The following is a 57,671-nucleotide window of genomic DNA, read 5'->3' as shown; positions in this document are numbered from 1 at the left end:
AAGTATCGCTTGTTCCTCAACCTGCCGGACCCGCTCCTGTCCACCCGCCCCGAGTACTCGATCCGTCTCGCGAACGACGGAACCTGGCAACCGAGCACCGGCTACAACGACCTCGGTCAGACGGTGACTGTCGGATAAGGATCCAGGCCCCGAACGGTGTGCCCGGAGCCTGGTTCCGGGCACACCACCTGGCTCCGGCCCACCAGCGTCAGGCGGCCGGGTAGCGGTGGGCTTCCAGCGCGGGCAGGTCGACGACCCGCGGCAGGCTCCTCGGGCGCAGCGAGAGGACACCGAGCTGTGCGCCGGGCAGCTCCTGCCATACCGAGGCGACGCCGATCGTCCGCAGGCGTTCCTCGACCCGCGGCACGGCGACGGGCTCCTCGGCGATGACGACCAGGAAGCTTGCGCCGGCCGGCAGCGTATCGGCCGGTTGCTGCGGGCAACCGTTCGCGAGGGCGGTCATCGCAGGCTCGCCAGTGCAGCGCGGGCTGCGTTGTAGCCGCACATCCCGTGCGCCCCCGCGCCGGGCGGTGTCGCCGCAGAGCACCCAAACACACCGGGTACGCCGAGGCCGTAAGGATGCAGGGTGACACGCGGCCGGAAGATCAGTTGGCGCGCGGTGTTGGCACCGGTGATCACATCACCGCCGAGGTAGTTCGCGTTGCGTTCCTCCAACTGGGCTGTCGTCTGGACGGTCCGAGCCAGGATCAGGTCGCGGAAGCCGGGAGCGAACCGTTCGATCTGCGACTCGATCAGCAGCGTCGCGTCACCGCCGTAGCCGCTGGGCACGTGCGCATAGGTGTACAGCGGCCGCACGGTGCCCTCGGCACGAGACGGGTCGGCCAGATACTGCTGCCCGACGAGAACGTACGGCCGGTCCGGCATCCGGCCCGACACCACGTCCTGTTCGGCCCGCGCCAGCTCCGCGTAGTCCCCGACCACATGCACAGTCCCGGCCCGCCGGGACGCCTCGTGCGTCCACGGCACCTCACCCGAGAGTGCGAAGTCGACCTTGAAGACCCCCGGCCCATGCCGGTACCGGAGCAAGGCCCGCCGGATCTTGGCCGGCATCGCGTCCCCCACGATCCGCACGGCCGCACTCGGTGCGAGATCCAGCAGAACGAGGTCCGCATCGCCGACCTGCTCGAGTGATTCGACCCGCACGTTGGTCTCGACCTTGCCGCCGTGCTCCTCGAGGGCGGCGATCATCGCCCGGTTGATCGCCGCCGATCCCCCTTCTGCCACGGGCCATCCGTAGGCGTGCGCCGCCGTACCGAGGGCCACGCCGATCGCCGCCGAGAAGGGCGCCGACAGCGGTCGCACCGCGTGCGCCGCCACTCCTCCGAAGAGCGACCGCGCCTCCTCCGTCGACCAGCCCTTGGCGAGCACCGAGGCCGGTAGGGCGGACAGGGCACCGAACCGCGTCATCGCGACCGGATGCGACGGCACGCGTACGACGGGGCGCAGGAAATCCGACGTGATCCGGTCGAACCGCTCCGTCAGCGGGCCGAACACCTGCCGCCACCGGCGACCGTCGGGCCCCAGCGACGCAGCGGTCTCCTCAACCGATCGCAGTACGGCGGCACCGCGCCCGCCGTCCAGCGGATGCGCGTACTGGACCTCCGGCCACCGCCAGGTCAGGCCGAACCGAGCCAGGTCCACAGACCGGGAGAACGCGGTGTCGACGGCCAGCGGATGGAACCCTGAGCACTCGTCGTGGATCAGCCCGGGCAGCGCGAGCTCGCTGCTGCGGGTGCCGCCGCCGGGGCGGTCGGCGGCTTCGAGCACTTCGACGTCCACCCCGGCCTTGGCGAGAGTGACTGCAGCGGCCAGTCCGTTCGGCCCACTCCCGACGACGACTGCCTTGGTCATGATCCACCACCTCCCGAGCCATCCGGCGCCGACTCGACGGTCGCAGGCGGAGGCGTCGGTACCGTCTTGTCTACCGCACCCGGCCGCGGGTAGCGAACCCGCTGGTAGCCGGGCAGGCGCCACTCGACCGTCAGCGGGATCGGTCCGTTCGGCAGCCAGGGCTGCTCGGCGACGGCGTCGGCCACCTGGTACGTCCCGCGCTCGACGATCCCGAGCGCCGCGTCGATCACGACGTACCGCTGGAAGTTCTTGTGCACCGGCTGCGACTCGATCCACGCCACGATGAACTCACCGGGGGCGAATCCGCAGCGCCGCTGGATCGAGGCGATGAACTTGTGGTCGTGCAGGTGGCCGTCGCCGAAGTTGAAGCCGACGATGCAGTTCGTCATGAACTCAGCTTCGCGGATCGCGTAGTGATCGAGGTCGTCGCCGAGCTGATCGACCAGGATCGAGTTCAGCGCCCGGCCCTGACTGTGCAGCGCCCGCCAGCCCATCACCTGGTAGAGCGCGACCTCAGCGGCGTCGCGGCTGCCGAGCAGTTCGGTGGCCTGGTCGATCACCATCGGCGCCGGCTTCACCAGCCGCTCGTTCAGCCGCTGCTCCGCGCCAGGCGCGAAGGCCCAGGTCGCGGACGCCCAGTTGCCGGCGTACTGGCGCCGCGGAGCGGATCCATCTGCACAAGAACACCGTGAAGTATCGGGTCGACAAGGCACTGGAGGAACGCGGCCGCCCGCTGGACGACGAGCGCCTGGAACTCGAACTGGCGCTCGTCGCCTGCCGCTGGCTGGCCGGCTCGGTGCTGATGCCTCCTGCACCCTGATTCAGCCGTGCTGCTTGGCGAGCAACCGCAGCCCGACCATCGGGACGCCGAGGGCGATGACGGACAGGACGGGGATGAGAAAGGCGATCATCGGAGTTTCCTTTCGGTGTCGCCGGGGTGGGGTCCCGGCTGGTAACACCGAGAATCGCAACTCAGGGCCCCTCCCTTCCTGGCCCGGCGAGCCGAACTTCCGGCCGGCGACTGTGCCGGCCGCACAAACCGTCAGGTGCGGGCGTCGTGGGGGATGCCGGCGGCGGCGTACGCGTCGGCCTCGTCGAGGGTTTCGTGCTTGAGGAGTTGCTCGGCGATCGAGTCGAGGCGGGTGCGGTTCTCGCGGAGGAGGCGTCTGGCCTCCTGGTAGCACTGGTCGATCAGGCGGCGTACCTCCTCGTCGACGGTGTTGAGCAGCTCGTCGGAGGCACCGGCCATCCGGGGGTCACCCTCGGACGGCAGAACGGAGACCGGGCCGACGGCCTCCGACATCCCCCAGCGGCCGACCATCGAGCGGGCGATCCGGGTCGCGCTCTCCAGGTCGCTCTCGGCGCCGGTGGTGACCACGCCGAGGACCTCCTGCTCGGCGGCCATACCCCCGAGCGCTCCGATGATGCGACCGCGCAGGTATTCCGTGTCGTATCCGTAGCGGTCCATCTCCGGCGTGGACAGTGTGACACCCAGCGCCCGGCCACGCGGGATGATCGACACCTTCCGGACCGGATCCGCGCCGACCTGGATCATCCCGAGCAGTGCGTGACCTCCTTCGTGGTACGCCGTACGACGTCGCTCCTCCTCGGGCATGACCACGTTGCGCGCCGTACCGAGCTGGATCTTCTCCAGGGCGTCGGTCAGATCGCGCTGGTCGATCTCGGACTGGCCTTGGCGGGCGGCGGCCAGCGCGGCCTCGTTCAGCAGGTTGGCCAGATCGGCGCCGGTCATCCCGGGCGTGGACCGGGCCATGGCACGGAGATCGACGTCCGGGCCGAGCGGCTTCCCGCGCGCGTGCACCTCGAGGATCGCCTCGCGCCCCTTCTGGTCCGGCGCGTGCACGGTGATCGTGCGATCGAACCGGCCCGGCCGGAGCAGCGCCGTGTCGAGGACATCGGCACGGTTCGTCGCCGCGAGGGTGACGACCCCCTCGGTGCCGGTGAAGCCGTCCATCTCCGTCAGGATCTGGTTCAGGGTCTGCTCGCCCTCGTCGTGACCACTGATCGACCGGGCACCGCCGCGGGCGCGTCCGATCGTGTCGATCTCGTCGATGAAGATGATCGCGGGAGCGACCTTGCGCGCCTCGCCGAACAGCTCCCGGACCCGGCTCGCGCCCACGCCGACAATCATCTCGATGAACTCCGAGGCACTGGCCGAGAAGAACGGCACCCCGGCCTCCCCCGCGGTCGCGCGAGCCAGCAGAGTCTTGCCGGTCCCGGGTGCACCCTCGAGCAGCACGCCCTTGGGAGCGCGGGCCCCGAGCCGGCGGTACTTGTCCGGGTCCTTCAGATAGTCGACGACCTCGGTGATCTCGGCCTCGACCTCGTCGATGCCCGCGACGTCGGCGAAGGTGACTCGCACGCTGGTGGGATCGATCGGCTTCTTCTGCTGGCCGCCTCCGAGCAGGCCGCCCAGCCCACCGCCGGCGGCGCGGCTGCGCCGGAACAACCAGAAGTAGAACGCGGCGATCAGGATGAACGGGCCCAACGAGATCAGCAGGTTCCACAGCACGCCGCGCTGCTGGACCACCGGCGTCGCCCGGACCGTCGCGCCGCTCTTCTGCAGCGCCCCGAACAGGTCGTCGTTCGCGAACGTCGGCCGCTCGGTGGTGAACTTCGTGTACGTCGAGTCGGTCTTGCCCGGGATCGGGGCGGCCGCCTTCAGCCGGCCCTCGATGGTGTCACCGCGCGAGAACACCTCGGCGACGTTCTGCTTCTGCACCTGCGCCGTGAAGTCGGTGTACGCGACGGTCTGCTCGCCGCCAGACATCTGGTCCTGCATCGTGGTGATCAGGAACAGCACCAGATACCCACCGACGATCCAGGCCGCCCACCGCCACCACCGCGGTCGCCGCGGCTTGTCCCCGTTGCCCTGAGCGGTGGGCAGCCCTTCGGTCCGCCACGGCTTGTGGGGATGCCGCTGCGATCCGTTGTCCCGGTCCCCCTGATCAGGCGTGGACTTCTCCTGCGGCGGCTGATCCTTCTCACTCATGCTGGCTCCGCTGGTGACCTGCCCGCGCCCTGGACACGCGGCCTCAGCCCAACATAGGTCGCCACCGACGGGTTTGCCGAGCACCGACGCCCCTCCGGCGACCGGTCGGCGCCGGTACGATCTGGCATGGCGATCCCTTTGGTGCTCGACTGCGATCCGGGACACGACGACGCAATGGCGCTGCTGCTGGCGATAGCCGATCCCGCGGTCGAGTTGCTCGCGGTGACGACGGTCGCGGGCAATCAGACAGTCGACAAGTGCACGGTGAACGCCCGCCGAGTGCTGTCCCTGGCCGGAGTGACGGATGTCCCGGTCGCCCGTGGTGCCGACCGGCCGCTGGTACGACGGTTGCGCATCGCCGACGATGTCCACGGGCAGACCGGTCTGGACGGCCCGCTCTTCGACACCGAGCCGACCGTGCCCGAGTCGCCGTCAGCTGCCCAGGATGTGTTGATCGACGTACTGCAGAAGCACTCCACGCCGGTCACCATCGTGGCGACGGGAGCGCTCACGAACATCGCGCGGCTGCTCGCATCGGAGCCTGCGCTGACCCCGAAGATCGCCGAGATCGTCTGGATGGGCGGCTCGACGGACCGCGGCAACATCGCGCCGCTCGCGGAGGCCAACGCGTACGTCGATCCCGAGGCGGCGGACCAGGTGGTCCGGTCGGGTGTCCCGTTCACCATGTGCGGTCTCAACGTCACGCATCAGGCTTTGGTGACGGACGACGTACTGGCGCGCTTCGAACGGATCGGGACGCCGCTGGCCCGGATCTGCGTCGAGTGGATGACGTTCTTCGCCTCGACGTACCGGCAGCTCTGGGGGTTCGAGGCGCCGCCGTTGCACGATCCGGTCGCGGTCGCCCGGGTGATCGATCCGGCGATCGTGCGCTGCGTCGAGGCGAACGTCGTCGTCGAGGCGAAGGGCGAGTGGACGTCTGGCGCGACCGCGGTCGACCTCTTCAACTACACCGGCCGGGCGCCCAATGCGCAGGTCGCTGTCGAACTGGATCGCGAAGCCTTCTGGACCAGAATCGTCGACGCCGTCACGGCTCTCGGCTAGATGGTGACGACGAGGCGGCCGTCGGTGCTGCCGGTGGATTGGCGATGCCAGGCGGTGGCGATATCGGCGAGCGAGACGGTCTCGTGCGTGACAGCGACGGCTCCGTTGGCGGCGTGTTGCAGTACGGCGGTCAGCGCATCGCGGCGTTGCTCCGGGGTGATGGCGTTGTTCGTGTAGCCGAGGATGCTCGCCGTACGGCTGCGGAGGACCGACGAGGAGAAGACCGCCTCGTCACCGGATGAACCGCCGAGGTTGACCAGGCGGCCGTACGGGGCGAGCACCCGCGAGGCCGCGGTGGCGGGGAGGCCGAAGACAGGGTCGATGACGACGTCGACAGCACCATCGGTCGCGTCCCTCAGCCGGGCGGTGAGCGCATCCACGTCGGGGCCTGAGGCAACTACTTCGTCGGCGCCGGCGGCCAGGGCCCGGTCGCGTGCCGCGTCCGACCGGCACACGGCGACCACGCCGTCAGCACCGAGGAGCCGGGCCGCGCCGATCGCGACCTGGCCGACCGCCCCGCCGCCACCGAGCACGAGCACCTGCTCCCCCGGCTTGAACTGAGCCCGCCACGTGAGCGCCATCCAGGCCGCCACCCCGGACAGCCCGAGTGCAGCGACCTCCGTGTCCGGGACCGGCGTGTCCAGCACCACGAGATCGACATCCGGTACGGCGCAGCGCTCGGCGAAACTGCCGTCACCCGCGGCCATCCCGGCCGAGGTCGCGAAGAACACCCTCGTCCCGGGCGGCACCACCTCGGACTGCTCGACCACCCCGACCCCTTGCACCCCGGGCACATAGGGCACCGCCGGCTGGCCGAAGTACGACGTACCGGACGCACACAGCAGGTCGAGCGGTACGACGGGTGCCGCGGTGACGCGGACGACGGAGTACCCGTCGGACGACACCGGGTCCGGGTGGTCGGCGTGGGACGGCGGTTGGCCGTGGGTGTGCAGGACTGCGGCTCGCACGGGACCTCCTAGGTGGCGACGTCTGGATAGGGCAGCGTGAGGTGCTGCAGCGCCCGGCCGTAGGCCTTCTGATACTCGAGCGGCCCGTGGTCCCGCTCGAACATCGCGATGAACAACGTGAGCGTGAGGAACGGGTGTGCGCCGAGCCCGAACAGCGCGACATGATCGTGCTCGCGCAGCGCCTCGCGCTCCTCGTCGGTGAACGCGAGCCAGGTGGACCGCTCGGCAGTGTGGCAGTTGAGGATCTGATTGGCCATCTCCTGCTCCCACCAGGCCACGGTCCCGGCGGCGTCCTCGCGATAGCGCTCGATCAGGTCGGGATCGCGGTCGACGGTGTAGAGGAACTTGTCCAGCAGGTACTTGCTCATCCCCGTCCTCGCTTCGCTCCGGGCGCGGATGAGGCACGGACCGCGCTGTGCTTGATGGTGAACTCGCTACGCTCGTTCACGACGGCACTCCGTTCGGGTACCAGGTGAAGTAGGCCTCCATGGTGTGGAAGAGGTCGAGCGAGTCGACGTGATCCGCCTTCGCACCCGCGCCGGCCACGCCCATCATCAGCATGAAGTCCATGAAACCGTGGGTCGCGTTGCCCGGCAGATGCAGGCTGTCCAGCGTCACCTCGGCCAGGCAGCCGTCGACGTCGCCGCTCGCGATCCAATCGACGGCTTTGCGGTCGAACTCCGGATCCGGACCGTGCTCGCCGAACTGCCGCGGCCCACCGAGCTCCAGCGACAGGTGCCCGGTGCCGATGATCGCGACCCGGGCGTCGATCGGCCACGACTCCACCAGTTGCCGGATCGTCCGGCCGAGCTCGACGAACCGCCCGGGCCGGGGCAACGGTGGCGCGAAGATGTTGGTGTAGATCGGCACGATCGGCAGGTCCGCCTCCGGGCGGAGCGTGATGATCGGGCAGGTGATGCTGTGGTCGATCCGCAGTTCGTTGCTGAAGGCAAGGTCGAAGCCGGCGTCCAGCCCGTTCCGCAGGATGTGCGCGGCCAGCCGCTCCTCCCCCGGCAGCGTCATCCGCGGCAGCCCGAACTCGCGCTCCTCGTTGTACCAGTTCGCATCGAAGTACGGCGCTTTGCCGACAAGGAACTGCGGCATGTTGTCCAGCCAGAGCTGGTGGAAGTGGTCGCTGCCGACCATCACCAGGATGTCCGGCCGGGCCTTGGTCAGCGTCTCCCGGAACGCCTCGATCTTCGCCACCCACTCGTCGGCGAACGGCGGCCGGTCGGCTCCGGTGGCGGTGCTCGCGCGGTAGTAGAACGGGTGATGCGTGGAGGCGATGACCGCGGCGACTGTGGCCATGTGGTGCTCCTTCAGCTAGCGGGATCGACGTAGATGGCGTTGCGGTCGACGGTGAGGTAGGCGTCCATACCGATCGGCCGGCGGCGTTCCTCGGCGAGCTGACCCAGCAACCCGGCAGCCCTGGCCAGCAAGGCGAATCCGCGCAGCAGCTCGACCGGCAGCCCGAGATCGGCCAGCGCGGCGCCGCACACGCCGGCTCCGTTCAGCGGGAGCCTACGGCCGAGCACCTGCTCGTGTACCCGCCCGATGGCCTCGAAGAGTCGGAGGTGTGGACCGCGCAGGCCTTCCTCCTCGGCGATCCCGATCAGGACCGGGGTCCGCGGATCCTGCACCTTGTGCACCGGATGCCCGAGACCGGGGACATACTTGCCGGCCTCCCGCGTCGCGGTGACAACCTCCAGTGCGAGCTCGTCCCACCCCGCATCGTCAGTCGGCACGTCGCGCCCCTGGAGGGCCTCATCGAGATACATCCCAGAGTCCTCGGTCACCCCGAGGAAGCGGGAGCCACCGCCGAGCAGACCGGCGGCAAGGGCGCCTTGCAGCGAATCCGGGGCGGAGAGATAGGTGAGCCGGGCCGCGATGGCCGTCGGCGTGAATCCGTGATCGGCAAGGGCGACCAGCACCGCCTCGAATACGCGGGTCTCGGACGGTGTCGGCCGGCGTAGCGCGACCAGCCAGAACGCCAGCTCACCGAAGCCGACCTTGCCCATCAGGTCAGCCGTCAGGTCCTGCCCGAGCAGGCGGATCTCGTCGGCAGTCGACGTACCCAAAGAGGTCGGGAAGCTCATCCACGTCCTCGCTTCGCTCCGGGCGCGGATGAGGCACGGACCGCGCTGTGCTTGATGATGAACTCGCTTCGCTCGTTCATGTGAGCGGCTCCTTCAGCCAGCGGCGGAGTTCGGCGCCGTGTTCGTCCAGCTCCGGCGGTGGCAGCCGGTACGACGCCGCGTCGTCCGAGAACGTGATCGGGTTGCGCACGGTCGGGATCGATCCCACTGTGACCACCGGGTCGAGACCGATGTCCTCGGCGAAGGCCACGCCGCCGTCGACGGTGTTGATCGGGCCGCACGGCACACCGGCGGCGATGATGTCGCGGAACCACTCCATCCGGGTCCGGGTCTCCAGCCGCTCGACCAGCAGCGGCCGCAGCTCCTCGCGATTCGCGGTCCGCTTCTCGTTCCGGTCGAAGCGCGGGTCGTCCGCCAGCTCCGGCACGCCGAGGACCTCGACCAGCTTGCGGAACTGGCCGTTGTTCCCGGCCGTGATGATCAGCTCGCCATCGGAACAGGGCAACGGCTCGTACGGGAACAGGCTGGGATGGCTGTTCCCCATCCGCAGCGGTACGACGCCACCCGCGACGTACGCGCTCGACTGGTTGACCAGACCGGACAGCGCCGACGACAGCAGGTTGACCTCGACGTGCTGACCGCGTCCGGTCTCGTGCCGGGCGTTGAGCGCGGACAGCACACCGATCGTGGCGTGCAGGCCGGCCATCACGTCGAAGACCGAGATCCCGGCCCGGTACGGCTCGCCGTCCGGGGAGCCGGTCAGGCTCATCAGCCCGGAGATCGCCTGCACGATCAGGTCGTATCCGGGCAGCTCCGCACCCTTCGGGCCGGAACCGAAGCCGCTGATCGAGGCATAGATCAGCCCGGGGTTGCCGGCAGCAACGGTCTCGTAGTCCAGCCCGAACCGGGCCAGCCCGTTGGGCCGGAAGTTCTCGACCAGGACGTCCGCGCGCCGGGCCAGCTCCCGGGCCGTAGCCTGGTCGCCCGGGTCCTTCAGGTCGAGCGCGATCGACCGCTTGTTCCGGTTCACCGCGAGGTAGTACGTCGAGATGCCGTCGCGGACCGGTGGCTGCCAGGAACGGGTGTCGTCGCCGCCGGGCGCCTCGACCTTGACCACGTCGGCGCCCAGGTCGGCCAGCAGCATGGTCGCGTACGGACCGGCCAGGATCCGGGAGAAGTCGGCGACCAGCAGGCCGGCGAGCGGACCGTTCACGCACCAACCTCCCGCGGCTATTACGGACACTTGTCCGCACACTCTGATCGCCTCAGTCTCGATCGGCCTCCGAGCCTCTGTCAACCACCCGGAGCGAACCCTTGACAGTGCGCGCGGACGCTTCGATAGTGACCGTATCGCCCCGTTGACCGTCATACGGACGCGTGTCCGGGCACTCTTCTGGAGGGGAACATGACCACAGCCGAGACACCGGTGGCGGGCCGGCCGGTGCTGCTGCGCGGGGGGACCGTGCTGACCATGGACGACGACCACACGGTCGTCACCGATGGAGACGTGCTGATTGTCGACAATCAGATCGCCGCCGTCGGCCGGGCGCTCGACGGGCCCGAGGGCACTCAGGAGATCGACGCGACCAGCGGCATCGTGATGCCCGGCATGATCGACACCCATCGGCACATGTGGCAGACCGCGATGCGCGCGTACGGCGCCGACTGGACGCTGACGCAGTACTTCGTCTGGTACTACCTCGAGCACGGCAAGACGTTCCGGCCGGAGGACATCTACGCCGGCAACCTGACGTCGGCCTGGGAGTCGCTCGAGGCCGGGGTCACCACCACGGTCGACTGGTCCCACGGGCTGCAGAGCGTCGACCATGCCGAGGCGGCCGTCGACGCGTTGCGCGCCGTACCCGGGCGGTTCGTCCTTGCCTACGGCAACATTCAGGCCGGGCCGTGGGAGTGGACCGCCGATCCGGCCGTCAAGGCGTTCCTGACCCGGATGCGGGACGACTCCACCATCGGGCTCCAGCTCGCCTTCGACGTCACCGGTGATCCGGCGTTCCCGGAGCGGGCCGCCTTCGAGGTGGCGCGTGAGCTCGGGCTCGGCGTGACCACCCATGCCGGCGTGTGGGGTGCGACCAACGACGACGGCATCCGGTTGATGCACGAGAACGGCTTCATGACGCCGCAGAACATCTACGTGCACGCGGCGACGCTGGCCACCGACTCCTACCAGCGGATCGCGGCCACCGGCGGATCGGTCTCGGTCTCCACGGAGTCCGAGCAGAGCGCCGGCCAGGGCTACCCGCCCACCTGGCAGGTCCGCCGCTACGGCATCCCGGTGTCGCTGTCGATGGACACCAGCGTGTGGTGGAGCGGTGATCTGTTCAGCGCCATGCGGACGACACTCGGCGCCGATCGGGCCCGCGAGCACCTCGAGGCCCACATGAAGGGCGCCACGGTGACCCACAGCCACCTGCGGGCCGAGCACGTCGTCGACTGGGCCACCCGCGGCGGCGCGAAGGCGCTCGGCCGGGACGACCTCGGCAGTCTCGAACCCGGGAAGAAGGCGGACGTCGTACTGATCAAGAACGACTCGTCACCAGTTTCGTTCCCGCTGATCAATCCCTATGGTCACGTGGCTTTCCAGGCCCAGCGGGGTGACGTGCACACCGTGATCGTCGACGGCCGGGTGGTGAAGTTCGCCAACCAACTGGTTGGTTGCGACCTGGCCGCCGTACGCCGCGGTGTCGAGGCGACGGTCGACTACCTGCGCTCGTCGCTCGGCGAGGAAGCCTGGACGAGCGGGATGAACCCGGAGCTGCCGAAGGGCGAGGTGTTCGACAACCCGTACCAGTACACCGAGTACAAGTCCGACTCGACCCGCGAGGCCCGCGGCACCATCTTCGGCGAGCCGGGGTCGTAGGCTCGGTCGGACCAGTTCGCCCGACGACGTGGAGGCAAGGAACCGATGGCAGGACGTGGGGCGGGCCCAGACTTCGTCGAGTCTTTGGCTCGCGGGCTGGACGTGCTCGCCTGCTTCGACGCGGACCACCGCACCATGTCGTTGTCCGAGGTGGCGGCCGCGGCCGGCCTGGCCCGGCCGACCGCGCGCCGGCTGCTGCTGACGCTGGAGGAGCTCGGCTTCGTCCGCACGGTCGACGGCTCCTTCCAGCTCACGCCGAAGGTGCTGACCCTCGGCATGGCGTACGTCGGATCCCTCGGCCTGTGGGACATCGCGAAGCCGCATCTCGAAGCCCTCGTCGGCCGGACCGGCGAGTCGTCCTCGATGGCCCAGCTCGACGGCTCCGACATCGTCTACATCGCACGGGTGTCGGTGCCGAAGATCATCGCGCTCCGGGTCGACATCGGCACCCGCTTCCCGGCCGCCCAGACCTCACAGGGCAAGGTCCTGCTCGCGGCCCTCTCCCCCGACGACCTGGCCGGCGTCCTCGCGCAGCCGAGCCGGGCCGGACTCCCGCCGTACATCGGACGGACCGCGGCGCAGCTGTGCGACGAGCTCACCGAGATCCGCGCGCGCGGCTGGGCCCTGGCCGACGAGGAGCTGGCGCCCGGAGTCCGTTCGGTGGCGGCCCCGGTCCGGGACGGCACCGGCACAGTGCGCGCCGCGATGAATGTCACCGTCCACGCCGCGGAGACGTCCACCGAGAAGCTCCTCCACGACCACCTGCCGGTGCTTCTCCGTACGGCGGGAGACGTCAGCGCCGAGTGGGCGCTCTGGCGGTCCCGCCCGCACGTCGAGCTCGACCAGCCCGGTCGCGAAACCTCGGCCTGACCCGCTACGGCGTGATCCAGCCGGTCAGGATCGTCGTACCGGACTCGGTCGTGCAGACCAGCCGGTAGGGCGCGGTCGGCACCGGGCGCAGGGTGAAGAAACCCAGCTCGTCGATGTCGGCGGTCGCGAACTTGCCGCCGTCACCACGCGCGCTGACCGAACCGGCCTCCGGCGGGTCGAGTTGGCCGAGAACCCCGTCCGGGGTCAGCTCGATCTCGATCGTCCAGCCGTCCGAGGCGAACGTCAGCGACCGCAGCGTCGCACTCTCCGACCGGACCGCGGCCGGCGCCAGGGACTCCCAGGCCGAGTCGTAGGTGAGCGCGGCCAGTTCGGCGTCGATGGTGCGCCAGACGAAAGCGGCCTTACCGGCCTCGACGAACGTCCGCGGCACTTCGTCGGCAGTGGTCAATGCGTCCCGCAGGGCATCGAGCAACTCGTCGTCGTTCCAGTCGAGATTCATCACGCGCTCACCTCCTCGAGTTCTCGTCAGGTCCCCCGGCGACCAGCAGAGCCAGCGCGGGGGTACGGCGTAACCGGTCCAGGCACCGGGCCCGGTTCGGGCCGATGCTGCCGATCGGGACGTGCAGTTGCCGGCTGATCTCGTCGTACGCCGCCGGTGGGTCCTGCGTGAGCAGGGCCAGCAACGCCTGGCAGCGTTGCGACAGCTCGCGGAACGCAGCCCGGATCACCGCCCGGCGTTCGTGCCGAAGCACTTCCTCCTCCGCGATCGCCTCTTCGACGACGTCGGTCGACTCGGCCGGGTCAACGGGCTCGACCCGGCTCGTCGCGCGCAGCAGCCGGTAGCACTCGCGCTGGGTCGTAGTGGCGATCCAGCCCGGCAGGGCCGCGGGTTCCCGCAGTCCTGGCAGGTGCTCGATCAGCCGCAGCCAGACGCTCTGCCCCACGTCGTCGGAGTCCGCGGCTGCCAACCGGTAGCGGCGGCAGACGGACCAGACGAGTGGCGCGTAGCGCTCCACGAGTTCGTCCCAGGCATCCTTGTCGCCGTCCCTGGCCCGGGTGACCAGAGCGACGACAGTCGGGTCGTCCCGCATGTCATCCCCCTTTCCACGCCGGATCGCTTACCTTACGGAGCAGATCCGGCGCGTGTTGATACATGATGCTCAGGCCCCGAGCGCGACGAACGACCGCCCGGCGGCCACCGCCACCGGGTCGTCGGCAGCCGTGGTCCGGGCCGCGGCGAACGCAGCGGCGAGCGACTGACCGGCCTGCAGATTGTCGTGCAGCGCGGTCATCAACGGCACGGTCGCCGGATCGTTCACCGGTACGACGCTGGCCAGAATGCCGGCCGCTCCCAGGGGAATCAGACTGCTGCTCAGCCCGAGCAGCTCATCGGCACCGACAGGCTTCGCCAGCCCGGAGTCGCAACTGGACAACACCAGCCGGTACGGCGCTCGCCGCAACCGCTCGAAGTCGTACACGGTCAACGGCCCGTCATCCAGCCGCAGTGACGAGAACAGCGGGCTGTCCGACCGGAACGTGCCGTGTGCGGCGATGTGCGCGATCCATGCTCCGTCGAGCGCACGCAACACCTTCTCAGCGGTCGCATCGCCGTTCGCCAGCACTGTCGCGTCCGGATAGCACTCGGCCAGCCGCATCACCTCGGCCTTGCCCGCCGAGAGCCCAGGGCCGTGCACGAGCACCACGCGCCGATCGGACGGCGGCCGCAGCCGGCGCGCCCGCAACCAGGTCGCGGCCGAAGGGACCACGTTGACCGGACGATCGGCCAGCGACGGCAACAGTCCCCACGGCAGCGCCTGGAGCCGGCCCGGCGGCACCATCACCGCCGGCCGGTCACCGAGCAGCTCCTGCGCGGACCCGAGGATCGCATCGGCGAGCCGGGACCCGAGTAGGTCGAGCGAGGGACCACGCTGCGACCGGCCGTGCGCCAGCCAACGCAACCGGAACCGCGAACGCTCGACCTCGATCGCCGCTGTGGACACCGGCCCGACGGTGTGCCGGCTGACCTTGCCGTCCCGGACCACGACGGCATGCAGTACGCCGTCGACCTCGATCAACTCGACCAGCACCGTCTCGCCCAGTGCCCCGATCAGCTCGTCGAGATCGAAGCGCGCCGTGGACCCCCGCAACGGCTGGCCGTGCGCCCGGTGAGTCCGCTCGCGAACAGCCTTCTCGAGTCGTCGCCGCTCGCGGTCCAACGCGACTGTGCGTCCCTCGAGATCCAGCCGCCGTACGACGTCGCGCAAGGCGGCGAGGTCGCCGATCAAGTGCTCGTCATCCGGCGGTCGGACCGGCGGAACGGTGAGCGCCGTGGCTCGCCACCGTTCGCCCCAGACCAGCAGGCTTCTCGCATCGTCACGCCGCAATGCGTCGCGCAACGCCAACTCCGCCAACTCCGCACCATGACCGGTCGCCAGCGCGCGCAGCTCGGTGGCACCCATCGTCAGCCGATGCTCGTCCAGGGCGTCGAGGCCGCGCGCACAAGCGGTCAGCATGCCGCGGACATCAGCGCGAGCCTCGGAGCGCAACGCCTTGCCGAGCCAGGCAGCGCTGCGAGCGAGTGGCGGCGCGTCCTTGCTGCGGCGCGCGGCCAACTCCAGCTGATGATCCGCGATCCGCGCACGTCCCTCGGCCAGCGCGAGCCGACCGGCCAGCAGATGCGCGGCCGACGCCTCCGAGGCACCGAACGCATCGAGGCGGCGGGCCACTTCATTCACCCGACGCTGCAATCGCGGACCGGTCTCACCTGACTGGTAGCGAGCCTCGAGCTGAACCATCGAGGAGCGCACCGACCACCACTCGCGACCTTGCGCGGAGAACAGCCGCCGAGCCCGATCGGCTCGCTCCCGCGCGGCATCCAGGTCACCGGTCGCGAGCGCAGCGGTCGCCGCCGCGAACCACAGCTCGCCGCGCTTCGTCGCCGTACCGCCTTCGGCTTCCATCTGCACGATCGCCTGATCCATCTCGGCCAGCGCTTCGGTGCTGAGACCGGCCGCGAGCAGTACGCCGCACCGGTCGATGGCGAGATCGGGCCACGCCACGCCGACCGCCGCGAACCGCCGTCCGGCTTCGTCCAGATACCTCAGCGCCGCCGGCAGGTCGCCCCGCGCGAACGCGACCAGTCCCCGGTTCTGGCGGGCTTCGGCGTACTCGAACTCCTGGCCGGTGGCGGCGTACAGGTGCTCGGCGACCGCGAAGTCCGCGTCCGCCCGCTTGGTCCCGCCGAGGGCCAGCTGGATGAAGCCGCGGTAGTTCCGCGACCGTGCCTCCCAGACCTGATCGCCGGAGCGACGCAAACGCGTGATCGCCGACCGCAGATCGTCCAAGGCCTCGCGATGCCGGCCCAGCACGAGCAGTACGTCGGCCCGCCGCAACAACACGCGCCCGCTCAGCGCACCCCGGCTGAGGTCGACGGCCCGGTCGAGGTTGGTCAACGCCTCCCGGCTCCGGCCGGCCCGGCCCAGGGTCGCGCCGAGCGTGGCCAGCACGTCCGCCTCGCGATCGGGCCGACCGGATCGCTCGGCGAGCCGCAGCGCGATCCGGAGCTCGCGGATCGCCGTGGTGATGTCGCCGAGCTGCCGCGAACCGATGCCGGCGGCCTGGTGGGCCAGGGATGCGACTGCTGCCGACGGATCATCGGACAGCAGGGATCGCGCCGCCGCGATGGCATCGTGGGGGCGTGACAGTGCCAGCGGCAGCAGAGATTCCGGTGCAACCGCCGTCTCGACACTCCCCGCGGCCGTCGGCACTCTGAAATGATAACGGCCGGTTGCACCATTTCATCGATTCAGGGGGAAGGCAGGAAATGGCCCAGGATGGGAACGGCACCGGGGGAAGTCAAACGAACGAGCGAAAGTACGTCGCCCAGATCAGGTTGATTCTCGAAGCATTCGGCCGGGAGGTCGAGGTCCATCCGGCGGACTGGGAGAAACAACCGGACGGCGTCGACTATCTGTGCCGCGCCGGGACCGTCCTGGTGCGCGACGAAGACCTCACCCGGGTCGTCGAACTCTTCGGCGGCGGCACTCCGGCCGAGGGCGGCATCGGTGGCGTCACCCGGCTGCAACTGCCGGACAAGCCGCCACCGGACGCACCGGAGGACCCATCGATCACCTTGCGGTTCATCAAGTACGCCGATCTGCGCCTCGGCCGCGGCGTGGTCACGCCGGAGCACTTGTTCTACGTGTGTCCGAGCGTCAGTCCGTGTCCGGCCACCGAGCCCGAGGAGGTGCCGCCCGGCATTCCGCCGGACCCGGTGCTGCCGACGCCGTTCCTGTCCGCCGGCGCGGCGGACGGGCGTGGCGTGAAGGTCGTCGTCCTTGATGTCGGTTGGTCCGACGCGCCGGGGGCGTACTGGCTGAACGGGGTGACCGGCGACCCGGAGAACGCGTTCGACGGAGCCGGGCGGATCCGCCCGTACGCGGGTCACGGCACCTTCATCGCGGGTGTGATGCGGGCGATCGCGCGCAATGTCGAGATCGTGGTGAAGAGCTATTTCACCGCCGCGGGCGCGATGTGGGAGTTCGATCTGGCCCAGGCCCTCGACGAGGTGCTCGATCTGGCGCCGGACATCATCAGTTTGTCGGCCGGCACGCGGACGCGCTTCGATCTGCCGGCCCTTGGTCTGGACGTGTTCATCCAGACCCGGCTGAATCGCGTCAACGGCCTGGCCCTGGTCGCCGCGGCCGGCAACGAAGGCACCCGGGACTACTTCTGGCCGGCCGCGTTCCCCGAGGCCGTGGGCGTCGGAGCGCTGGCGGTCAACGGGCGGGATCGCGCGTCGTTCAGCAACTTCGGCGGCTGGGTCGACGTCTACGCCCCGGGCGTGGACCTGGTCAACGCGTACCTGACCGGCACGTACGAGTGCACCGAGCCGCCGAACGCGGGCCAGTTGCGCGACTTCACCGGGATGGCCCGCTGGAGCGGTACGTCGTTCGCGACACCGCTGGTCGCCGCACTGATCGCGGGACGGATGTCGGTGACGGGTGAGAACGCCAAGCAGGCCGCTGACGCGTTGCTGGCCTTCGCCATGACTCAGCCGGAGCCCGGCGTAGGCGGCGTACTGCGCGCCGGCGACGCACTGGCCTCACTCGGCTGACAGCTGGAAACTGCGCTGACGCGGTGCGGACAGCCGGCCTGACCACCGGATTTCCTCCCGCACCGCGTCAGCCCTCCCCCTGCAGCGCCCCCGGTTGTTCTCCCCCCTGGAACAACTCGAAGGCTTCCCCCCACATTTGTGCGGAGTCAGGGACGTGCGCTGCTGATACATCCCTTTCCGGAAATTTCCAGCCGTATCTCGAGCCGGTGCTCGCGACTCCGCTAGGTAAGAGCAACTTCTCGGGGGAGATCACAGTGGCCACCATGGATCTGACGTCCGCGCAGACCGCGGACACCGTTCGGCCTACGAAGCCGGCCAAGGCGCGACGGCGCGACAAACCCGCCACGTCCCCGATGACACCGACGCTGCGGCGAATGACCGGCATGGTGAACGCGCTCGAAGGACTGATCGCCTTCGTCTGGCTGGTCGCGTCGTACGGACTGGCCGAACGGCTGGTCGCCGCGCAGGAGGCGGCGCCGGTCGGCACGGTCGCGACGCGGTCGCTGCGCTGGTGGGGGCTGGACATCCCGCTCACGCTGAACATGAGCCTGCTCATCGTCGGCGCGGCGGCCGGTGCGGTCGGCAGCGTCGTCCAGCAGGGGCTGGCGTTCGCGCAGTACGCCCGCTACGACCGGCTCCGGAATGGGCAGGTCTGGTGGTACGTGCTGTTCCCGGTGTGGGCCGCGCTGCTGGGCGCGGTGGTGGTGGTCGCCGTCAACACCGGGCTGATCAGCATCGGCGACGAGACCCCGTCGACCGCGGGCGTTACGGTCCTGGTCACCATGGGGGCGTTGGCCGGTCTGTTCACCAACCAGGCCCTGCGACGGCTCCGGCCGATCCTCGGCGGGCCGACGAGTACCGAGCCGATCGACCCTCAGCCGCCGACGGGGGGCTGAGGGTTCTCGCAGAGGAACGGGGCCCGGTTGCCGCCGGAGTGGTAGTGGTATTGCTTGCCGGCCACCTCGAGGATGGTGCGAGTACCGGGGATCAGGGCCTGGGTGTAGAACATGCCGGGCTCCGGGCAGCCGAGGCTGCCGTCGCGCCAGGTCACCTCGTCCGAACTGACCACCGTCACCTGGCTCTGATCGACGCCGAGGTGGCCTGCCAGCGCGGCCTTCGCCTGCTCGACCGGATCCGCCGGCAGTGTCGGCGGATCCGTCGGTCGCGGCGTCGGCCCGGGCGTCTGCGCACTGCTGGGCGTCATCGACGGTCCCCCTCCTGCTTCCTGCGATTCGTTGCCGCACGCAACCAACAGGACAGTTGCGGCGGCAGCTGCCATCATCGCGCTCACTCTGTGCATCATGATCACCTCCCACAGTAGACGCCGTACCGAAGCTGTTCGTTGCATGCCTTGTTGTTCAGGTGGTGTTTGCCGGGTGTCAGTCCGCCGACGGCAGGATCACGCTCACATCACGCATCTAGGAGCAAGCCATGTCAGTTGCACGACGTTCCGTCCTACGGGGTGCCGCCGCTGGTGCCGCAGGGGTCGGTTTCGCCACTGTCGGCACCGTACCGTCCCTCGCCGACGCCGCCCCCTCGCCACACCACGGGCCGTTCCCGGAGCACCGCCCGTTCCCGCCGCTGCTGGACGACCCGAAGGGTGTCCTCGCGCTGCCCCCCGGGTTCAAGTACCGGATCGTCACCCAGGCCGGCCAGACCAAGCTGACGAGCGGCCAGCCGACGCCGGCCCTGCACGACGGCACCGCGGTCTTCGACGGCAGCCGGCACAACACCTACACGCTGATCCAGAACCACGAGATCGGCGCCAACGACCCGCTCGGCGTACCGCAGGTCGAGGGCACCGTCTACGACTCCGGCGTCGGCTCGGCCGGTGGCTGCACGGTCATCTCGGTGGACCGCGACGGCAACAACCTCGGCGAGTGGGTCGGTATCTCCGGCACCATCACCAACTGCGCCGGCGGACCGACGCCGTGGGGCACCTGGATGACGTGTGAGGAGACCGAGAACAAGGCCAACGGGACCACCCGGCTGAAGGACCACGGCTACGTCTTCGAGGTCTGGGCCGACGGCGAGACCGCGCACCCGGTGCCGCTGAAGGCCCTCGGCCGCTACGCCCACGAGGCGCTCGCGATCGACGCGGACCGCACCCACATCTACCTGTCCGAGGACGCCTCCGGCCCGAACGGCACCTTCTACCGCTGGTCCGCGCCGCGCGGCTACAAGCTCAGCTCGCGCAGCTGGAAGGACCTGCAGGACAAGGACTTCGGCACCCTCGAGGCGCTGGCCATCCTCGGCGACGACGGCAAGCCGATCCCGGACGTCGCGTACCTGACCTCGGCGCAGTTGCTCCGGCCGTTCCGGGTCGCGTGGGTGCCGGTGTCCGACCGCGACGGCGCCACGGTGTCGGTCCGCAAGCAGTTCACCGACGGCCAGGTCACCCGGGGCAAGAAGTTCGAGGGCGTCTACGGCACCAGCGAGGGCGTGTACGTCGTGAACTCGTACGCCGAGTCCGGCACCGCCGACCTGCCGGCCGACGCCGTACCGCACGACGGGATGGTCTGGTTCTACAACTACGACGCCAAGACCATCCAGCTGGTCACCTACTTCCCGGAGAACGCCGCCGCGAACTCGCTCGCGTCGAAGTACCAGGACCTCAACTTCGACGGCCCGGACAACGTCACCGTCACCCCGTGGGGTTCGCTGATCCTGGCCGAGGACGGCCAGGCCAGCAGCCACGTGCTCAGCGCGACGCCGGGTGGCCCGACGTACGCGATCGCCCGGAACATGCTGAACGACTCCGAGTTCACCGGCCCGACGTTCTCCGCCGACGGCAAGGTGCTCTTCGTCAACATCCAGACGCCCGGCATCACGCTCGCGATCACCGGGCCGTGGCGCGACTACCTCGGCTGAGTGCCGACAGCAAGGTGAGCGAACGGTCGTCGGGACCGACGCGCACCTCGTTCATCAGATAGGAGTAGGCGGTCTCCCGGCTCGGCCACGCGGCGTGCCGGGAGCCGCCCGCTCCGGCGTGGCCGAAAGTGTCGGCGGGGGCGCCGAGCCGGGCGTCCGGCGTCTGGAGCTCGAAGCCCGCGCCATAGGCGATCTCGCTCCCCCACGTCGGCTCGATCCCGCGCCGGATCTCCTGGCGCCCGAGCTCGATCGTCTCCGGTGTCAGGACGCGGACGCCGTCCACCTCGCCGAGGAGTGACGCGTAGAACCGCGCCATCCCACGAGCCGTCGCGAAACCACCGACCGCGGCCAGGCCGGCACTGCCGTACTCGAAGCTGTTCCAGATCTTCTCCGCACCCGGAACCCACAGCGGATTGGGCCGATTCAGCTCCGTCCACGGTCCGTCGACGAGGACACCGTCCGGCGCGACCATCGTGGCCGCCCGCCACTGGAGCTCCTCCGGCAGCCCGATCCACACCTCCAACCCGAGCGGTACGGCGAACTCCTCGGCGAAGAACCGGCTCACGGTCCGGCCGTCCACGCGTCGTACCAGCTCGTCGACCAGCCAGCCCCAGGTGATCGCGTGGTACATGAACGCGGCCCGCGGATCCGCCGCCGGCGCCTGCGCGGCCAGGTGCGCGCTCATCACGTCGTGGTCGAGGAGATCGGCGTACCCGGCCTCGACCCAGGGCAGGCGGGCCTGATGGGACAGCACCTCGGCGATCGTGATGGCATCCTTGCCCTCGGCAGCGAACGCCGGCCAGTAGCGGCTGAGCGGATCGTCGAGCGACACCTGACCGCGTTGCATCAGCAGTAGGACGCCTGCGGACGCGAGGCCCTTCGTCCCGGAGAACATCAGCTGGATCGTGTCGCGATCCCAGGCCCGGCCGGTCTCGCGGTCCGCCGTCCCACCCCACAGGTCGACCACCAATTGCCCGTGCTGGTACGCCGCGAAGGCCGCGCCCAGCTCGCCGCGGTCGGCGAAGTTCAGCTCGAACACCCCGGCCACATCCTCGAATCCTGCCGCTGTCCAGCCATTGATCATGCGGCTGATAGTACCGATCGTTCTTATCTAGCGCCAGCCGGAGATAACACCGATCGGTATTCTGGTCGGCAGGAGGTGGTGCGGCATGCCGGTCAAGGCCGGACAGCGACTGGATCCCGAGGCGACGAAGGCGCGGATCCTCAAGGCGGCGGCGGAGGTGTTCACCCGCCGCGGCATCCACGCGGCCGGGATCAACGAGATCGTCGAGGCGGCCGGTGCGTCGAAACTCACCGTCTACAAGAACTTCGGCTCCAAGGACGGTCTGGTCGAGGCAGTGCTGACCGACCGCACCCACAGGGTCCGCGCATGGCAGAACCACGCGGTCGAACAGGCCGGCACCGGCCGGGAGAAGATCCTGGCCGTCTTCGACCTGATGGCGAACTGGTACGCCGAAGCCGGGTTCCGCGGCTGCGCGATGATGAACGCGGCCACCGAGGACCGCGACCAGGACGGCCCGCCGCGGCGACTCGCCCAGGACCACCTCACCTTCTACCGCGACCTGTTCCGCCGACTGCTCACCGAGGCCGGTGCGCGCGATCCCGAGACCACGGCCCGGCAGCTGCTCATCGTGCTGGAAGGCGCAACCCTGATCAGTGCGGTCGATCGGGACCCAGGTCTCGGCGCGGAGGCCCGCGTCATCGTCGAGACACTGCTCGACGCGGCCTGAGGAACACCCCACACACGACCACACACGCCATCGCGAAGCCGGCCGCCACGAAGAACGCGGCCGCGAACCCGGCCTGCTCCGCCACGAACCCGCCGAGCGGACCCGCGGCCATCACGCCGAGATCCCAGAACGACGTCATCACGCCCATCGACACCCCGGGGCGCAGTCCCCGCACACGATCCAGAGTCATCGACACACACGCCGGATAGACCAGCGCCATGCCGCACCCGGCCAACACAATGAACACCACCGCACTCACCGGACCGCGAGCGACCGCAAGACCGACCAGGGCGATGATCTCCAGCGAGACGGTTGACAGGGCCACCGTGCGACCGCCGTACCGATCGACCAACGGACTGCCCGCGAGCCGCACCACCAGGAAGGCCGCCGCGAACACCGTGAGCGCGACATGGTCGACCGCGACGCCGTCGGCCCGCAGGCGCAGGACCAGCAACGCCGCGACCGTGCCGTAGCAGTACGCCGCCAGCCCGATGGTTGCTCCTGGCAACGATACACCGGCCGGCACCAGATCGCGGACCCGCCGGATCCGGACCAGTGGCTCGGCCCGACGAGGATCGGAGCGCGTCGTCGACACCAGGATCGCCGACAACACCGCGAGGCCGACGACGACCCACCAGACCCGGCGGTCCCCCACCAGCGACGCGAGCACCGGGCCAACTGCCAGCCCACCCCACATCGACAGTCCGAACCATCCCGCCAACCGCCCGCGCTCTGACATCGGGGTCCCGGCCAGCACCCACGGCAAAGCGCCCGAGAACAGCGCCGCCTCCCCCGCTCCCATCACCAGCCGAGCCGCCAGCAACGCCGCCAGATTCGGCGCCACCAGTTGCCCGAAGCCACCAACAGCCGCCAGCACTCCGCCACTCAGTACGACGGGACGCGACCGCCCCGCATCCGCCAGCCACCCCGCGAACGGCCGCGCACAAGCCGTCGCCAGGAACGCGATCCCCACCGCGGTCCCGCTCGCCAGCGCGCCCCCGCCGAACTTCTCCGGTACGTACGACGGCAACGCCTGCAACGTCGCCCCGAAGGCGAGGTACCCCGCCAGCACCGCCACCCACAACCGCCGTACCGGAACACCCATGGACGTGATGGTACCGCTTGGTACTATCTCTGTCGCGGAGTGTCCACGAGGACGACCTCGCAGTCGTAGTGCTGGGACGCGGTCATGTCGCCGCGGAACCAGAGCAGCGGGATCCGGTTGGGATCACCGGGCGCGACGATCGGGCGGAGGTTGTCGGCCGCGGAGTCCGCCGTCACCGGTGTCCACGCCCAGGTCGCGCCGGCGTCCGGCGTACGCGCGTGGAAGATCTCGTGATGCGCAAGCGGGGTCCCGTCGCGGGGGTCGATCGGCGTGGAGACGTAGAGCGAGTCCAGGTCGTAGGGATCGATGGCGACCAGGCCGGTGTAGTCGTTCTCGTGAGGCAGCAGGCCTGGTCCGGCCTTGGCCAGTTGATGGACCTGCCACGTGCCGCCGGGGGCGAGACGACCGTAGAAGAAGCGGTGATCCGGCACCGGATGCTGCCGCGCGAACGCGTCCGCAGGGTCCTCCGCAGTGTCGTGGCGAGCCAGCAGAACGGCCGCCAGCGACCCGTCGGATCCGCGCCGGATGTCGATCGTCCAGCAATGCGTCATCGGCTCGCCGTCCGACTTCGACCCAGCCGCGAGCACCGTGGTCAGCTCCACCTGCGACGGCGCCTCACCGTCGAGCGCGACCGCATCGACCACAGTTCCGTCGGTTCGGTGCAGCGCGCCGGCTTCGAGGTAGCCGTGGTAGATCGAGTTGTCGTAGTCGCGCGGATGGTGGTCCGTCGTCACCAGGTCGACGCGGGACGGCGAGGAGACGTAGCGCGTGTAGCCGTTGACGTAGCCGACCTTCGGCCGGGTGAACAGCTTGCCCGCGTAGGCCCAGGTATCGCCGTCGTCGTCGGAGACCAGGGCGCACGGGTCGTCGTTGACCGCTCGCGCGAAGCAGTACAGCCGTCCGTCCAGCTCGTGCAGGTTCGAGTAGGTGACCCCGCGACCGCCGGTGAACTCGCTCCAGTCGAACGTCCGCTCCGGTCCCCACGTCCGTGGGTCACCGGGTTCGCTCACCCGCCACCGGGTCAGGTCGTCGGTCTTGTGCTTCGTGTACACCGCCAGCCATCGGCCGTCCGGACGACGCCACAACGCCGGCACATCGTGGTCGTCCGCCTCGAACCGTTCATGCAGTACGACGACCTGACTCGACCCGGACCGCAGGTCGACGACGGTCAACTCGACATTGCCGGCCCGCTCGGCTCCGCCGGGACCTTCCGGTGCCGCGATCGACCCGACGACCAGCACCTGGCCGACCGGATCCACCACCGCCCGCTCGTCCTGGAACCAGCACCACGCGCCGTTGTCATTGATCACCCGAGGCAGGCTCATGGGCCGACAGTTTGGCAGACATCCATACCTGTCTGGCAAGCGCTTGCCAGCATGTGGTCAGCCCTCTGGCGCGACGCACCGTCGACACCGCCACTGGCGGCATCTTCATCGGGCTCGGCGTCCGCCTGGCCCTACTGCGCTGACCGCGGTCAAAAGACGACCGTCCAGCCGGAGGCCTCGGCCTGGCTCGCGGTGTAGGCGACGCCGTGGATCTTGAGACCGGCGTTGTCGAGCAGGGTGATCTCGCCGCCCTTGTTGCCCAGCTGGACGGTCGGCGGCAGGTGCACGAGGAGCGTGGCGCCGGGATCGAGGACGCCGGCCGGGACCGGGCCGACGTGCAGCGCGCGATCGACCAGATGCCAGCCGCTGAGGTCGACCGGATCGGGTGAGGCGTTCAGCAGGGTGACCGTCTCGGCTTCGGGCGCGGGACCGACCGGATTGATCAGCGCGGCGACGATCCGGACCGCCTCGGCCCCGAACTCCTCGACCGGCCCATCGACCAGGGTGTGACCGGTCTTGTCGTCGGTGTGCCACGACTGGCTCTGGAACGCCAGGAAGATGCCCACCCAGCGCTGCTGATCCGGCAGCGCGATGATCACCGCACCGTCCTGCCAGACCCCGTCGTCCTTGCGGAACGTGCCGACATTCCCCTGGTTCATGTGGATGTCGTGCACCCCGTTGCCAGGATTGAAGCCGAAGATCTTGTCCGGTACGCCGTCCTCCGGCCCCCATCGCTCGCCGAACGCGTACACGATCGCGGCCGGCTCCCGGATCGCCCGCTGCACCTGGTCGTCGAGCAGATCGGCCAGGTCGTTGCCCGGTCCCGCCACATCAGCGGGCAGCGGCCGCAGCAGCGTTCGATCGAACAGCGTCTGCCGCAAGTAGTCCAGGTTCACCCCGGCCGGCCCCGCGTCGAGCCGGTGCCACCCCGGCGCGAGACCGGACAGCTGCGCGGTGACCGGATGCCGGAAGTCCTCGTCGACCCGGAAGAGCAACTCCGACGGGTACTCCTGCGACTTCACGTTCACCGCGATCCGGTAGTTCACCCCGTCCGGATCCTCCAGCCGGACCTGGTAGTGCGGCGTGTCCAGCCCAGTTTCCCGGCGTGCGTCGACCGCTCGGCCGACCAGTACGCCGTACGACGTCAACGGCATGGTGTCTCCTCCATCACGGGTACCGATAGTTCGCCAGCTCGCTTTCGAGCCGGCGGTAACGCTCTTCCATGTCCTCGCGCTTGGACTGCACCGGCTTCGGCGCCGTGACCACCGGCCGCATCGCCCCTTCGACGAGCCGGGCGAACTCGGGCAGGTCGGCGTACCGCGGGATCTGCTGGTTCGCGGCGAACATGGCCAGGTCGGCGCGGGTGCCGAGATCGATGCCGCGCTGCTTCAGGACGGTCTGCGTCGACTGCGACAACCGGTCGGCAGCGGTCGGCTTGAGCACGAACCCAGGCTCGGCGAGTGCGACCGGTGTGAACCCCGCGCGAGCGGACAGCACCACATCCGGTGCTGCCACGAGAGTCTGCGCGAGTTCGGCGTACGGCGTGCTGATCTGCAGCGCCCCAGCTCTCTCATCAGGCTCGCCCCCCTCTTCTCCCTCACGGGCCAGTTGGCCCTTCAAGTGCTGTGCCCGGAGCACCCGGGTGTACGTCGCCGCGCCGCGCAACGCCTCGTGTTCGGCCGGCACCTGGTCGACGCGCTTGCGGCGGTCGTCGAGAAGCTTCTGCCGCTGTCCGAGCGGTGTGTCACCGAGGCCTTGGACGAAGTCGGCCGAGGCGGCGAACTCAGCCGACCCGGCTTCCACACCCTTCCGCCCACCCCGGCCGCGACCGCAGCTCGCAGGGCGTCCTGGTACGCGGACTCCTGATCGAGTTCGATCGACGGCTGCTCCGGGTCCTGGCTCACCGCCGGACGCAGGAGCATCAGGCGAAAGAGATTCTCCATGACTTTAGGAGACCCGCCCGTCCGCAGTGATACAGCCGGCACCGTGTTGGATGGCTTCATGAGCGAACTGGGTGATGCCGAGGTAGCGATCAATGCGGCTGCGGCGGGGGCGGATGTCGTGCGGGAGAAGTTCGGGGGTGCGCTGGAGCGGTATGCCAAGTCCTCGACGGACTTCGCCACCGAGGCTGATCTCGAGGCGGAGCGGGCCATTCTCGGAGTCATCCGCGCCGAACGTCGCGACGACGCAGTGATCGGTGAGGAGTACGGCGCCAGTGGTCAGGCGGAGCGCACCTGGCTGGTGGACCCACTCTGCGGCACCCTCAACTTCGCCGCCCAGAACCCGATGTTCTCCGTGAACGTCGCGCTGCGGAGCCCGGCCGGGGACGTCGCCGCGGTCGCTCAACCGCTCAGCGGTGAGATCTTCTGGACCGACGGGACCGCGGTCTTCATCCGCCGTGACGGTGTCGACACCCCCGCCGTACCCTCCGCGACCTCGCGCATGGTCGACATCGACATCGACGCACCGGACGGCGCGCGCTTCCTCGGCGCGCAACTGCTGACCGACGAGAAGCTCCGCGAGGCCTTCGCACTCCGCGTCTTCTCGACGACTCTTGCCCTCGCGTGGGTCGCCGTCGGCCGACAGGCCGGCTACATCACCGACGGCTCGCTTCGCGACAGCGTCCACTACACCGCCGGCATCATCCTCTGCCGAGCGGCCGGCGGCACCGTCACCGACTTCCGCGGCGATCCCCTCCACACCACCTCCGGCCTCATCGCCGCCACCCCCGAAGCCCACCAGCGGCTGTTGGAGCTCGTCACGCCACACGTGACTGCCGGCTGAGGGTCAGGGGGATTCGAGGAGCGACTTGAGGCGGGCGAGGTCCTTGACGTTGGCGCGGCGCATCGCGGCCGCCATGATCGGCGCGGCGACGCCGGCGAAGCCCGAGGGCTCGCCATGGTTGCGCAGAGTCATCCGCGTAGCAGCACCGACCACGGGAGACCACTCGTAGCTGGTCTCCATCGGGAACGGCCCCTCCGCGGTCCGCATCACCAGCCGCTGGTACGGAATCAGCTCGGTGATCTCGTAGGTGTAGGCGAGCCTGCGCCCCATGAAGTGCGCGACGAAGTCCAGCCGCGACCCGACCACGACCGGCGGCCGGGTCCGCCACCGGACCGACTCGATGTTCGCGTACCACTTCGGCGCATGGGTCGGATCCGCGACGTACTCCGCGACGACACGCACCGGCCGATCGATCACGATCTCGGTCAGCACGTCGACAGTCATCGCACCTCCTCTCAGCCGACCGTACGCCGTTCTGTCGGTCGGGGCCGGTAGGAAGGAGGGATGAGATACGGAGTGATTCTTCCGGGTGGGACGGCGGTGGAGCAGCTCGAGCAGGCAGTGCTCGCCGAGGAGGCCGGGTGGGACGGCGTGTTCGTTTGGGAGGCGGCGTACGGCGTTGACGCGTGGGGGCTGCTGACGGCGATCGCCGCCCGGACGGAGCGGATCCGGCTCGGGACAATGCTGACACCGCTGCCGTGGCGGCGACCGTGGAAGGTCGCCAGCCAGGTCGTGACGCTGGATCAGCTCTCGTCCGGCCGGGCGACCTTGGCGGTCGGGGTCGGTGCGATCGAGACGGATCTGCCGCGGACCGGTGAGGAGCTGGAGCTGCGGACCCGGGCGGCGATGATGGACGAGGGCATCGACCTGATCCGTGAGCTGTGGGCCGGACGGTCCAGCTATCACGGCGAGCACTACGACTACGAGTGCGCCCGCGACGATCTCGCGCAGGTGGGTCGGCCGGTGCAGGAGCGGATCCCGATCTGGGTGGTCGGCGCCTGGCCGCGGCCGAAGTCGATGCGGCGCGTCTTGCGCTGCGACGGCGTACTGCCGCAGTACCCACCGGGCCAGGACACACCGGACGAGCTCCGCAGGCTTCGCGCGTGGCTGACCGCCCAGGGCAGCTCACCCGACCTGGACGTGATCGCCGAGGGCGAGACCCCCGCCGACGACCCGGCCGCCGCCTCCGCTCTCGTCAAACCCTGGTCAGACGCAGGCGCCACCTGGTGGCTCGAAACCCGCTGGCAAATGCCCCACCACTCCCCCGCCCGCATGCAAGACGTCCGCACCCGCCTAACCGCCGGCCCACCCGCGTAAGCGAACGGCGGGACCTGAGCCAGGAGGAGCGCGGGAGCTTAGACAGGAACTGGGGACCTGGGACAGTCCGTGCCATGTCCCAGCCCCCGACGGGGTGTCCTAACCCCAGCCGTCAGACAGCGCGGCGCACAACCGCCTGGTGGAAGACCTGCCGGAAAGCTGAGTGTTTGGGGGTTAACGGAAGTCGCGGGATTGGGTGCGGGCGGTTAGGGGGAGGCGTTGGAGGTGGTCGGCGGAGAGGTTGGTGACTTCGCCGGCGCGTTCGACGCGGCCGCGGATGATGAGGGCGCCGGCGTTGCGGGCGACGGCGGCGTGGCGGTGCCAGCAGCCGACGGTGATGACGATGTTGGCCATGCCGGTCTCGTCCTCGAGGTTCATGAAGGTGACGCCGGAGGCGGTGGCGGGGCGCTGCCGGTGGGTGACCACCCCGGCGACGCGGACACGGGCGCCGTTCGGGACCTCGCGAAGCTGGGCCGCGGACAGGATGCCCTCGGCGCGGAGTTGCTCGCGGACACGCTGCATCGGATGACTGGTGGTGGTGATCGAGGTGGACCACAGGTCGGCCATGTCGGCCTCGATGTCGCTCATCCCGGGCAGCGTCGGCGGCGGGCCGGCCGCGGTGATCCCGGCCAGCTGCCCGGGCCGCTCCTCAGCGGCCCGGCCGGCCTCCCACAACGCCTGCCGCCGATCGAGGCCGAAGCAGTCGAAGGCCCCCGCGGTCGCGAGCGCCTCGACCTGCGCGGCGGTGATCCCGGTCCGGCGGACGAGGTCGGCCATCTCGGTGAACGGCCCACCGCGCTCCCGCTCCTCGACGATCAGCTTCGCGCCCTTGTCCCCGATCGTGCGCACCTCGGACAGCCCGAGCCGGACCGCGAACGCACCATCACGGCGATGCAGGGTGGTGTCGTACGGCGCCTTGGGGTCGAACGGACCGACCAGCGGCTGCGGATCCTTCAGGCACTCCGGCGACCCGGTCGGCCCGGACAGCTCCTGGCCGTCCACCAACACCTCGAGCCCGGCGTCGACTCCGGACAGATGCAGGTGTGGTCGCCGTACCTCGACGCCGTGGCGGCGGGCGTCGGCGACCAGGGACTGCGGTGAATAGAACCCCATCGGCTGGGCCCGCAACAGCGCCGCCAGGAACGCGGCCGGGTAGTGCAGCCGCAGCCACGTGCTGGAGTAGACGAGCAGGGCGAAGCTGATCGAGTGCGACTCGGCGAAGCCGAAGTTCGCGAAGGCTTCGATCTTGGCGTAGATCTCGTCGGCCAGGTCGCCGGTGATCCCGTTGCGCGCCATCCCGGCGTACAGCTTCTCCTTCAGCGACGAGATCTTCTCGATGCCGCGCTTGGACCCCATCGCCCGGCGCAGCAGGTCGGCCTCGTCGCCGTCGATCTCGCCGACCGCCATCGCCATCTGCATCAGCTGCTCCTGGAACAGCGGCACCCCCATGGTCCGCTCCAGCACCGGCCGCAGCTTCGGGTGCAGGTAGGTGATCGGCTCCTCCCCGGTCCGGCGGCGGATGTACGGATGGACCGCGCCACCCTGGATCGGGCCGGGCCGGATCAGCGCGATCTCGGTGACCAGGTCGTAGAACCGCCGCGGTTTCAGCCGTGGCAGGGTCGCCATCTGGGCCCGCGACTCGACCTGGAACACCCCGACCGAATCCGCCCGGCACAGCTGGTCGTAGACCCCGGCCTCCTCCTTCGGGATCGTGTGCAGCAGCCACGACTCCCCTATCTGCTCGCGGACCATCTCCATGCAGTACTGCAATGCGGCCAGCATGCCGAGCCCGAGCAGGTCGAACTTCACCAGCCCCATCCAGGCACAGTCGTCCTTGTCCCACTGGAGCACCGTGCGGTCCTCCATCCGGGCGTGCTCGATCGGCACCACCTCCCCCACCGGGCGCTCGGTCAGCACCATCCCGCCGGAGTGGATCCCCAGGTGCCGGGGGAACTTCAGCAGCTCGCTCGCCATCGACACCACCTGCGGCGGGATGTCGTGCTCGGTCGAGGTGATCTCCGGACTCCACCCGTCGACCTGCTTCGACCACGCGTCCTGCTGGCCGACCGAATACCCGAGCGCCTTGGCCATGTCCCGGACCGCGGACTTCGGGCGGTAGGAGATCACGTTCGCCACCTGGGCGGCGTTGTGGCGGCCGTACTTGCCGTAGACGTACTGGATCACCTCCTCGCGGCGGTCTGAGTCGAAGTCGACGTCGATGTCCGGCTCCTCGGTCCGGGTCGTGGCGAGGAACCGCTCGAACGGCAGCTTGTAGAGGATGCTGTCCACCGCGGTGATCCCGAGCGCGTAACAGACCGCCGAGTTCGCCGCCGATCCCCGGCCCTGGCAGAGGATGCCGTTGGTGTGCGCGAACCGGACGATGTCCTCGACGATCAGGAAGTATCCCGGGAAGCCCTTCTCGTCGATGACGGCCAGCTCACGCTCCAGCCGCTCGTACGCGTCGGGCCGCTCGGTGGGCGTGCCGTACCGCAGCCCGGCGCCCTTCAACGTCAGATGCCGCAGCCACGACATCGGGGTCTCCCCGTCCGGCACGTCGCGCAACGGCAGCTTCGGCTTCGCCCGGGCCAGGTCGAAGGCCAGCTGGTCGGCCAGTGTCACCGAGCGCGCCACGGCCCCGTCGTACCGGCGGAACCGGGCCGTCATCTCCGCGCCCGACCGCAGGAACGCCATCCCGCTCGGCGGCAGCCAGCCGTCCATCGTGTCCAGGTCGCGCCGGGCCCGGACGGCGGCCAGCGCGGCGGCCAGTCTGTGCTGTGCCGGAGCGGCGTAGTGAACGTTGTTCGTGGCAACTATCGGGAGGCCGCGGTCGGCGGCCAGGCCGGCCAGGATCCGGTTCCGGCTGGTGTCGGCGGGCAGGTGGTGGTCGATCAGCTCGACCACCACCCGGTCCTTGCCGAACAACCCGGTCAGCCGGTCCAGCTCACGGCCCGCGGCGGCCGGACCGTCGGCATGCCCGCCGAGCTCCAGCGCCTGCCGGACCAGGCCCTTGCGGCAGCCGGTCAGGATCACCCAATGGTCGCGGCCCTTGTCGGCCAACCGCTCCAGGTCGTAGACCGGGCGCCCTTTCTCACCGCCGGCCAACTGTCCCTCGGTGATCTCGCCGGCCAGCTTGTGATAGCCCTCCTGCCCCTCCGCCAGAATCAGCAGGTGACTGCCCTCGGGATCGGCCACGCCGTTCTGCGGGCCGGTCAGCCCGAGCGACAGCTCCGCGCCGAACACCGTCGGCAACTTGTACGCCGCCGCAGCCTCGGCGAACCGGGCCGCGCCGTAGAACCCGTCGTGATCGGTCAGCGCCAGCGCGTGCAGCCCCTGCCGGACCGCGCCCTCGACCAGGTCCTCCGGCTGGGAGGCGCCGTCGAGAAAGGAGAAGTTCGAATGCACATGCAACTCGGCGTACGGCACCGCGTTCTCCGGCCGGACCGTGAGAGCCTTGGGCGGCACGTACGGCCCGCGGTGCTGCGACCACGCCGGGCTGTCGCCGCCGTCGGCGGTCACCGGCCGGTCGCCGTGGCTGCCCGGCCGGGATCGGTCCGACAGCTTCCGCTCCAGCTCCGACCACTTGATCGGCGGATTGTTGTAGCCCATCGCAGCACCTCCTCTCCACCAGAATAGAACATATGTTCCCATAAGCCCGAAAGTAGAGGTCGACTGGGGGAAACTCAGTCGTCGGCGGCCTCTACCGCGGCGGCGATCGGCTCGAGCCCCGCAACCAGCTCGTCGAGCTCGTCCGCGCCGAGCACGTCGTAGGCCGGCGCCGCCAGCTCGTCGGTGAGAGCCTCGATCCGCTCCTTGGTCTTCCGGCCGGCGTCGGTGAACCCACCGGCGGCGTCCACAAGGCCGCGGCCGCGCAGCCCGTCGACGACAGCGGCCAGCTGTGCCTTGGGTAGGTGGTGGATCCGGCCGAACTCCTCTGGCCTCATTCCGACGGAGAGAGCCAGGAGGACGTGGGCTTCCGTGCCGCCGATGCCGTGGGCGACGAGGGCGGCGTTGTGGCCGTCCCCGCGGTGCTCCCGCAGCAGAGTCGCCGCGTGCCAGAGCCTGGCCACCGGCTCCTCGGGTACGTCGAGCGCCCGGAGCCCGGCGTACAGCACTCGACCCTCGGTCGGCGCGCTGACCGCCGCGCGGGTCGCGAGGTCTGCGACCCGCACCAGACCGGAGGAGTCGGGTAGCTCCCCGACCATCTGCCGCAGCGCGGCGGCGCTGCCCCGCTCGCGCACGGCGATCGCCTCCTCGGGGGTGGTCTTCCCCCAGACCCACGGGATGTGGCGCGCCACCTCGCCGTCGGCGAAGTTGTAGAAGACCGCGTGCACCACCTCGGCCGGTGCCAGCCCCAGTGGCGCGGCCCGGCCCGCGAAGTACCCGTCCCAGTAGTTGCGCATGCCGATGGCCAGGAACGCCTCGGTCGGCACCTCGGAGAAGGTGACGGTGGCGATCGGCTCGACGAGCTCGAACATACGGTGGACCTTGGCCTGTGGGTGCGGCATCGTCGGCATCTCCTGTGGTCGCGACCGCGCCCTCGTGGGCGGCCTCTCACCCTGGCTACGAACAACACGGCCCGGATACGACAGTTTCGAGCGGGAGTCCTGATATGACCAGTAAGTTCACCGAGCTTGCGATCGACTGTGCCGATCCCGGCGGTCTCGCCCGGTTCTGGTGCTTGGTCCTCGGCTACGAGGTGCAGAACGAAGAGGGCGGAGTGATCACCATCGGCTCGCCGCTGGTGCCGGACGGCAAGGACCGCCTGGGCCCGGTGCCACCGACGTTGACCTTCGCGCGCGTGCCCGAGGGCAAGACGATCAAGAACAGGCTCCACCTCGACGTCAACCCGACCGACCGGGAGCAGGACGAAGAGATCCGCCGCCTGCTCGACCTGGGCGCCCGGCACGCCGACGTCGGCCAGACCGGCGAGGAGAGCTGGGTCACCCTGGCCGACCCGGAGGGGAACGAGTTCTGCGTGCTGGCCGGCCGGCGCCCCTGATCGCCATCGCACACATGTCCTGTCGACATCAAGACTAGAACATGTGTTCGAAGAGGCGGTAATCTGAAAACATGCTTGGTCGGTTCACGGTGCGCCCGTCCGACGACGGATCGAACAGATTCGGCGTCTGGGACGGTGCGGTCAACGGGTGGCGTGCGATCGATATCGACGACGAGACGGAGGCGCATCGGATAGCCAGTGATCTCGATGTCCAGTACGACGCTCACGGTCCGCGACCGGCCGACGCCGTCCGGAAGGTGGACCCGGCCCAGCCGGTCCAGCGGGCCGAGTGGACCAACGGCGAGCTCGACGTCTGGATCCGCGACAACGGTGAGTGGCTCGGCCGCTTCTGCGACAAGGACGGCCGCGTCGCCTGGATCCCCGGCTCGGACCTCAGGCCTCTGTAGCCGCGGCTATTTCACGTAGCCGATCGGCACCAGGGCCGGCGGCTCGGGCAGGGTCTCGGAGACGTACTGGGAGCGGATGCCGGCGATGTAGCGGCGGCTCCGCCTGGTCAGCCCTTCCGCGTTCTGCATCCGGCCCTTGGTGACGAGGATGCCGAGGTCGGCGCCCTTGAAGCGGTAGTCGCCGGGGCCGTAGACGCGGAGGAAGAAGGCCTCGTCCTCGTGCGTGACGTCGTGCCAGTCGTTGCTCACGCCAACGAACTCGAACCGGCCGTCCTCGTCGAGGTGCCAGGTCCCGGTCCGGGGCGCCTGCAGGATGCGCTCGACCCGGTCGGCCGGCTCCTTCATGATCAGCTGCGCCCACACGTCCACCGCGGCCAGGTCACGCCACCGATCGTTGATCTCGGTCACGTCGACGACATAGTCCGCGTCCATGAACTCGAGCAGATGGAACAGGAACAGCGGTACGTCGGCATACGCGCCCGCGGTCACGTTCGTCATCGAGGAGGCGCCGGAGATCCGCGGGTTCAGCTCCCCCAGGTACACCTCGTCGGTGGCCAGGTCGACCAGGACGTCGATCTCGAGGAACCCGCGGTAGCCCTCCCGCGCGAGCCGGTCGCCGAGCCGCTGGACGTGGTCGATCGCGAGCGCCCGCTGCACCGGCGTCAGCGCCTCGGGGAAGAGGTCGTTCCCGCACCAGCCGCCCTTGTACGGCGTGAGTTCGGGATAGCCGGTCAGGTCGGTCATGAACGGCCCGACGATGGTGCCGTGCCGGGTGATGCAGGCCTCGACCGCGGCCGCCTTGTTGTCGATCCGCTTCATCACCTTGAGCTGCTCACCGACGATGTCCCCGGCGTACTTCTCCCAGTCCTTCTTGCCGGCGATGAAGAACGTGGTCTTGCCGGAGTCGCCGTACGGCGTCTGGACGACCAGGTCGCGGCCGAGCTCGTTCAGCGCGGCGAGCTCCTCGAGTTCCTTCCAGGACGAGGCCGTGCCGATCACGTTGGGGACCGAGGGTGCGCCGGCCTCGTTGCCGAGCTGGGTGGTGACGATCTTGGAGTCGAGCCGGCGGCGCAGCTCGTCCGAGGGCATGATCAACTCGTACCCGAGCTCGCGGCAGATCTCCTCGGTCTCCTCGTCGAAGAACACCATCACGATCATCGGCGTACCGCCGCGCCGTTGCAGATGGGTCCGCACCTCGGGATCGCGGAGCAGGTAGTTGTTGATCTGCTCGCTCGACTCGAACTCGACGTACGGCTGGTTCTTCGGCGCGAACACCCGCGGATGGGCGCCGTCCCAGGAGTCGTAGTAGACGACGTACTGGAAGTTGCGCACCCAGCGGTCGATGCCGAGCAGGTTGAACGCGGTCGGGCCGAAGAAATAGATCGGCTGGGTGTTGGTCCGGAAGAACGTACGGATCTCGGCGATGCCGTTCAGCTTCGGGTTCATCGCCCCACCCCTCCCCTGATCCTTTCACAGTAGGTCCGTGGGAACGCCCTGTCATCGCGTCGGCTGCCGGTGAGAGGTACGGTTCGACCGTGCGCGACGATGTGCTCGACGACTTCCTCCGCGCCGATCGCGAGCGGGGCTTGGGCGTGTACGGGATCCACCTGTACCGCGAAGGCGGACCGCCGGTCGAGCGCCGGGTCCGTTCCGACGACCGGGTCAACCTCTACTCCATCGCGAAGACGTTCACCTCGGTCGCGGTGGGACTCGCCGAGGCCGAGGGACGCCTCACTCTCGACGACCGGCTCCTCGATCACCTCCCCGAACTCCGGCCGATCGCCGCCGACGGGGTCGAGGAAGTCACCCTGCGCCAACTGATGACCATGACCAGCGGCACGAGCCACGAGTGGTACGCCGACGAGCGGATCGAGGCCCCGGATCTGCTCCAGGAGATCGTCGCCGCGCCGCTCGACGCGGTCCCCGGGAGCCGGTTCGCCTACACCGGCTCGGGCGTCTACGCAGTCAGCCGAGTCGTCGAGCGGGTCACCGGCGCCGACGTGCGCTCCTACCTCCTGCCCCGCCTGTTCGCACCGCTCGACCTGCACAACCCGCCGTGGCACACCTGTCCAGGTGGCTATCCGTTCGCCGAAAGCGACCTCTTCCTTCGCACCGAGGAGCTCGCCCGCTTTGCCAGGTTGCTGCTGCAAGAAGGTGAGTGGAACGGCGCACAGGTTCTGCCGGCGGCCTATGTCCGACGCATGCCGGTCGAACGCGTCGACACCAGCGCTCTCGACTGGGGCGAGCGGTTCACCCTCGGCTACGGGCTTGGCGTCTGGATCGACCGAGCCGGCGTCTACCGGATGGACGGCCGCTACGGCCAATATGCTCTCGTCTGCCCCGAGACACGAACCACCGTCACGGTCACCGCGCACTCGGAGGCAGAGGTAGCCCTGCTCGATGCGATCCACGAGCTGATCCTCGACCGGCTCAGATAAGCGAGCTGTGGTAAACACCATGGGTCGGCAGTGTGCCCGGCGAGAGCATGGTGCGATGGTAGTCGCATGGAAGCCACCGACGACCGGATGACAGGCTTTCCGCCGCCGGACGACACTCTCGTCGACCTGGCCGGCTGGCAGGACCCGCCGAACGTGCGCTGGGCCTTCCGCCACATGCGCGAACTGATGCCGACGCACGCGATCCCGGCCGATCCGGCCACTGTCAGCCCACTCACCACCGCACTCGACCCGACCGTGGAGGCGACCCCGGTCACCCGCCTCGACGGATCGACTACGCGCGCCGGCGGAGTGTTCGCCGACACCTGGACCGACGCGCTGATCGTCCTGCACGACGGCGTCATCGTGGAGGAGCAGTACCTGGCCGGGATGACCGCACACACTCCACATCTCCTCATGTCGGTGTCGAAGTCGATCGTCGGCTGTGTCGCGGGGATCCTCGCCGATCGCGGCGTACTCGATCCCATGGCTCCGGTGACGACGTACGTGCCCGAGGTCGCCAGGTCCGGGTACGACGGCGCGACCGTCCGGGATCTCCTGGACATGCGCACCGGGGTGGCGTTCAGCGAGACCTACCAGGCCGTCGACGCCGAGGTCCGCGTGATGGAGCGGTCGATGGGCTGGCGACCCAGCCTCGACGGCGATCCGGTCGGCACGTACCGCTACCTCACCACGCTGGGTACGGCGGCCGACCACGGCGGACCGTTCACGTACCGCTCGGCCGACACCGACATGCTCGGCTGGGTGTGTGAGCGCGCGGCCGGGACCCGGATGGCGGACCTCGTGTCGAGCCTGGTGTGGATCCCGATGGGCGCCGAGCAGGACGCCGACATCACCTGTGATCCGGTCGGTTCCGCGGTGCATGACGGTGGCATCTCGGCGATCGCCCGTGATCTCGTCCGCTTCGGTCAACTGCTGCTCGACGATGGTGCTCAGGTGGTGCCGGCCCAGTGGCTCACCGATGCCTGGCAGCCGCCCCTCGCTGTGCGGGACGCGTTCGCGGGCACGGACAACGAGGCCGTGCTGCCCGGTGGGTGGTATCGCAACCAGTTCTGGTTCGTGCCGACCCAACGCGGGACAGCCCTTGTCTGCTTGGGGATTCACGGCCAGATGGTCTACGTCCAACGCGCAACCAGGACTGTCGGCGTGAAGCTTTCGTCGTGGCCGGACCCGCAGAACACGGCGTACCTGATCGACACGTTGCGGGCGTTCGGAGCGATCGGCGCGCGCCTGGACGCTTGATGGCCGGGGTGCGAGACTCCGAAGATGAGCCGCTACGGCCAGCAGTTCGGCCCGGACTTCACCTTTCTCGGAGTCCCGGTCTGCGATCTGGACGACCCGGCGTCGTACGCGGATGCGCAGGTGGTCATCCTCGGGGCGCCGTTCGACGGCGGGACGTCGCACCGGCCGGGCGCCCGGTTCGGGCCGATGGCGATCCGGATGCGGGACTACCTCGGCCATGACGGATCGCGGCCGAGCCTGGCGCTGCGCACCGACGGCCTGGTCGACCTGCACGTCGTCGACGCCGGCGACGTCGAGATGTACTCGGGCGACATCGAGGTCGCGCTGCCCGCGCTCGAGGCCGCGGTCGAGCGGGTGACCCGCTCGGGTGCCATCCCGATCGTGCTCGGCGGCGACCACTCGATCGCGTTCCCGGACGCGAAGGGCGTCGCGAACGTGCTCGGCCACGGCCGGGTGTCGATGCTGCACTTCGACGCGCACGCGGACACCGGCGACATCGAGTTCGGCTCGCTGTGGGGACACGGGCAGCCGATGCGCCGGCTGATCGAGTCCGGCGCGCTGCGCGGCGACCGGTTCCTGCAGATCGGGCTGCGCGGGTACTGGCCGCCGCCGGACACGCTGGACTGGATGGCCCAGCAAAGGATGCGGTCCTACGAGATGACCGAGATCGTGCACCGCGGCCTGGACGAGTGCCTGACCGAGGCGTTCACGATCGCCACCGACGACTGCGACGGCGTCTTCCTGTCCGTCGACATCGACGTCTGCGATCCTGGCCACGCCCCCGGCACCGGGACGCCCGAGCCCGGTGGCCTGACCGCGCGCCAGTTGCTGGACGCCGTACGGCGGATCTGCCTCGAACTGCCCGTGGTCGGGATGGACGTGGTGGAGGTGAGTCCGCCGTACGACCACGCCGACATCACGGCCGCGCTGGCGAATCGCGTCGTACTGGAAGCGGTGTCGGCGATCGCCCGCAAGCGCCAGGACGAACGCGACGGCACCCGGTGGGATCCCGCTCACCCCTTGTTGAGCGATCGTCCCGAGCCGGGCTGACCTGTTCCCTGCGCGGAACGCGGGTGCCACACTCCGAAGAACGGTGGCGGGACGGGTGGGCACCTCCGTCGAGGGGAGGCACCATGGCGATGACTCTGCAGCAACTGTTCCGCCGCAAGCCGGTCCCGGAGATGGCGCAGGAGAGCGGCTCGGACACCGGCCAGAGCGAACTGGTCCGCTCGATCGGGTTGTTCCAGCTGTCCATGTTCGGCATCGGCGCCACCATCGGCACCGGAATCTTCTTCGTTCTCGCGCAGGCCGTGCCGGTCGCGGGACCAGCGGTGATCTGGTCGTTCGTGATCGCCGGTACGGTGGCCGGGCTGACCGCGATCTGCTACGCCGAACTGGCGAGTGCGGTCCCCGTCTCGGGTTCGTCGTACTCGTATGCCTACGCGACGCTCGGCGAACTGCCGGCGATCGGAGTGGCTGCGTGCCTGCTGCTGGAGTACGGCGTGTCCGCTGCCGCCGTCGCGGTCGGCTGGTCGCAGTACCTGAACGAACTGCTCGACAACATCTTCGGCTTCACCATTCCCGACAACCTCTCGCAGGCGCCCGAGCAGGGTGGCGTGTTCAACCTGCCCGCGGTCATCCTGGTCACGCTCTGCACGCTGCTGCTGATCCGCGGCGCGAGCGAGTCGGCCAAGACCAACGCGGTGATGGTGTGCATCAAGATCGGCGTCCTGCTGCTGTTCGTCGTCCTCGGGCTGAAGGGCTGGAACTCCGACAACCTGGCGAACTTCGCCCCGTTCGGCCTCAGCGGAATCACCTCCGCGGCCGGCATCATCTTCTTCTCCTACATCGGCCTGGACGCGGTCTCCACGGCCGGTGAGGAAGTGAAGAACCCGCGGCGGACAATGCCGATGGCGATCCTGATCGCGCTCGTCACGGTCACCGGGCTCTACATCGTGGTCACGCTGGTCGCGGTCGCCGCCCAGCCGTCCGGCCAGTTCGAGAACCAGGAGGCCGGTCTGTCGGCGATCCTGGAGAACGTCACCGGGTCGACCTGGCCGGCCACGGTGCTGGCCGCGGGCGCGGTGATCTCGATCTTCAGCGTCACGCTGATCGTCATCTACGGGCAGACCCGCATCCTGTTCGCGATGGCCCGCGACGGGATGATTCCGGAGCTGTTCCACAGGGTGAACCCGCGCACCCACACGCCGGTGCCGAACACCGTGATCGTCGCGGTGCTGATCTGCCTGCTGGCCGGGTTGATCCCGATCAACTTCCTGGCCGAGATGACGAGTATCGGCACGCTGGTCGCGTTCCTGGTGGTGTCGATCGGCGTGATCGTGTTGCGCCGTACCCATCCGGAGTTGCCGCGCGGCTTCAAGGTGCCGGGGTATCCGGTGACGCCGATCCTGTCGATCGCCGGCTGCCTGTGGATCATCAAGGACCTGCGCGCGGTGACGATCTGGGTGTTCCTGATCTGGCTCGCGGTCGCCCTGACCTTCTACTTCTTCTACGGCTTCAAGCACTCGCACCTCGGCCGGCACGAGCACGTCGGGCTGATCCACGACGAGGACGGGCCGCAGCCATGACGATGATCGTCGGCTACGGCTCCGACGAGCGCGGCAAGGCGTCCCTGCATCTGGCGGCCATGCTGGCCCGATCGGCGCACGACAATCTGATTGTCTGCAGCGTCGTACCGGCGCCGTGGGTGCCGGGGCTGGCGCGCGTGGACGCCGAGTACCAGGACCACCTTGCGCAGGGCGCGGACCAGGCCCTCGAGCGGGCCCGGAGCTTCCTGCCGGGTGACGCGCCGACGGCGTACATCCGGCACAGCGCGCGGTCCGCGCCGGCCGGTCTGCTCGAGATCGCCGAAGAGCACGACGCCCGGCTGATCGTGCTCGGTTCGTCGTCGGCCGGCGTGTTCGGTCACATCGCGCTCGGCAGTGTGACGGACCGGCTCCTGCACAGCTCGCATGTCTCGCTCGCCCTGGCAACGCGGGGATTCCGGTGTCCGGGCGACCAGACCGTGGCGCGGGTGACCGCGGCCTTCGGCGGCACCGAAAGCGCCGAAGACCTGGTACTCGCGGCCGCCACGATCAGCACTGACCTGGGCGCATCGCTGCGGATCGCGACGTTCGCCGTGTGGTCCCGGCCGGCGTACACGACCAGGCTGGGCACCGACTCCGAAGATCTGGTGATGGACGAGTGGCGGGCCGAGCTGGACAAGTCCGTGACCGCCACGCTCGCGCAGGTGAAGCACCTGCCCGAGCAGCCGCGCGCCGTCGAGACGGTGGTCGGGTCCGGCCCGACCTGGGCCGAGGCGATCGAGGACGTCGGCTGGGATCCCGGTGACGTACTGGTGGTCGGATCCAGCGACCTCGGGCCGGTCGCGCGGGTGTTCCTCGGCTCCCGGGCGACCAAGATCCTCCGGCACTCCCCCGTCCCGGTCCTGGTCGTCCCGCGTAGCCGGGCCGAGGAGCTGGCCGGCCAAGCCACCGAGGACTGACCATGCACGAAGTCGACCAGACGACCGAGCAGATGGTGCGCAGCGTCCTTGCGTACGCCGAGAACCGGCTGCGGATGGATCCCGTGCCGCTCGACCGCAACACGCTCCCCGCGCACGAGCTGTACGAACGGCTCGACGGGCTGATCCGCGACGCACCGCGGCACCCGGACGAGGTGCTCGGGGTCTACTCGTCCGTCATCGCGCCGAGCGTGATCTCGGCCGACAGCCCGCGCTTCCTCGGGTTCATCCCGGCGGCGCCGACGAAGGCGAGCCTGCTGTTCGACATGCTGGTGTCCTGCGCGTCGATCCAGGGCATCTCGTGGCTGGAGGCCGCCGGCGCGATCGCGGCCGAGAACACCGTGCTCCGGCTGATCGCCGACGAAGCCGGGCTGCCGCCGGGCGCGGGTGGCTGCTTCGTCTCCGGCGGTTCGGCCGGCAATCTCTCCTCGCTGGCGGTCGCCCGGGAAACCGCGAAGAAGCGGCTCGGGACCGATCGTCGGCTGCGCGTCATCGTCGGCACCGACGCGCACTCCTCGATCGTCAACACCCTGCGTCTGCTGGAGCTGGACGCGCTCGTCGTCGACACGCCCGACCATCGGCTCACCGCCGACACCGTCCGGGCCGCGGTCGCCGCCGATCCGGATCCGTCGAACATCGCGGCCCTCGTCTGTACGTCGGGCACCACCAACGCCGGCATCATCGACGACCTGGCCGGCTGCGGCGCGCTCGCCCACGAGCACGGCTGGTGGTTCCACGTCGACGGCGCGTACGGCGGCTCCGGCATCTTCGCGCGCTCACTCCGGCCGAAGTACGCCGGGATCGAGCAGGCCGACTCGTTCATCCTCGACCCGCACAAGTGGCTGTTCACCCCGTTCGACTGCTGCGCCCTGATCTATCGCGATCCCGGGCTCGCGCGGGCGACGCACACCCAGGACGCGTCGTACCTGGACGTCATCCATGTGTCCGACGGCGAGTGGAATCCGACCGACTACGCCTACCACCTGACCCGCCGGGCCCGCGGTCTGCCGCTGTGGTTCTCGCTCGCGGTGTACGGCGTGGACGCGTACCGCGAAGCGATCGAGACCGCGGCACGCCTGGCCCGGGAGACGGCCGGGCTGATCAAGGCCACGCCGCACCTCGAACTGATCCGGGAGCCCGACCTCGGCGTCGTCCTGTTCCGGCGGCTGGGCTGGTCGGGTGAGGACTACGACAAGTGGGCGCGGCAACTCCACGAGGACGAGGTCGCGTTCATCCCGCCGAGCAAGTGGGAAGACGAGACGATCGGCCGGTTCGCGTTCCTCCATCCCGGCACCAGCCTCGACGTTGTTCGCGAGGTGCTGGCCCGGACCGAGCCATGAGCGACCTGCTCTCGCTCTTCCCGGCCGGGAGCCGGCTCGACGCGGACGGCACCCTGGTGATCGGCGGCTGCCGTGCGGACGCCCTCGCCACCGACTTCGGTACGCCGGTCCTCGTCGTCGCCGAGGAAGCACTCCGAGCCCGCGCCCGCGAGTACCGCGACGAGCTCACCGCCCGCCGGCCGAACTCCCGTGTCGTCTTCGCGTCCAAAGCCTTCCCGTGTACGGCGGTCCAGCGGGTGATGGTCGAGGAAGGACTCGGCCTGGATGTCGCGGGCGGCGGCGAGATCCTCACCGCGTTGAAGGCCGGTGTCGATCCGGCGCTGATCGTGCTGCACGGCAACGCGAAGAGCGACGAGGAGATCGCGCTCGCGGTCGACCACGGCATCGGCTTGGTCGTGGTAGACAACGCAGACGACGTGGACCGGCTGGAAGCGACCGGCCGCTCGCAGGACGTGCTGGTGCGCATCATTCCGGGCGTCACCGCGGACACCCACAGCCATGTGCTGACCGGGCACGAGGGCTCGAAGTTCGGTCTGGCGCCGCCCGACGCGGCCCGGCTGATCCAGCGGATCGAGCACAGCCCACGGCTGCGGATGCGCGGACTGCACGTCCATGTCGGTTCACAGATCCTCGATGTCGAACCGTTCGCGGAGTCGGTCGCGCCGGTCGCCCGGCTCGGCGAGTTCGAGGTGTACGACCTGGGCGGTGGGCTCGGCGCCCGGTACACCTGGGCCGACGAGCCGCCCACGGTGGCGGCGTACCTGGACGCCCTGATCGGCGCGGCGAGGCAGCACCTCCCCGCCTCCGCCCAACTGATCATCGAGCCTGGACGCAGCATGGTCTGTACGGCGGCGACCACGATCTACCGGGTCACGACGGTGAAGCGGGGTGTGATCACGTTCGTCGCGGTGGACGGCGGGATGGGCGACAACCTGGAGGTCGCGTTGTTCGAGCAGCGGTTCGAGGCGGGCATCGTCGGGCGCTTCGACGGTCCCGCGGAAACGGTGACCGTGGTCGGCCGGCACTGCGAGAGCGGCGACGTCCTGGTCGACGGCGTACCGCTGGCCGATCCGCGCGTGGGTGATCTGCTGGCCGTGCCCGCCACGGGCGCCTACTGCTACACGATGGCGAACAACTACAACGGCAACCGCCGGATCCCGGTCGTGTTCGCGGACCAGGGCGCCGCGCGTCTCGTCGTACGCCGGGAGACCTGGGACGACCTGATGGCCCGGGACGTCTGATCAGCCCTCGAAGCCGTGATGGAGCATGACGTGCTTGATCCGCGTGTAGTCCTCGAGTCCGTACATCGACAGATCCTTGCCGTAGCCCGAGTGCTTGAAGCCGCCGTGGGGCATCTCGGCGATCAGCGGGATGTGCGTGTTCACCCAGACGCAGCCGAAGTCGAGCCGAGCGGACATCCGGGCCGCGGTGTTGACGTTGGTGGTCCACACCGAGGAGGCCAGGCCGTACTCGCTGTCGTTCGCCATCCGGAGTCCTTCGTCCTCGTCCGCGAACCTCTGTACGGTCAGGACCGGGCCGAAGATCTCGGTCCGGATCAGCTCGTCGTCCTGCTGCAGGTCCGCGACGATCGTCGGCTCGTAGAAGTACCCGGTCTCCCCGATCCGGTGGCCGCCGGTGGTCACCCGGGCGTGGTCGGGCGCTCGGTCGACCAGGCCGGCTACGTGCCCCAGCTGCTTGGCGTTGTTGATCGGCCCGTACAGGATGTCCTCGTCGGTGGGGTCGTAGCCGGTCCGCGTCTGCTGGGCCGCGTCGGTGAGCTCCTGCACGAACTCGTCGTAGATGCCTTGCTGCACGAGCACCCGGGTGGCCGCCGTACAGTCCTGGCCGCCGTTGAACAGGCCGGCCACCGAGATGCCCTCGATCGCGGCCGTGATGCCGGCGTCGTCGAACACCACCACCGGCGCCTTCCCGCCGAGCTCGAGATGAGCCCGCTTCACATCGGCCGCGGCGGCCATCGCCACAGCCATGCCGGCTCGCGTCGATCCGGTGATCGAGACCAGCCGCGGGACCTTGTGCCTGGTCAGCGCGGCGCCGGTGTCACGGTCGCCGCAGACCAGGTTGCAGACGCCGGGCGGAAAGATCTCCTGCATCCGCTCGACCATCCAGTACGACGACGCCGGCGTAGTGTCGGACGGCTTCAGGACGACCGTGTTCCCGGCGGCCAGTGCCGGGGCGAACTTCCAGACCGACATCATCATCGGGTAGTTCCAGGGCGCGACCTGGGCGACCGGGCCGATCGGTTCACGCCGGATCGACGAGGTGAATCCGCGCATGTACTCACCGGACGACTTGCCCTCCAGCACCCGCGCCGCACCGGCGAAGAACCGGATCTGGTCGACCATCGGCGGGATCTCCTCGGAGCGGGTCAGCGCCACCGGCTTGCCGGTGTTCTCGCTCTCGATCGCGATCAGTTCCTCGGCGCCGTCCTCGATCAGGTCGGCCAGCTTCAGCAGCGCGTGCTGCCGCTCGCTCGGCGTCGACCAGCGCCAGGTCTCGAACGCGCTCGCCGCGGCCTGGAAGGCCAGGTCGACATCATGCTCGTCGGAGTTCGGCGCGGACGCGTAGACCTCGCCGGTGGACGGGTTGACGATGTCCATCATCGCCCCCGACGCGGCGGCCTGGATCGTGCCGCCGATGACGTTGTGGAAGACCTGCTTGTCCGGCATGACAGCTCCCTCGCGGCGCACGATCCCGTCCCCGTTCCCTCAATCTAGGCTCAGCTACCAATCAGGAGAAGGCCATGGCGACGCATCCACTCGATCCGCTGGACGAGCACGAGTTCCGGCACACCACGGCGATCCTGCGCCGCGACGAGGAGCTCGGCGGATCCTGGCGCTTCGCCGCGATCGAACTGCTCGAGCCCGACAAGGCCGCGGTGAAGGCCTGGCGTCCCGGTGATCCGATTCCCCGGGCCGCGTTCGCCGTCCTGTGGAACCGGGCCGACAACCAGACCTGGGAAGGTGTCGTCGACCTGACCGGCGACCGCGTCGTCTCGTGGACCGAGGTCGCCGGCGTCACCCCCAACTTCACCGTCGACGAGTACCACGAGGTCGACGACGCGATGCGGGCTCATCCCGACGTGATCGCCGCCCTGGCCGAGCGTGGCATCACCGACCTGTCGCTGGTGCTGATCGAGGTGTGGACCTATGGCAAGGCGTTGATGCCGGAGAGGTACCGCGACCGGCGGCTCGGCTGGTGTGACATCTGGTACCGCGAGACCCCCGACGGCAACCCGTACGCACACCCGGTGTCCGGCCTGAAGGTCGTCGTCGACATGAACACGCTGGAGCTCCTCGAACTCGAGAACGACCACAACCACGGTCAGCCGGACGTCAACGCGGAGTACGCCCCCGGCCCATGGACGGGCGAGCTGCGCACCGACCTCAAACCGCTCGAGGTCACCCAGCCGGAGGGCGTCTCGTTCACCGTCGACGGCACCGAGCTGACGTGGCAGAACTGGACGATGCGGCTCGGCTTCAACCACCGCGAGGGTCCGGTCATCTACCAGGTCACGTACGACGATCACGGCACGACCCGCGACATCGCCTACCGGATGTCGTTCACCGAGATGGTGGTCCCCTACCGGGACGCGTCGTTCGACCACTACCGGCGTACGGCGTTCGACATCGGTGAATGGGGTCTCGGATTCATGACAACCTCGCTCGAGCTGGGCTGCGACTGTCTCGGCGAGATCGTGTACCTGGACGCCGTACTGCATGACACGCGCGGCGAGCCGTACCCGATCAAGAACGCGATCTGCCTGCACGAGGAGGACAACGGCGTCCTCTGGAAGCACGTCGATCACACGACCGGCGCCGAGGTACGGCGGATGCGCCGGATGGTCGTGTCGTGTCACGCGACCGTGGCGAACTACGAGTACCTGATCTACTGGCGCTTCTACCAGGACGGCAACATCGAGTGCGAGGTCCGCGCGACCGGGCTGATGGTGACCACGCCGTTCGCGGCGGACGGTACGCCGCCACCGACCGGGACTGTGGTGGACAAGCAAACATATGCGCCGTTCCATCAGCACTTCCTGGTCGCGCGGCTCGATCTCGACGTGGACGGTGAGGGGAACACCGTGCAGGAGGTCGACTCCCGGGCGCTGCCGGTCTCGGCCGAGAACCCCTACGGGCTCGCAGTCGTCACCGAGGCGACGCCGATCCGCTCCGAGTCCGAGGCCGCCCGCGATTTCAATTGGGCGACCCAACGATCCTGGAAGGTGGTCAACCCGAACCGGGTCAACGCCGTCGGCACGAACCCGGCGTACAAGCTCGTCCCGAGCGCGTCGATCCCGCCGTTGATGGACCCGGAGACGCCGCAGTACCTGCGCGCACCGGTGATCGGGCACACGGTCTGGGTGACCCGGCAGCACGAGGAGGAGCGCTGGCCGTGCGGCGACTACCCGACCCAGTCGACGGTCGACGACGGGATGACGCGGTGGATCGCGGACGACGAACTGCTGGAGAACACCGACATCGTGCTCTGGTACGTGTTCGGCATCCACCACGTCACCCGGGTCGAGGACTGGCCGGTGATGCCGGTCGACACGATCGCCTTCTGGCTCAAGCCGTTCGGCTTCTTCGACCAGAACCCGTCGATCGACGTGGCGCCCACGACGAAGACCGACGGCGAGGTGTGCCACTGAAGCGTTTGATGAACCCTGTCGTGACGCTAACTTGTCGGCACTCAGCCGTTCCGAGGACAAGGGGTGACGTCATGGCATTCGGCCGGAAGAGTGGGCGCGACATTCCGCACGGCGACAAGATGAAGGGGCGGCAGGCCAAGACCGCCACCGGCTCCGGTGGCGGTGTGCGCGGCGACGGCAAGATCGTCGACCCGAAGGGGAAGGTGATCGGGAGCGTCGCCGGGCGCAAGCTCAGGGACACCAACGAGCACGGGGGCTAGGCTCAGCGCGGCTAGTTCGGGGTCGGCCGGTTCTGGTTCGGCTGGTTCTGGTTCTGGTTCTGGTTCGGCTGGTTCTGGTTCTGGTTCGGCTGGTTCTGGTTCGGTTGGCCGGAACTGGCCGAGGCCGGGCCCTGGATCATCTTTGCCGGTGGGGCGACGAAACGCTTCACCGGCATGCCGTCCAGTGCTCCCTGCATCGCTGTCTCCCACAGCGGTCCCGCCGTACCCGAGCCGGTCGGATCGGCGATGTCCACGCCGTCCAGGGTGTGCCGGAACATCAGGTTCGTGTACGGGATGCTCGCGTCGGCGACCACTGCGGCCGCGGCCAGGTTCGGGGTGTAGCCGCAGAACCAGACGGCCAGGTTCTGCTGGATGGTGCCGGTCTTGCCGCCCATGTCCCGGGTGCCGAACCGCAGCCGGCCACCCGTCCCGCCAGGCATCATCACGGCACTGAGCACCCGGTTGACCCCGTCGGCGACAGCGCGGGGAATGGCCTGCTTGCACTCGACGCCCGGAGTGTCGATCGGCCGGCCGCCGTTGTCCCGCACAGCCACGACGAGGAGCGGCTTGCAGTACTTGCCACGGGCTGCGAAGGTCGCGTAGGCGTTCGACAGCATCAACGGCGTCACATAGCCGACCCCCAGCGTCATCGACACGACCTGGTCGAGCGGCCCGCCGGTCTGCGCGTTGTACATCCCGAGCCGGGACGCGATCCGCGCGATCGGGCACAGGCCGGTCCGCTGGGACAGTTGCAGGAAGTAGGTGTTGGTCGAGAACCGGGCCGCGTCGACCATGGTCAGGTCGCCGCTGTGCGTCGAGTTCTTCGGCCGGTAGTCCCGGTCCCGGGTCCAGCCCGTGCAGGTCGTGAACTTCTTCCCGCTCAGATCGATCTGCGCCGGTGAGTTGATCCGGTAGTCCATCGCGAAGCCCTTCTGCAGGGCTGCCGCGATCGTGAACGCCTTCATCGTCGAGCCGTTCTGGAACCCGCCGAACCCGCCGGCGTAGGACTTCTCGACGTTGTAGTTGTAGTTCGTGTGGTTGCGGCCGTTGCCGTACGGCTTGCTCTGCACCATCGCCTTCACCACGCCGGTGCCCGGCTCGACCATCGTGATCGCCGCGATCGCGGTGTCGGTGCGTTTGCTGTGCTCCTTGATCGACGCCTGCGCGGCCGCCTGGATCCGCGGGTCGATCGAGGTCCGGATGGTCAGGCCGCCGGTCTTCAAGTAGTGGTCGCGGTCCTTCACGGTCGCCCCGAGCGCCGGGTTCTCCAGCAGTTTCGAGACGACGTAGTCGCAGTAGAAGGGGTAGCGCGAGTTTGCGCAGCCGTTCGGCACCGGTTCGACCCTGGCCAGGTCGATCACCGGGGTCCTCAGCGCCTGGTTGGCCTGGTGCAGCGAGATCACGCCGAGCTCGAGCATCCGCCGGATCACCACGTCCCGCCGCGCCGTGGACCGGGCCAGGTCGTTGGTCGGGTCGTAGCCGGTCGGGTTCTTGACCAGGCCCGCCAGCAGCGCGGCCTGCGGCAGCGTGAGCTTGGCGGCCGTGGTCCGGAAGTAGTGCTGGGCGGCGGCCTGGACGCCGTACGAGCCGTCGCCGAAGTTCACCAGGTTGAGGTACCGCTCGAGGATCTCGTCCTTGGACAGCTGGTCCTCGATCGCGATCGCGTAGCGCAACTCGGTCAGCTTGCGCTGGTAGGTGACCGCGGTCGCGTCGGCGCGTTCCGCGGCGGTCTTGGCCTTCTCGACCAGGCTGAGCTTCACGTACTGCTGGGTGATGCTCGAGCCGCCCTGCTGCACCTCACCCTCGGTCTGGTTGCGGATCATCGCCCGCAGGGTGCCCTTCAGGTCCAGGGCGCCGTGGTCGTAGAACCGGGAGTCCTCGATCGCCACGATCGCGGTCTGCATGATCGGGCTGATGTCGGACAGCGGCACCGGCACACGGTTCTGCTCGTACAGGGTGGCGATCAGCGTCCCGTCCGACGCGAGGATCCGGCTGCGGATGGCCACCGGATCGACGTCGAGCTCCCGCGGCAGGTCCTGCACGGACTCGACCACCGCTCGGGAGCCGACCCCGGCGAAGCCGGCGAACGGAATCGCCAGCCCCGCGGCCAGCGCGCCCGCCAGCGCGCTGACCCCGATGAATGTGATCAACGAACGAGCCTTGTTGCGACCGCCCCTCTCGGTACGCATACCTCCAGGCTAAGCCAGCGATCAAACTCCCGATACCCCGGAGATGATTGCCTCGATCAACTTTGGCCGCAGTTCCGGCGCGATGATCACCGCATCGACCGACCCGACCTCGACCGCACGCCGGATGTCGTGCACCCGATCGAACCCGGCCGCCACCTCGCCGAGCTTCTCAGCCCGGACAGCGGTTCGCACCTCGGCCAGCTCGGTCGCGAGCGCGGCCCGCTCGGCGCCGCTCGCGTCCCGAACTCGCTCTGCCAGCGAAGAAACGCGCACGTCGGCTGCGGTCCGGGCGTCGACCTCACCGGCGAACACGACTGCCGCCGCCGGCGCGCCACCGATCACCGAGGCGTACGAACCCTCCACCGCGAGCACGGTCATCGACGGGTTCAGCGCCTTCGAGAAGACGACGAACGCGCCGCCGTGATAGCGCGACACGACGCAGAAAACGATCGGTCCCTCGAAGTTCACGATCGCCCGGCCGATCTCCGCGCCGTACTCGAGCTGCAGGTTCCGCATCGAGTCGGGCGAGCCGTCGAAACCGGACAGATTCGCCAGTACGACGAGCGGGCGGTTGCCGCTGGCCGCGTTGATCGCGCGCGCCACCTTCTTCGACGACCGCGGGAACAACGTGCCGGCCGTGTAGGTGTCCGGGCCGTCGGCCGGTGGGAAACCACGCCGCGGGACCGTCTTGGACTCGATCCCGACCAGGCAGACCGGGAACCCGCCGAGCCGCGCGTCCTGCACGACCGCGGTGTCCGCGTCGGCCATCCCCGCCCAGCGCTCGAGCACCGGGTGGTCCAGGTCGGTCACGGACCGCATCAGCGTGCGGATGTCGAACGCCTTCTTGCGGTCCGGGTTCGTCGCCGCGGAGAAGATCTCGCCGACCGTCTTGAAGTCGCTGTCCGGCACGCTGTGCGGGTACGTCGTGACATCGCGGTCGACCGGGTCCGACGTCTCGGCCCGGCGCGGGCCGCTCTCCCCGGGGACGACGTAGGAGTGGTCGTAGTGCGCCATCAGCACGTCCCGGGCGCCCCTGAGGTCGGGCGCCCAGTACTGCGCCTCGCCGTTCGGGCCCATCACCCGGTCGTAGCCGCCGATGCCGAAGTTGTCCTCGGCGGAGACGCCACCGGCGAAGTCCAGCGTTTGTTTGCCGGTCAGGACCATCGCGCTGTCCGGGGTCATCACCAGGATGCCCTTGGTGTGCATCAGCATCGTCGCCTCGGCGTTCCAGTACGGCTGCGCGCCGACGTTGATGCCGGCCACGACGACGTTGATCTCCCCGCCGTCCTGGGTGAATTCGACGATCCGCTTCAGCGCCTTGGCGACCCAGTCCATGTTCTCGGTGCCGGAGTCCATCGAGATCCGGGCGCCGGCGGACAGCGAGTACCACTCGACCGGCACCCGCATCCGCTCGGCCAGGTCGAGGGCCGCGATGATCCGGGAGCACTCCCGCTCCGCGACCGCGCCGAGCGCTTTCGTCGGATCGCCGCTGAGCGCGACTCGGGTGACACCTTCGGGGTGCCGCGAGGTCGGCGTACTGACGACGCCGAGGATGATGCCGGCCGTGTTCAGGCCGCGGGGGCGGTCGACCGGGACCAGGGCGCCGGTGTCGTCGAGGTCGTACTCGACGAAGGAGCCGCCCGCACCGGCGACCATGCCGCTGACCTCGTACGGGTAGATGGTGTTGCGGCGGCGCGACCGCTGCACCTTCTGGGCGTAGTCGTCGAGCGGCATCAACCGACCGGTCGGCGGCTGCTCCACCGAGGTGACGACGCCTGCACCGGGCTGGTAGTAGAACCGCGCCGCGACCGGGTTGATGCTGCCGTCCGGGGCCGCGACCCGGCCCTGGACGAGGACCTCCTCGATCCCTGCGCCCGCGGTCAGCGGGGCGATGTTGCGCTGCAGGGCGGTCACCTCGTCGACCTGGGCGTCGACGACCGGCCAGATGTGCACCCAGACGTGGTTCATGTCGAGCTTCGCCCCGGCCGCGCCCCGATCGGTGCGGGCCCGGCGAATCGCCTCCAGGCAGTTCGCGATCGCCCGCTCCGCGTGCGGCAGCGAGGTCACCTGCCCGTCCTCGTCGCGGACCACGGCGAACTGGCGCACCTGGGCCAGCGCGACCAGGCGCTGGTCGGCCTCGTTGTCGCGCGCGACGCAGTAGTAGAGCAGGACGTCTTCGGGCCCTTCCAGCCGGGTGATCCGGAAGTCGCGCAGCCGCCACAGGTTCAGCCGCCGGCCGACCATCGGGTGGACGCCGCGGACGTTGTCGTCCTCGGTCACCGAGCCACCGGCCGGGCGGTAGGTGAAATACGAGACCGGCCGGTCCTGACCGGGCGCGATCGCGACCGAGAACCGGCGTACCCGCTGGGCGATCGGCAGGTCGGCGACGATCCGGCGGAACCGGTCGGACGCCTCCTGCTGCGGCTCCGCCAGGTCGGGGCCGAAGAGGTAGAGCTCGACCACGGCCTCGTGCCCGGCCGGGCGGGCGTCGATCTGGGCGGTCAGCGCCCGGGCCAGCCCGCTGTCCGGGTCGGCGACCTCGGCCACCGTGCCGACCGTGGTGACCAGGTGGCTGGGCCGGTCGTCGATCGTGTAGTCGGCGGTCGCGAACGGCCGCCCGTCGACGGCGAACTCGCGCAGGTCGTGCAGTTCGTACTCCCGGTAGTGCCGGCGGATCAGCACCTCGAGCATCGGCTCGCGCTCCCCCCAGCCGCGCTCCAGCCGCTGCGCCAGGAACCGGACGATCGGCTCCGGGATGGCGGCCAGCGCGTCGACCCGCTCCTGCCGGTCCGGCGCCTCCGGGTGCGCGGTGAGGTCCGCGACCTCGTCACCGACCCCGGCCAGGATCGACGCCCGCTCGGCGTCGACCAGCGGCTGGTCGAACCACCGGAACCGCACGCTCCGGGCCAGGTCGCCGACCACCGGGAAGCGCAGCTGAGTGGCCAGCACCAGCCGGTCCAGCAGGTCGTGCGCCGACTCGTCCAGCGGCGCCTCCGGGCGCGGCTCGGCGATCCAGCGCTGCAGCATCGACGTCACCAGCACGACGTCGGGAGCCGAGCGCTGCTGCGCCAGGAAGATCCGGAAGACCGCCTCTTCCAGCTCGGTGCTGCGCTCCAGATCGCTCACGCCGTAGTGACCGAGCACCCTGGCCAGGCGGGCGCGGAACTCGGCCGGCAGCCCACCCCGGTCAGGGTCGAGGCTCTGCAAGTAGGTGTGGAAGTGCTCGCGCGGGCTGTGCACCCGGTTCTCGATCGTGGTATCCGCTCCGGCCGGCCGGTTGCGGCTCAGCTCGGCGAAGTCCGCGAACACCTTCAGCAGCTCGATCTCGGCGACGACCGGCGCCTCCGGCAGCTCCGACCGCGCGGCCAGGTAACCGGCCAGGGTTCCGCCTTGGTCCTGCGGGTCGATGTCGAACCCGAGCAGCATGCTGCGCAGGTCGTCCAGTCCCCGCTCGACCCGCTCGGCCGCGGACTTCTCCCCCGACCCGTTCGGCAGATCCAGCTGTACGCCGTTCTCCGCCGGAGCGGCCTCCTCGGCACCGGCGTCGTCGGCCACCGGCTCCAGCCGAAGCAGTGGCGCGCCGGTCTCCACCTGGCTGCCGGTGGCGACCAGCAACTCCTTCACGGTCGCCTTGAACGGCGCGTACAGCACCGTCTCCATCTTCATGCTCTCCAACACGAGCACCGGCGCACCGGCCTCGACCTCGGCGCCGCTCTGCACCGGCGTCGCGACCACGAGCGCAGGCGCGGGAGAACGCAGTACGCCGCCCTCGTCCCGGCTGACGCGATGCGTCACACCGTCCACCTCGACCAGGTGAACCGGGCCGTGCGTCGCGGTCACCAGCCGGAACCGCTGCCCGCCGACGACGAGCCGGCTCGTGTAGTCGTCCAGCCGCTCCAGCTCGGCGTCGACGACCTTGAGGTGGTCGTTGCCGGTGCCGACGCCGACCCGGAACCGGTCCGGCCCGATCCGCGCCACGGTCACCCGGTAGCTCGCGCCGCGCAACTTGAGGTCGATCGCCCGGCCCACCTCGTGCTGCACCTGCGGCCGGCCGCCGTGCGCGGTCTCCAGCAACCGCGTCCGCTCGACCTGCTCGGCGTCCTCGTACCCCTCGATCGCGGCCGCGACCAGCGCGACCCCGGAGTGCCGGTGCGACACCAGCCGGCCCTCACCGCGGACCCGGTCGATCCAGCCGGTGTCGGCGCTGCCGTCGATCACCTCGGGCTGGTCGAGCAGGTCGAGGATGAAGCTCTTGTTGGTCGCGCCGCCCTCGATCAGCACCGTGGTCGCGCCAACCGCCCGGCGCAGCCGCGCCAGCGCCTCCTCGCGGGTCCGGCCGTAGCCGATGATCTTCGCGATCATCGAGTCGAAGTCGGCCGGGATGCTGTCGCCCGCGCTCACGCCGGTGTCCACCCGGATGCCGGGGCCGGCGGGCAGATCGAGGACGGCGATCCGCCCCGGCGACGGCGCGAAGTCACGGTCCGGATCCTCGGCGTTCAGCCGGGCCTCGACGGCGTGACCGCTCTCGGCCGGCTTCGTGCCCTCCAGCCGGCCGCCGTTCGCGACGTGCAACTGGGCCTTCACCAGGTCCATCCCGGTGGTCAGCTCCGTGATCGGGTGCTCGACCTGGAGCCGGGTGTTCACCTCGAGGAACGCGAAGGTCTTCTCGCCCGGGTGGTAGAGGAACTCCACGGTCGCCGCGCCGCGGTAGCCGACCGCGAGCGCCAGCCGCTCGGCCGACGCCTTCAGATCGTTGACCTGGGACGCGGACAGCAGCGGGGAGGCGGACTCCTCGATGACCTTCTGGTTGCGGCGCTGCACCGAGCAGTCCCGGACGCCGAGCGCCCACGCGGTCCCCTGGCCGTCGGCGATGACCTGCACCTCGACGTGCCGGGCTCCGGTGACGAGACGCTCCAGGAAGACCACGCCGCTGCCGAATGCACGGGCGGCCTCGTCACTGGTGCGCGCGTACGCGTCGGTCAGCTCGTCGGCGGACCGGACCACCCGGATGCCGCGGCCACCACCGCCGGCCGTTGCCTTGAGCATCAATGGGTAGCCGATCGTCCCGGCCGCCTGCAGGGCCGCCTCCAGCGACTCGACCGGCCCGCGGCTCCACGGCGCGACCGGTACGCCGACCTCCTCGGCGATCAGCTTGGACCCGATCTTGTCGCCCAGCTTGCGCATCGCCTCCGGCGACGGCCCGATGAACGTGACGCCGATCCGCTCGCACAGCTCCGCGAACGCCGGGTCCTCGGCCACGAACCCCCAGCCGACCCAGGCCGCATCGGCCTCGGTCTCCCGCAGCGCACGCTCCAGCACGGCCAGGTCGAGGTACGGACGCGCGGACGCCGGGCCGAGCGGGTAGGTCAGGTCGGCCTCGCGAACGAACGTCGCCGTCCGCTCACCATCCGTGAACAGGGCAACGGTCTCGAGCTGCTCACCACCTTCGGCGTTCACCTCACGAACCGCGTTGATCAGCCGCATCGCGGCCTCGCCCCGGTTCACTACTGCGATACGCTTGAACATCGACCGCCTCCGTGTCTCACCCTGCCTTGTACGGTTGGGATCGCCAACCGCTGGCACAGGTTTTCAGTCCGGAGGCATTACCGTCGAGTCGGGTCCCCCTGATGACCCTCGCGGCAGGAAAACTGACGCCGGTGGGCGACTTTGGGGAGGACATCGTGGGTGGATTGGCCGAGCGGCTTCGGGCCGAGGTAACCGGACCGGTTCTGGAGCCGGGGGATGAAGGCTTCACCGAGGAACTGGCCGGATTCAACACAGCGGTGGTGCACAGTCCGGACGTAGCGGTCGGCATCACCAGCGAGGCCGACGCCGTGGCAGTGGTTCGGGCCGCAGCCGAGACCGGTACGCCGGTCCGCGTGCTGGCGACCGGGCACGGGGTACCGATTCCCGTCACCGACGGCATCCTGGTCACCACGTCCCGGCTGGCCGGCGTGACTGTCGACCCGGACGAGAAGGTGGCGCGGATCAACGCGGGCTGTGTCTGGGCCGATGTCGTCACGGCCGCTGCCGAGCACGGGCTCGCCCCGATCACCGGCGCGTCCGACGTGGTCGGCTGCATCGGCTACACGCTCGGCGGTGGCCTCGGCCCGCTGGCGCGGACCTACGGCTTCTCGTCCGACTGGGCTCGCGGCTTCCGCGTGGTCACCGCGGCGGGCGAGGTCGTGACGGCAACGGCGACCGAGCATCCCGACCTGTTCTGGGCCCTGCGCGGCGGCAAGGGCGGATTCGGCATCGTCACGTCGATGGACTTCGGTCTGGTCGAGCTGACCACGCTGTACGGCGGATCGGTGTTCTTCGACGCCGAGCACATCGCTCCAGTACTGACCGCGTGGGCCGACTGGACCAAGACGTTGCCCGAGGCAGCGAATTCGTCGGTGGTGGTCCTCCGGCTGCCCCCGCTCGACTTCATCCCCGAACCGCTGCGTGGCAAGACCGTTCTCAGTGTCCGCTTCGCCTTCGTCGGTGATGTTGCCGAGGGCAAGCGACTGTTCCAGCCGATCCGGGACGCCGGTACGACGCTGATCGACGCCGTCGGCGAGATGCCGGCCAGTGATATCGCACTCATCCACAACGACCCGAAGGACCCGACCGCGTCGTGGGATCGCGGTGTGATGCTGACCGAGTTCGGCTCGGGCTTCGTCGAGGCGTTCCTCGACGCCGCCGGTCCGGACCAGCAGCTGCCCCTGGTCGCGATCGAGCTCCGGCATCTCGGTGGAGCGACGCAGCGCGACGTGCCGGAGGGCAGTGCGGTCGGGGGTCGTGGTGGGGCCGGCACACTGACGATGATCGGCGTACCCGATCCGGGCCTGTTCGAGCAGGTGCTGCCGGCAACGGCCGACGGCGTCCTGGCCAAGCTAGGTCCCTGGATCTCCGCCGAGACCACGGTCAACTTCGCCGGCGCCTTCGCCGTACCTGGTTCCTACCAGGCGTCCTGGCCGGCCGAGACGTTCACCCGGCTCGCCGAGATCCGCGCGACCTACGACCCGGAGAAGCTCTTCCCCTACGGTCCCGCCCCCGCGCAACCCCACCCGTAGCCACCCCCACGCAACCCCACCCGTAGCCACCCCCACGCAACCCCACCCGCAGCCACCCCGCGCACCCTCAACCGCAGCCACTCCCGCGCACTCCCAGCCGCCGCCACCCCCGGTCACTCCCAGCCGCGGCCACCCCCGGTCACTCCCAGCCGCGGCCGCACCCGCCGCCACCCCAGCCGCGGCCGCACCCGCCGCCACCCCAGCCGTAGCCGCACCCGCCGCCACCCCAGCCGTAGCCGCACCCGCCGCCACCCGCTGCTCCCCGCCCACCGGGGCCATTTGATGGGTTCTCCCGCCGAATTGCCCGTTCTCCCGCCGAATCTTCACGGGAGAAGGGACAAAATCATGGGATATCCGGCTCGTCTGACGTATCCGTGGGGTGGTTCGTTCGCTCCTTTGCCTCCCGGGATGTTGGCGGTGTTCTGTTGGTTGTCGCCCGGGGTGGGGAGGATCTCGTCCCGGATCGGGGGGATCCTCCCCGCCCTGGCCCGGGCGGCTGGCCGGAGTCCTGGTGCTCGGTCCCGACCGCCGACATCCAC

The 57,671-nt window shown here is 69.6% G+C and carries 48 protein-coding genes (1 of these 48 running past the window's edge); 23 read left to right on the top strand and 25 right to left on the bottom strand.

Annotated features, from left to right (window positions below):
- Positions 1–138, top strand: partial view of a DUF4832 domain-containing protein gene (locus tag OG555_RS32705; RefSeq protein ID WP_329476412.1) — the end only. It extends 1,278 nt beyond the left edge of the window; only the last 138 of its 1,416 coding nucleotides appear in the window; the start codon falls outside the window, past its left edge; its stop codon occupies positions 136–138.
- A 70-nt stretch (positions 139–208) separates the two neighbouring features.
- Here OG555_RS32705 and OG555_RS32700 read toward each other — a convergent pair whose 3' ends face one another.
- From OG555_RS32700 to OG555_RS32690, 3 genes are read right to left on the bottom strand one after another with little or no spacing between them, the layout of a single operon-like run.
- A complete protein-coding gene (locus tag OG555_RS32700) occupies positions 209–463 on the bottom strand; it encodes a hypothetical protein (RefSeq protein WP_329476411.1) in 255 nt (84 codons plus the stop codon).
- Positions 460–1,872 carry a phytoene desaturase family protein gene (locus OG555_RS32695; protein WP_329476410.1) on the bottom strand — a complete coding sequence of 471 codons (1,413 nt, stop codon included), beginning with the start codon at positions 1,870–1,872 and terminating at the stop codon, positions 460–462. The genes OG555_RS32700 and OG555_RS32695 overlap by 4 nt, the downstream gene beginning before the upstream one ends.
- Positions 1,869–2,585 carry a DUF3556 domain-containing protein gene (locus tag OG555_RS32690; RefSeq protein WP_329476409.1) on the bottom strand — a complete coding sequence of 239 codons (717 nt, stop codon included), beginning with the start codon at positions 2,583–2,585 and terminating at the stop codon, positions 1,869–1,871. Before OG555_RS32690 ends, OG555_RS32695 begins: the two co-directional genes overlap by 4 nt.
- On the opposite strand from OG555_RS32690, the gene OG555_RS32685 reads away from it, so the two are divergent.
- On the top strand, positions 2,561–2,692 hold the full coding sequence (locus OG555_RS32685; protein WP_329476408.1) for a hypothetical protein: 132 nt from the start codon (positions 2,561–2,563) through the stop codon (positions 2,690–2,692). The genes OG555_RS32690 and OG555_RS32685 overlap by 25 nt on opposite strands.
- A 222-nt stretch (positions 2,693–2,914) precedes the next feature.
- Here the strand turns inward: OG555_RS32685 and ftsH are convergent, their stop codons facing one another.
- The gene (gene ftsH / locus OG555_RS32680; protein ID WP_329476407.1) at positions 2,915–4,885 is read right to left on the bottom strand and encodes an ATP-dependent zinc metalloprotease FtsH; all 1,971 of its coding nucleotides are present in this window, start codon (positions 4,883–4,885) and stop codon (positions 2,915–2,917) included.
- 126 nt (positions 4,886–5,011) lie between these two features.
- Between ftsH and OG555_RS32675 the strand changes: the two genes are divergently transcribed.
- On the top strand, positions 5,012–5,947 hold the full coding sequence (locus tag OG555_RS32675) for a nucleoside hydrolase (protein ID WP_329476406.1): 936 nt from the start codon (positions 5,012–5,014) through the stop codon (positions 5,945–5,947).
- On the opposite strand, the gene OG555_RS32670 is transcribed toward OG555_RS32675, so the two are convergent.
- The 5 genes from OG555_RS32670 to OG555_RS32650 all read right to left on the bottom strand — a co-directional run bounded on the left by OG555_RS32670 (position 5,944) and on the right by OG555_RS32650 (position 10,224).
- Complete coding sequence (locus OG555_RS32670) at positions 5,944–6,915, bottom strand: zinc-binding alcohol dehydrogenase family protein (RefSeq protein WP_329476405.1); 972 nt, start codon at positions 6,913–6,915, stop codon at positions 5,944–5,946. The genes OG555_RS32675 and OG555_RS32670 overlap by 4 nt on opposite strands.
- An 8-nt stretch (positions 6,916–6,923) precedes the next feature.
- Positions 6,924–7,283 (bottom strand): hypothetical protein, encoded by a 360-nt coding sequence (locus OG555_RS32665; RefSeq protein WP_329476404.1) that lies wholly within the window; start codon positions 7,281–7,283, stop codon positions 6,924–6,926.
- Positions 7,284–7,359: 76 nt separating this feature from the next.
- Positions 7,360–8,223, bottom strand: a complete 864-nt coding sequence (locus OG555_RS32660) for a hypothetical protein (RefSeq protein WP_329476403.1) — start codon at positions 8,221–8,223, stop codon at positions 7,360–7,362.
- 11 nt (positions 8,224–8,234) lie between these two features.
- Positions 8,235–9,011 carry a citryl-CoA lyase gene (locus OG555_RS32655; protein WP_329476402.1) on the bottom strand — a complete coding sequence of 259 codons (777 nt, stop codon included), beginning with the start codon at positions 9,009–9,011 and terminating at the stop codon, positions 8,235–8,237.
- 76 nt (positions 9,012–9,087) lie between these two features.
- A complete protein-coding gene (locus tag OG555_RS32650) occupies positions 9,088–10,224 on the bottom strand; it encodes a CaiB/BaiF CoA transferase family protein (protein ID WP_329476401.1) in 1,137 nt (378 codons plus the stop codon).
- 192 nt (positions 10,225–10,416) lie between these two features.
- On the opposite strand from OG555_RS32650, the gene OG555_RS32645 reads away from it, so the two are divergent.
- The gene (locus OG555_RS32645) at positions 10,417–11,889 is read left to right on the top strand and encodes an amidohydrolase family protein (RefSeq protein WP_329476400.1); all 1,473 of its coding nucleotides are present in this window, start codon (positions 10,417–10,419) and stop codon (positions 11,887–11,889) included.
- A 45-nt stretch (positions 11,890–11,934) separates the two neighbouring features.
- Positions 11,935–12,759, top strand: a complete 825-nt coding sequence (locus OG555_RS32640) for an IclR family transcriptional regulator domain-containing protein (RefSeq protein WP_329476399.1) — start codon at positions 11,935–11,937, stop codon at positions 12,757–12,759.
- Between the two features lie 4 nt (positions 12,760–12,763).
- Here OG555_RS32640 and OG555_RS32635 read toward each other — a convergent pair whose 3' ends face one another.
- The 3 genes from OG555_RS32635 to OG555_RS32625 form a co-directional block, all read right to left on the bottom strand.
- On the bottom strand, positions 12,764–13,219 hold the full coding sequence (locus OG555_RS32635) for a hypothetical protein (protein ID WP_329476398.1): 456 nt from the start codon (positions 13,217–13,219) through the stop codon (positions 12,764–12,766).
- A 7-nt stretch (positions 13,220–13,226) separates the two neighbouring features.
- A complete protein-coding gene (locus tag OG555_RS32630; protein ID WP_329476397.1) occupies positions 13,227–13,811 on the bottom strand; it encodes an RNA polymerase sigma factor in 585 nt (194 codons plus the stop codon).
- Positions 13,812–13,880: 69 nt separating this feature from the next.
- Entirely contained in the window at positions 13,881–16,487 is a 2,607-nt protein-coding gene (locus OG555_RS32625) for a CHAT domain-containing protein (protein WP_329476396.1), read from the bottom strand.
- Between the two features lie 56 nt (positions 16,488–16,543).
- On the opposite strand from OG555_RS32625, the gene OG555_RS32620 reads away from it, so the two are divergent.
- Both OG555_RS32620 and OG555_RS32615 read left to right on the top strand, forming a co-directional pair.
- On the top strand, positions 16,544–17,836 hold the full coding sequence (locus OG555_RS32620) for a S8 family peptidase (protein WP_329476395.1): 1,293 nt from the start codon (positions 16,544–16,546) through the stop codon (positions 17,834–17,836).
- Positions 17,837–18,099: 263 nt separating this feature from the next.
- Positions 18,100–18,732, top strand: coding sequence for a hypothetical protein (locus tag OG555_RS32615; RefSeq protein ID WP_329476394.1), 633 nt, complete (start codon positions 18,100–18,102; stop codon positions 18,730–18,732).
- On the opposite strand, the gene OG555_RS32610 is transcribed toward OG555_RS32615, so the two are convergent.
- Positions 18,711–19,040, bottom strand: a complete 330-nt coding sequence (locus OG555_RS32610; protein WP_329476393.1) for a hypothetical protein — start codon at positions 19,038–19,040, stop codon at positions 18,711–18,713. The two genes, OG555_RS32615 and OG555_RS32610, sit on opposite strands and share 22 nt — an antisense overlap.
- Positions 19,041–19,267: 227 nt before the next feature.
- Here OG555_RS32610 and OG555_RS32605 point away from each other — a divergent pair, with 227 nt between their 5' ends.
- Positions 19,268–20,707, top strand: coding sequence for an alkaline phosphatase PhoX (locus OG555_RS32605; protein ID WP_329476392.1), 1,440 nt, complete (start codon positions 19,268–19,270; stop codon positions 20,705–20,707).
- Here the strand turns inward: OG555_RS32605 and OG555_RS32600 are convergent.
- On the bottom strand, positions 20,676–21,791 hold the full coding sequence (locus tag OG555_RS32600) for a serine hydrolase domain-containing protein (RefSeq protein ID WP_329476391.1): 1,116 nt from the start codon (positions 21,789–21,791) through the stop codon (positions 20,676–20,678). The two genes, OG555_RS32605 and OG555_RS32600, sit on opposite strands and share 32 nt — an antisense overlap.
- Before the next feature lie 85 nt (positions 21,792–21,876).
- Here OG555_RS32600 and OG555_RS32595 point away from each other — a divergent pair, with 85 nt between their 5' ends.
- Positions 21,877–22,458 carry a TetR/AcrR family transcriptional regulator gene (locus tag OG555_RS32595; RefSeq protein WP_329476390.1) on the top strand — a complete coding sequence of 194 codons (582 nt, stop codon included), beginning with the start codon at positions 21,877–21,879 and terminating at the stop codon, positions 22,456–22,458.
- On the opposite strand, the gene OG555_RS32590 is transcribed toward OG555_RS32595, so the two are convergent.
- The 4 genes from OG555_RS32590 to OG555_RS32575 all read right to left on the bottom strand — a co-directional run bounded on the left by OG555_RS32590 (position 22,427) and on the right by OG555_RS32575 (position 26,691).
- Positions 22,427–23,563: an MFS transporter gene (locus OG555_RS32590; RefSeq protein ID WP_329476389.1), complete on the bottom strand. Its 1,137-nt coding sequence runs from the start codon at positions 23,561–23,563 to the stop codon at positions 22,427–22,429. The genes OG555_RS32595 and OG555_RS32590 overlap by 32 nt on opposite strands.
- Positions 23,564–23,586: 23 nt before the next feature.
- Entirely contained in the window at positions 23,587–24,888 is a 1,302-nt protein-coding gene (locus OG555_RS32585; RefSeq protein ID WP_329476388.1) for a BNR-4 repeat-containing protein, read from the bottom strand.
- 149 nt (positions 24,889–25,037) lie between these two features.
- Positions 25,038–26,042, bottom strand: coding sequence for a DUF2278 family protein (locus OG555_RS32580; protein WP_329476387.1), 1,005 nt, complete (start codon positions 26,040–26,042; stop codon positions 25,038–25,040).
- A gap of 13 nt (positions 26,043–26,055) precedes the next feature.
- Complete coding sequence (locus OG555_RS32575; RefSeq protein WP_329476386.1) at positions 26,056–26,691, bottom strand: hypothetical protein; 636 nt, start codon at positions 26,689–26,691, stop codon at positions 26,056–26,058.
- Between the two features lie 198 nt (positions 26,692–26,889).
- On the opposite strand from OG555_RS32575, the gene OG555_RS32570 reads away from it, so the two are divergent.
- Positions 26,890–27,672, top strand: a complete 783-nt coding sequence (locus OG555_RS32570; protein ID WP_329476385.1) for an inositol monophosphatase family protein — start codon at positions 26,890–26,892, stop codon at positions 27,670–27,672.
- 3 nt (positions 27,673–27,675) lie between these two features.
- Here OG555_RS32570 and OG555_RS32565 read toward each other — a convergent pair whose 3' ends face one another.
- Positions 27,676–28,116 carry an SRPBCC family protein gene (locus tag OG555_RS32565; protein ID WP_329476384.1) on the bottom strand — a complete coding sequence of 147 codons (441 nt, stop codon included), beginning with the start codon at positions 28,114–28,116 and terminating at the stop codon, positions 27,676–27,678.
- A gap of 60 nt (positions 28,117–28,176) precedes the next feature.
- Here OG555_RS32565 and OG555_RS32560 point away from each other — a divergent pair, with 60 nt between their 5' ends.
- Positions 28,177–28,989 (top strand): LLM class flavin-dependent oxidoreductase, encoded by an 813-nt coding sequence (locus OG555_RS32560; protein WP_329476383.1) that lies wholly within the window; start codon positions 28,177–28,179, stop codon positions 28,987–28,989.
- A gap of 174 nt (positions 28,990–29,163) precedes the next feature.
- Here the strand turns inward: OG555_RS32560 and OG555_RS32555 are convergent, their stop codons facing one another.
- Together OG555_RS32555 and OG555_RS32550 are read right to left on the bottom strand one after the other, a co-directional pair.
- The gene (locus OG555_RS32555) at positions 29,164–32,595 is read right to left on the bottom strand and encodes an error-prone DNA polymerase (protein ID WP_329476382.1); all 3,432 of its coding nucleotides are present in this window, start codon (positions 32,593–32,595) and stop codon (positions 29,164–29,166) included.
- 74 nt (positions 32,596–32,669) lie between these two features.
- On the bottom strand, positions 32,670–33,464 hold the full coding sequence (locus tag OG555_RS32550; protein WP_329476381.1) for a MarR family winged helix-turn-helix transcriptional regulator: 795 nt from the start codon (positions 33,462–33,464) through the stop codon (positions 32,670–32,672).
- Between the two features lie 134 nt (positions 33,465–33,598).
- Here OG555_RS32550 and OG555_RS32545 point away from each other — a divergent pair, with 134 nt between their 5' ends.
- Positions 33,599–33,988 (top strand): VOC family protein, encoded by a 390-nt coding sequence (locus tag OG555_RS32545; RefSeq protein WP_329476380.1) that lies wholly within the window; start codon positions 33,599–33,601, stop codon positions 33,986–33,988.
- Between the two features lie 71 nt (positions 33,989–34,059).
- Positions 34,060–34,395: a hypothetical protein gene (locus OG555_RS32540; RefSeq protein WP_329476379.1), complete on the top strand. Its 336-nt coding sequence runs from the start codon at positions 34,060–34,062 to the stop codon at positions 34,393–34,395.
- A 6-nt stretch (positions 34,396–34,401) separates the two neighbouring features.
- Here the strand turns inward: OG555_RS32540 and OG555_RS32535 are convergent, their stop codons facing one another.
- The gene (locus tag OG555_RS32535) at positions 34,402–35,841 is read right to left on the bottom strand and encodes a biotin carboxylase (protein WP_329476378.1); all 1,440 of its coding nucleotides are present in this window, start codon (positions 35,839–35,841) and stop codon (positions 34,402–34,404) included.
- An 89-nt stretch (positions 35,842–35,930) separates the two neighbouring features.
- On the opposite strand from OG555_RS32535, the gene OG555_RS32530 reads away from it, so the two are divergent.
- The 7 genes from OG555_RS32530 to lysA all read left to right on the top strand — a co-directional run bounded on the left by OG555_RS32530 (position 35,931) and on the right by lysA (position 44,197).
- The gene (locus OG555_RS32530; protein WP_329476377.1) at positions 35,931–36,833 is read left to right on the top strand and encodes a serine hydrolase domain-containing protein; all 903 of its coding nucleotides are present in this window, start codon (positions 35,931–35,933) and stop codon (positions 36,831–36,833) included.
- Between the two features lie 66 nt (positions 36,834–36,899).
- Complete coding sequence (locus OG555_RS32525; protein WP_329476376.1) at positions 36,900–38,093, top strand: serine hydrolase domain-containing protein; 1,194 nt, start codon at positions 36,900–36,902, stop codon at positions 38,091–38,093.
- A 24-nt stretch (positions 38,094–38,117) separates the two neighbouring features.
- Positions 38,118–39,143 (top strand): agmatinase, encoded by a 1,026-nt coding sequence (speB, locus tag OG555_RS32520; RefSeq protein ID WP_328520186.1) that lies wholly within the window; start codon positions 38,118–38,120, stop codon positions 39,141–39,143.
- An 83-nt stretch (positions 39,144–39,226) separates the two neighbouring features.
- Positions 39,227–40,681 (top strand): amino acid permease, encoded by a 1,455-nt coding sequence (locus OG555_RS32515; RefSeq protein WP_329476375.1) that lies wholly within the window; start codon positions 39,227–39,229, stop codon positions 40,679–40,681.
- Positions 40,678–41,598 (top strand): universal stress protein, encoded by a 921-nt coding sequence (locus OG555_RS32510; protein WP_329476374.1) that lies wholly within the window; start codon positions 40,678–40,680, stop codon positions 41,596–41,598. The genes OG555_RS32515 and OG555_RS32510 overlap by 4 nt, the downstream gene beginning before the upstream one ends.
- Before the next feature lie 2 nt (positions 41,599–41,600).
- The gene (locus OG555_RS32505) at positions 41,601–42,956 is read left to right on the top strand and encodes a pyridoxal phosphate-dependent decarboxylase family protein (RefSeq protein ID WP_329476373.1); all 1,356 of its coding nucleotides are present in this window, start codon (positions 41,601–41,603) and stop codon (positions 42,954–42,956) included.
- Entirely contained in the window at positions 42,953–44,197 is a 1,245-nt protein-coding gene (gene lysA, locus OG555_RS32500) for a diaminopimelate decarboxylase (protein ID WP_329476372.1), read from the top strand. Before OG555_RS32505 ends, lysA begins: the two co-directional genes overlap by 4 nt.
- On the opposite strand, the gene OG555_RS32495 is transcribed toward lysA, so the two are convergent.
- Entirely contained in the window at positions 44,198–45,643 is a 1,446-nt protein-coding gene (locus OG555_RS32495; protein ID WP_329476371.1) for a gamma-aminobutyraldehyde dehydrogenase, read from the bottom strand.
- 74 nt (positions 45,644–45,717) lie between these two features.
- Here OG555_RS32495 and OG555_RS32490 point away from each other — a divergent pair, with 74 nt between their 5' ends.
- Positions 45,718–47,625 (top strand): primary-amine oxidase, encoded by a 1,908-nt coding sequence (locus tag OG555_RS32490; protein WP_329476370.1) that lies wholly within the window; start codon positions 45,718–45,720, stop codon positions 47,623–47,625.
- A gap of 71 nt (positions 47,626–47,696) precedes the next feature.
- Positions 47,697–47,885, top strand: a complete 189-nt coding sequence (locus tag OG555_RS32485; RefSeq protein WP_329476369.1) for a hypothetical protein — start codon at positions 47,697–47,699, stop codon at positions 47,883–47,885.
- An 11-nt stretch (positions 47,886–47,896) separates the two neighbouring features.
- Here OG555_RS32485 and OG555_RS32480 read toward each other — a convergent pair whose 3' ends face one another.
- Positions 47,897–50,074: a transglycosylase domain-containing protein gene (locus tag OG555_RS32480; RefSeq protein ID WP_329476368.1), complete on the bottom strand. Its 2,178-nt coding sequence runs from the start codon at positions 50,072–50,074 to the stop codon at positions 47,897–47,899.
- Positions 50,075–50,095: 21 nt separating this feature from the next.
- Positions 50,096–55,600 carry an ATP-binding protein gene (locus OG555_RS32475; RefSeq protein ID WP_329476367.1) on the bottom strand — a complete coding sequence of 1,835 codons (5,505 nt, stop codon included), beginning with the start codon at positions 55,598–55,600 and terminating at the stop codon, positions 50,096–50,098.
- A 131-nt stretch (positions 55,601–55,731) separates the two neighbouring features.
- Here OG555_RS32475 and OG555_RS32470 point away from each other — a divergent pair, with 131 nt between their 5' ends.
- Entirely contained in the window at positions 55,732–57,132 is a 1,401-nt protein-coding gene (locus tag OG555_RS32470) for an FAD-binding oxidoreductase (RefSeq protein ID WP_329476366.1), read from the top strand.
- Positions 57,133–57,671 lie beyond the last annotated feature (539 nt).

Origin of the sequence: Kribbella sp. NBC_01484 (assembly GCF_036227145.1) — a bacterium.
Lineage (GTDB): Bacteria > Actinomycetota > Actinomycetes > Propionibacteriales > Kribbellaceae > Kribbella.
This window is presented reverse-complemented; position numbering and strand designations above follow the sequence as displayed.

What these genes read in the sequence shown, in the direction of transcription:
- OG555_RS32700 (WP_329476411.1), bottom strand. Translation starts at nt 463, where the DNA reads ATGACCGCCCTCGCGAACGGTTGCCCGCAGCAACCGGCCGATACGCTG.
- OG555_RS32660 (WP_329476403.1), bottom strand. Translation starts at nt 8,223, where the DNA reads ATGGCCACAGTCGCCGCGGTCATCGCCTCCACGCATCACCCGTTCTAC.
- OG555_RS32580 (WP_329476387.1), bottom strand. Translation starts at nt 26,042, where the DNA reads ATGCCGTTGACGTCGTACGGCGTACTGGTCGGCCGAGCGGTCGACGCA.
- OG555_RS32595 (WP_329476390.1), top strand. Translation starts at nt 21,877, where the DNA reads ATGCCGGTCAAGGCCGGACAGCGACTGGATCCCGAGGCGACGAAGGCG.
- OG555_RS32615 (WP_329476394.1), top strand. Translation starts at nt 18,100, where the DNA reads ATGGATCTGACGTCCGCGCAGACCGCGGACACCGTTCGGCCTACGAAG.
- OG555_RS32570 (WP_329476385.1), top strand. Translation starts at nt 26,890, where the DNA reads ATGAGCGAACTGGGTGATGCCGAGGTAGCGATCAATGCGGCTGCGGCG.
- OG555_RS32545 (WP_329476380.1), top strand. Translation starts at nt 33,599, where the DNA reads ATGACCAGTAAGTTCACCGAGCTTGCGATCGACTGTGCCGATCCCGGC.
- OG555_RS32655 (WP_329476402.1), bottom strand. Translation starts at nt 9,011, where the DNA reads ATGAGCTTCCCGACCTCTTTGGGTACGTCGACTGCCGACGAGATCCGC.
- OG555_RS32505 (WP_329476373.1), top strand. Translation starts at nt 41,601, where the DNA reads ATGCACGAAGTCGACCAGACGACCGAGCAGATGGTGCGCAGCGTCCTT.
- OG555_RS32555 (WP_329476382.1), bottom strand. Translation starts at nt 32,595, where the DNA reads ATGGGCTACAACAATCCGCCGATCAAGTGGTCGGAGCTGGAGCGGAAG.
- OG555_RS32585 (WP_329476388.1), bottom strand. Translation starts at nt 24,888, where the DNA reads ATGAGCCTGCCTCGGGTGATCAATGACAACGGCGCGTGGTGCTGGTTC.
- OG555_RS32610 (WP_329476393.1), bottom strand. Translation starts at nt 19,040, where the DNA reads ATGACGCCCAGCAGTGCGCAGACGCCCGGGCCGACGCCGCGACCGACG.
- ftsH (WP_329476407.1), bottom strand. Translation starts at nt 4,885, where the DNA reads ATGAGTGAGAAGGATCAGCCGCCGCAGGAGAAGTCCACGCCTGATCAG.
- OG555_RS32485 (WP_329476369.1), top strand. Translation starts at nt 47,697, where the DNA reads ATGGCATTCGGCCGGAAGAGTGGGCGCGACATTCCGCACGGCGACAAG.
- OG555_RS32645 (WP_329476400.1), top strand. Translation starts at nt 10,417, where the DNA reads ATGACCACAGCCGAGACACCGGTGGCGGGCCGGCCGGTGCTGCTGCGC.
- OG555_RS32560 (WP_329476383.1), top strand. Translation starts at nt 28,177, where the DNA reads ATGAGATACGGAGTGATTCTTCCGGGTGGGACGGCGGTGGAGCAGCTC.
- OG555_RS32620 (WP_329476395.1), top strand. Translation starts at nt 16,544, where the DNA reads ATGGCCCAGGATGGGAACGGCACCGGGGGAAGTCAAACGAACGAGCGA.
- OG555_RS32630 (WP_329476397.1), bottom strand. Translation starts at nt 13,811, where the DNA reads ATGCGGGACGACCCGACTGTCGTCGCTCTGGTCACCCGGGCCAGGGAC.
- OG555_RS32525 (WP_329476376.1), top strand. Translation starts at nt 36,900, where the DNA reads ATGGAAGCCACCGACGACCGGATGACAGGCTTTCCGCCGCCGGACGAC.
- OG555_RS32535 (WP_329476378.1), bottom strand. Translation starts at nt 35,841, where the DNA reads ATGAACCCGAAGCTGAACGGCATCGCCGAGATCCGTACGTTCTTCCGG.
- OG555_RS32475 (WP_329476367.1), bottom strand. Translation starts at nt 55,600, where the DNA reads ATGTTCAAGCGTATCGCAGTAGTGAACCGGGGCGAGGCCGCGATGCGG.
- OG555_RS32490 (WP_329476370.1), top strand. Translation starts at nt 45,718, where the DNA reads ATGGCGACGCATCCACTCGATCCGCTGGACGAGCACGAGTTCCGGCAC.
- OG555_RS32600 (WP_329476391.1), bottom strand. Translation starts at nt 21,791, where the DNA reads ATGATCAATGGCTGGACAGCGGCAGGATTCGAGGATGTGGCCGGGGTG.
- OG555_RS32510 (WP_329476374.1), top strand. Translation starts at nt 40,678, where the DNA reads ATGACGATGATCGTCGGCTACGGCTCCGACGAGCGCGGCAAGGCGTCC.
- OG555_RS32480 (WP_329476368.1), bottom strand. Translation starts at nt 50,074, where the DNA reads ATGCGTACCGAGAGGGGCGGTCGCAACAAGGCTCGTTCGTTGATCACA.
- OG555_RS32665 (WP_329476404.1), bottom strand. Translation starts at nt 7,283, where the DNA reads ATGAGCAAGTACCTGCTGGACAAGTTCCTCTACACCGTCGACCGCGAT.
- lysA (WP_329476372.1), top strand. Translation starts at nt 42,953, where the DNA reads ATGAGCGACCTGCTCTCGCTCTTCCCGGCCGGGAGCCGGCTCGACGCG.
- OG555_RS32640 (WP_329476399.1), top strand. Translation starts at nt 11,935, where the DNA reads ATGGCAGGACGTGGGGCGGGCCCAGACTTCGTCGAGTCTTTGGCTCGC.
- OG555_RS32590 (WP_329476389.1), bottom strand. Translation starts at nt 23,563, where the DNA reads ATGGGTGTTCCGGTACGGCGGTTGTGGGTGGCGGTGCTGGCGGGGTAC.
- OG555_RS32675 (WP_329476406.1), top strand. Translation starts at nt 5,012, where the DNA reads ATGGCGATCCCTTTGGTGCTCGACTGCGATCCGGGACACGACGACGCA.
- OG555_RS32495 (WP_329476371.1), bottom strand. Translation starts at nt 45,643, where the DNA reads ATGCCGGACAAGCAGGTCTTCCACAACGTCATCGGCGGCACGATCCAG.
- OG555_RS32605 (WP_329476392.1), top strand. Translation starts at nt 19,268, where the DNA reads ATGTCAGTTGCACGACGTTCCGTCCTACGGGGTGCCGCCGCTGGTGCC.
- OG555_RS32695 (WP_329476410.1), bottom strand. Translation starts at nt 1,872, where the DNA reads ATGACCAAGGCAGTCGTCGTCGGGAGTGGGCCGAACGGACTGGCCGCT.
- speB (WP_328520186.1), top strand. Translation starts at nt 38,118, where the DNA reads ATGAGCCGCTACGGCCAGCAGTTCGGCCCGGACTTCACCTTTCTCGGA.
- OG555_RS32635 (WP_329476398.1), bottom strand. Translation starts at nt 13,219, where the DNA reads ATGAATCTCGACTGGAACGACGACGAGTTGCTCGATGCCCTGCGGGAC.
- OG555_RS32565 (WP_329476384.1), bottom strand. Translation starts at nt 28,116, where the DNA reads ATGACTGTCGACGTGCTGACCGAGATCGTGATCGATCGGCCGGTGCGT.
- OG555_RS32515 (WP_329476375.1), top strand. Translation starts at nt 39,227, where the DNA reads ATGGCGATGACTCTGCAGCAACTGTTCCGCCGCAAGCCGGTCCCGGAG.
- OG555_RS32540 (WP_329476379.1), top strand. Translation starts at nt 34,060, where the DNA reads ATGCTTGGTCGGTTCACGGTGCGCCCGTCCGACGACGGATCGAACAGA.
- OG555_RS32550 (WP_329476381.1), bottom strand. Translation starts at nt 33,464, where the DNA reads ATGTTCGAGCTCGTCGAGCCGATCGCCACCGTCACCTTCTCCGAGGTG.